This is a genomic window from Pandoraea sp. ISTKB, assembly GCF_001721285.1.
In the GTDB taxonomy this organism is placed as follows: Bacteria; Pseudomonadota; Gammaproteobacteria; order Burkholderiales; family Burkholderiaceae; genus Pandoraea; species Pandoraea capi.
Map to the genome: position 1 here is coordinate 1 of NZ_MAOS01000038.1, position 55406 is coordinate 55406.

Here is a 55406-nt window from a genome sequence, read left to right on the forward strand (position 1 = left end):
TCGATTCGCCCGATTCGCTTCATTTGCCCGGAACCGCCGACACCGTCCAACCGCTTCGCTACGCCCGAACCTGCCGAACCCGCCGAATCCTTGCTATGTCGCCCATCGCTGCACATCTCGAAGACGTCCTCTCCCGGATCACCCGCGCCACCACCGCTGCCGGCCGAGCCGACGGCAGTGTGCGCCTGCTCGCCGTCTCGAAGACATTCGGCGCCGACGCCGTGCGCGAAGCGGTGGCGGTTGGCCAGCGAGCATTTGGCGAGAACTACGTGCAGGAAGCACTCGACAAGATCGAAGCGCTCGCCGGTGAGACAGTGGGCGCCGAACCGCTCGAATGGCATTTCATCGGGCCGCTGCAAAGCAACAAGACGCGGCCGGTCGCCGAGCACTTCGACTGGGTACATTCCGTCGACCGGCTCAAGATCGCGGAACGCCTGAGCGCACAGCGTCCGACGCACTTACCGCCCTTGCAGATCTGCCTGCAGGTGAACATCAGCGGCGAGGCCAGCAAGAGCGGCGTCACACCGGACGAAGCCCTCGCTGTCGCCCGCGCCATCGCCGCATTGCCGAATCTGACGCTGCGCGGCCTGATGGCGATTCCCGAACCCGAAGACGACCCGGCACGTCAGCGCGAGCCCTTCAAGGCGGTGCGCGACTTGTTCGATGCGCTTTGCGCCGACGGGCTGGCGCTGGATACCCTCTCGATGGGAATGTCGGGAGACCTGGAAGCGGCGGTTGCCGAGGGCGCCACCATGGTGCGCATCGGTACGGCGATTTTCGGCGCACGAGATTACGGCGCTAAGGCCTGAGCGCGGCATGCGTCCCGCGGTGAGCGCGTCACGACAACGCACCACCTCAACGATGCGCCACGCCCCACCTCGCCACGAATAGCAGTAACGGTAACGAGTAACGACACACGCAACGCAAAGGATGGTTATGAGAATTGCATTCATCGGCGGCGGCAATATGGCCAATGCCTTGATCGGCGGACTCGTCAAGCGTGGCACGGCCCCGCGCGACATTCTCGCTATCGACGTCAACGAATCGACCCGCGAAGGTCTCGTCAAGCACCACGGCATCGAGACAGCCAGCGCCCCGAACGACCGCCTGCGCGATTACGACACCCTCGTGCTGGCCGTCAAACCGCAAGTGCTCAAGGATGTCGCGCAAGCGCTCCAGCCGCATCTGAACGGTCAGTTGGTCATCAGCATTGCCGCCGGGATCCGCGCTTCGGATCTCGCTCGCTGGCTCGGCGGTCACAACCAGATCGTGCGCTGCATGCCGAACACGCCGGCATTGATCGGCAAGGGCATCACCGGCCTGATCGCGCTCTCGGGCGTGGATTCGGATCAGCGCAAGCGCGCCGAGACCGTGCTGAGCGCCGCCGGCGAAATCGTGTGGGTCGAGAAAGAGGATCAACTCGACGCCGTTACCGCCATCTCGGGCAGTGGCCCGGCTTACGTCTTCTATTTCATCGAAGCGCTGGAGCAGGCCGCGCAGGAACTGGGCTTCTCGGCCGACAAGGCACGCCAGCTCGCCATCGCCACGTTCACCGGCGCCTCGCAACTCGCGGCAGACTCGACCGAACCGGCCAGCGTGCTGCGCGATCGCGTGACGTCGAAGGGCGGCACCACCTTCGCGGCCATCAGCTCGTTCGAAAAAGACGCCATCAAGGACGCCATCGTGCGCGGCGTCAAGGCAGCCAACCATCGCGCCAAGGAACTCGGCGACGAACTGGGCGACGCCTGATTGCGTCAGTCCGACACGCCGGCATCGTCTCGCACGATGCCGGCGTGAGCCATTTGTGGAAGCATTTGCCGTCAAACGACGGCTACCTTGGGCGGATGTCAACAACGTGACCGATGCCCGATGCGCAATGCCCAACAGCCCGCCAATCACGACGCCCAACCGACGCCACGACGGGACTTCCTGCGGCAGGCGACGACCCTTGCCGCCACGCTGACGACGGCATTGCCGGCCTTACAGGCCAGCGCGTTGACATTACCCCCCTCCCCCGACGCTCCCGATCACGATTTCGACCTCGACACCTCGATCCTGTCGGAAAACCGGGAACCCCGTGTCCACACGCTGGTGCTTCACTACACCGCGACGCCACTGGCGCAGGCGCTCGACATACTGACGAACCCCAAACGCGGCGTCAGCGCGCATTACGTCGTACCGGACACCGCCCAATCGGGTGGGCGCTTCACCGTCTACCAACTCGTTCCCGAGTCGGATCTGGCGCATCACGCAGGGGTCAGCGCATGGTTGGGGGAACGGTTGATCAACGGCACGTCGATCGGCATGGAGATCGTCAATATCGGATTCGGCCCGGAAGACAATCGTCGGCCACTGATGGAAAAACGATGGTACGCGTACCCCGATAACCAGATCGACGTCGTCTGTCAGTTGGCCGCCACGATCGTGCAGCGCCACGGCATCGCGCCGAACCGGGTCGTCGGTCATGCCGATGTCGCGCCGGGTCGCAAGCTCGATCCGGGCCCCCTGTTTCCCTGGCAGACGCTGTATGAACGCGGGATCGGCGCATGGCCGGAAGCCGCGACGGTGGCCTTCTATCGCGACCATATGCCATATGCCGGCGACGTCGCGGCCTTGCAGGCGAAGCTGCGAACCTACGGCTACGACACCCCGCAAACCGGCCAGTTGGACCGGGCGACGACGAACGTCATCGAGTCGTTTCAGATGCACTTCTGCGCAAGCCATCGCTACGACGGGGTTCCCGACGCACAAACGGTCGCAGTGCTCGACGCACTGCTGGAGAAATACCTCGATGTGCCGCGTCCGTCCGCCGACGTTGCCGCGAAAAGCCGCAGCGCAGCGACGGGACCGAACGCACCGGACGACGCTGCCAGCGCCATCTACCTGCATCCATAGGCAGTGCAGCACGCCGGAATCGGCCCAAACGATTCCGGCGTGAGCCATTTTTAGGAGTCTCCGACGTCCGCCGACGACTACGCTGGTTAAGTCTCAGCGACGTCATGGAATTCCAATGCACAACGTTCGCCTCGCCCCGAACGACGCGGCAGTGCCTAAGCGGCAACCGAGCGGCAACCGTCCCGATGAGTGACGACGAGAAATACCGGAAATTTCTCGTCAACGCACTGGGCCGCCCGCTGGCGCGGCAAGCCGGTTTGCTTGCGCGGCCAAGGAAGGTGCCGCCGATGGTTCGGGAGTGCAACGGCTACTTCATCGACAAGGCGCTGACACCGGCCAGACGCGAGCCACGCATTCGCACGCTCGTGCTGCATTACACCGCTACCTCGCTGCTGCGCTCGCTCAGCACGCTGACGAATCCTGCGGGCGATGCCAGCGCGCATTACGTCGTGCCCGAGACGGCCGACGACGACAATCGTTTCGTCGTCTACCAATTGGTACCCGAACGGCAGTTGGCCCGGCACGCAGGCGTGAGCGGCTGGCGGGGCGAACGTCTGCTGAACGGCACCTCCATCGGCGTAGAAATCGTCAATCCTGGCTATCCGGCAGACGACGCGCAGCTCCCGCTCATGGACCGACGCTGGCATCCATTCCCGATGCCGCAGATCGCCGTCGTCGGCAAACTCGTCGCCGACATCGTGATGCGATACGGCATTGCACCGGACCGGGTACTCGGTCATGCCGACGTCGCCCCCGGGCTCGCGCACGACCCGGGACCGCGGTTTCCTTGGCGGTGGCTGCACGAGCAATTTGGGATCGGCGCATGGCCCGACGACGCGAGGGTCGCGCATTACCGCGATCATCGACCATATCGGGGCGACGTTCCGGCGTTACAGGCGAAGCTGCTCGCCTACGGTTTCGACACGCCGCAAACGGGAGAACTGGACGCCTCCACGACCGATGTCATTGTCGCGTTCCAGATGCATTTCCATCCGGCACGCTATGACGGCGTGCCCGATGTGGAAACGGTCGCCGTGCTCGATGCATTGCTGGAGAAGTACGGCAAGATTGATCGCGCCATCACGGCGCGATGAGCGCGCAAGACGGGGTACAAGCGAGGTACAAGCGGGGCGCGTCAGACACCCCGCGTCCGCCGTCAGCCCTGCGCAGTCAGCAGATAATGCCCCGCGATACCGGCAAAAACCGCCGCGCCGAGCCAATTGTTGTGACGGAACGCCGCGAAGCAAGGCATGCGCTCGCGGCCGCGAATCAGAAAGTAGTGATAGATGGCGAAGCTCACGGCGACAGCCATGCCCAGCCAGAACGGCCAGCCGAAGCCCAGATACGCACCGACCAGCGCCTGAATGCCGAGTGCGCCGACGTAGCACAGCATCACGGCCAGCACGTCGAAACGACCGAACGTGATCGCCGACGTCTTGATCCCGATCTTCAGATCGTCGTCGCGATCGACCATGGCGTACTCGGTATCGTAGGCCAGCGACCAGAACACGTTGGAGAGCAGCAGCACCCACGCAATCACGGGCACCTGATCCTGCACGGCGGCAAACGCCATCGGAATGCCGAAGCCGAACGCCACGCCCAGATACGCCTGCGGCAACGCGAAGAAGCGTTTGGTGAACGGATAGGTGCCCGCCACGAACAGTGCCGGAATCGAGAGCCACTTGGTCAGCGCATTGAGCGGGAGAATCAGCAGAAAGCTCACGAGTGCGAGTGTCGCGGCTACGGCGACCGCCTCCCACGCCCGAATCCGTCCCGACGTGATCGGGCGTTCTTTCGTTCGCTTGACGTACTTATCGAAGTCGCGATCGGCGTAATCGTTGATGGCGCAACCCGCCGAGCGCATCAGGAACGTGCCGAGCGTGAAGATGACGAGCAGCAGCGGGTCGGGATGTCCGTTCGACGCGATCCACAGCGCCGAGAGCGTCGGCCACAGCAGCAGCACGGTGCCGATCGGCTTGTCCAGACGGACGAGGCGGAAATAGAGCGGGAGACGTTGAGCGAGCAACATGGGCGTCTTGAGACTGGAAAGACCGTGAGGACCGGTGAAGCTGCGAGGCCGGAAGACCGGGACACCGAAAGGCGATGCGCCAACGGGACCGTGAGGTCGGCAAGCCCCGGCAGACCGGGCGACGTGTGGCGTCATTGTAGGCCACCGGCCTTCGGCTCGCCAATCCCGGCCGTTCACCGGCAATGCGGATTCGCACCGACCGGGAAACGCCCTACGTCATGCACGCTCGTGGATCTTTGGCGATTACCAGATCCAGAACATCAGCAGCCAGAGCCAGTTCACGAGCGCCAGCGCCGCCACGATCCCGGCCATACCGGCCAGACGCCGCACCAGCGACGTGGCATGCCGCCCCGTCACGCGCCAGCCCAGCCAGAGACTCCACAACGTCGTGGTCGCGAGAATGGTCGCGCGCACGTCGTTCGCCCAGTAGATCGGCAGATGCTCGGCGCGCAGCAGGCTGACCGTCGTGGCCGACAGACCGATGAACACGCCCGCGCCGGCAATCGGAATCAGCGACTGCACGAGGTGGTTGAAGCGCGACGTGTCCCACTTGCCCATCGCCCGGTTGGCGAGCGCGAAGATGGCCGAGAACGCGAGGCCGAGCACCAGACCGTTACCGAGGATGTACGTGACCACCATCGCACCGTCGAGCCAGGTGAAGACATCGCTCTGTTCGGGGTAGTTGGTGAAGATGAACCACGGCGCGTTCGTCTCGAACGGCCACATGATGTCGCGGTCGATCAGCCACGTGGCCAGGAACGTCTTGGTCGTGACGAACCACGGGTTCACCGTCCAGTGGAATGCGCCGATGGCCACGCCCAGCAGGCCGAAGTTGACCAGCACGCTATCCCAGAGACTGTTGTTTTCGGTCGCCCCGTACGTCACGATCTCTTCGCTCGGCGAGCGGCCCGTGAGCTCGATGGCGTCGCGATGTCCGGCGCAACGGCCGCACATATGGCACTGCGCACCGCCCTTCATGTTGCGCAGCGGCACGAGCGGCGCGCAATTGATCGGGATGATCTTGTGACCCTTGGTGTTGTACGACTGACGCCAGGCGTCTTCGTTGACCTTGAAGTGGAACGGCGCCAGACGCGCGAGCAGCGAGAACACGCCATTGACCGGGCACAGATACTTGCACCACACGCGCTTGTCGCGCCCGTAGTAATAGCCGATCACCATGGCCCCGATGGTCGAACCGCCGAGCACCAGCAGCACCGCTTTCGGATATTGGTAGACGCTGACCATCTGACCGTACAGCGTGGTCCCGGCGAAAGCGACGAACGGCCAGCCGCCCCATCGCATCCAGCGAGGAATCGCACGGCCTTTGCCATGTCGGCTGGCGAATTCGGAGAGGGTGCCTTCGGGGCACAGCACACCGCACCAGATACGCCCCATGAGCACCATGCTGATGAGCACGAACGGCCACCAGATGCCCCAGAACGTGAATTGTGCGAAGACGGTGAGATTGTTCAGGATGTGTGCCGTCTCATCGGGCAACGGCAGCAGAACGGGCACGCAGATGAGGAACGCATAAACGAGCACGATGACCCATTGCACGCCACGAATCAGTTTGCCGTGGCGTTGCATCCAAAGGCCCAGACGGGCCAGTCGGTTCGGGACAGTAATGGCGATACTCATGCTCGGTTCTTGCGTCGGTCTTGCATCGGGGGATTACCTTGCGGGCTGACGGATCTCGTGTGCTGCGCGTCCGTTCAGTCCGTTGTGCGCGCCGGGCGGGATCGCCGCCCGGTGCCACACGCTACGTTACGTCATGCGATATCGCGCAATGTCGCGCAATATCGCGTCATCTCGATCAGGCAGGCTTGACCTGCTTGGCCGGGGCGCCCGCTCGCTTGAGCAGCACCCACATGAACAGCCAGTACACGGCATACACCAACAGATTCATGCCGGACGGATGGGCGCGATAGCCGGTCAGCGTCGCGACGAGGCTGCCGAACGGGCTAGCGTCATCCAGAATCGCGGAAGTATCCCACAGTTGATCGACCAGCGTCGGCACGAGCTCAAGCGAGATCAGACGATCCAGTCCCGACTCCAGCAAACCGGCCGCGAGGAACAGCAGCATGATTTCGGTGACGCGGAAGAACAGGCGCCACGAGAAAATCTTGCCGCCCAGTTGCAGCAACCAGAACGTGACGAGCGCGAGCACGAAGCCGATCGCCACCGCAAGCCACATCGACATCGGCACGCTGCCGCCCTGACCGAAGCCCAGACCGTACAGGAAGATCGCGGTCTCGCTGCCTTCGCGGGCAATCGCCAGCGCCACCAGCACGAGCACACCCCACCATGTCCCCTGATCGTGATTCTTCTGCAGAGACGACTCCATGTCGCGCTTGAGCGTGCGCCCGTTGCGCTTCATCCAGAAGACCATCTGCACGATCAGCACGCAGGCAACGAGCACCATGGCGGTCTGGAAGTAATCCTGCGCGTCGCCCGAAAGCACTTCGGTGAAGCCGACGAGGGCGGCGCCCAGGCCGATGGCGGCGGCGATACCCAGCACGACGCCGGCCCACAGATAGGGCAGGCCACGCTTGGCGCCGTGATCCGGATTGGCCAGCCATGCATGGAGAATACCTACGACCAGCAATGCCTCGACGCTTTCGCGCCAGACGATGAACATGACCTGACCCATCGTGTAATTCCTTTTGTAATGCGTGTACTGCGGTGTGACTGGAACGACCTGAGCTACGCCCGGCTTACTTGGCGACGATCACGCCCTGCGCCTGCTGATGGAAGTCGTCGAAAAACTTGTATTCGCCCGGTTGCAGCGGTGCGATCACGACAAACGACTGCGCACCCGGTGCGAGCACCTTTTCCTTGCGCAGTTGAAGGCTTTCAAACTCGACGGCGTTCGTTCCGGTGTTGTGCACCTCGATCTTGATGCGCTTGCCGGCCGGCACTTCGATACGCACCGGATTGAGTTTGCCGTTGTTCATTTCCAGCTTGAAGGTGGGCAGGTCGTCGGCACGGGCGAGCGACGGGCCGCCCATGGCCAACAAGGTCACCACCACGGCCGTCATCGTGGCCAGCAGGCGCGCGATGCGCTGAATCATCCTTCTACTCCAAAGGAAAACAGCGTTGGTCCGCTGACCAACGCTGCATCAGATTAATCCGGCTTAGTAGCCGCCCTTCTTGCCCACGGTCGCGAACGTGAAATCGACGACCTTGGTGATGGGCTTGAACCATGCGCCCACGCCGGTTTCCTTGTCGACGTGACGGCCGAAGCACCACGGACCCGCGCCGCCGTGATCCATATGACCGCCGGCCATCGGCTTGGCGTTCTTGTCGACCACGCAACCGAATTCCTTGAGCGTGCCCGGCGCGTTGACGACCATCGTCAGTTGATACTTGCCTACGCCGTTGAGCTTGACGTTATCGCCGTAGTGCGGGCCGTCGCTCGCCACCATCGGCATCATCAGACCTTCGACGACCGCGCCGTCCGGCGTCTTGCCGTCCGACTTCATCTTCTGAAGCTTGTAAGTGATTTCGAGACCCGGAATCCAGTCGCCTTCGGCGTAACCGTTCGGGTTGTTCTTGATCGCGTGGATGTCGGCTTCCAGGTGGATGTCCGACTTGGCGGCGTCGCGCATCATGCCGGCCGGCTCCATCGTGATCGGCTGGAGGTACACCGTGTTGATTTCCATACCCGCTGTGTTCAGCGGTTTGCCGATGGGAAACTCAGCGGCCTGGGCCAGGGTGGCCACACCGGCAAGCAGCATCGCTGCTGCGAGGGATTTCACACGCATACACACTCCAGATTTGGTCGATTAGTTAATGCAAACAATTCTCAATAATTTTAGCACTATCGCCAATGGCAGACAAACCGACCAAGTCAAGGGAACACGGGTGAATTTGGGAGTTTTGATGGTTGCGCGAGCATCGGCGCGGGCGCCCGCCCCCTGAGGACGGATTCTTAGACGTCGGTTACGGATAATTACCGGCGTCTTCGGGCGTCTTGGCTATCGCCATTCCCGACGATCCGTCGAGAGGTCGATCCGGCCAACTGGCGGCCCCCGACCGCCACAACGCACAACAACGCATCCTGCGTACGGATTGGGCTACGGGCGACACCTTAACTGGCGACGCTTAGTAACGAATTAGGGCTGGGGGGGCGCAAACGCCCGTTTGGCGTTATCAGGGCAGCACGCCGCCCCGGTCGATCTTGCGGGCAAGGACGACGGATGTCGTCGTGCGCGTCACACCATCGATCTCGCCAATGGTGTCGAGCAGCGCGTCGAGCTGGTCGGCAGACGCCGCATGCAGCCATGCCACGTAGTCGAACTCCCCGCTCACGGAGCACAGCAGATGGACCTCCGGCATCTTGTTCAGGCGCCGCAGCACGTCGCGCCCCGAGCGTGGCTGCACGGCGATGCTCACGCACGCCTGCAACCCGCCGCCGGCGGCGTCCTGGCCCAGTCTCACCGTATAGCCGGCGATGACCCCGGCCTGTTCGAGACGACCGAGACGCGCCACGACCGTGGTGCGCGCCACGCCCAGACGCCGCGCCAGATTGGCCGTGCTCTCACGGGCGTTCACCCGGAGCAGGGCGAGCAGATTGCGGTCGAGTTCGTCGAGCGCGGTGGCAAGAAGCGTCATCGGATATCGGGAAGTGGTGGTCAAGTACGTCGAACCGGTCGCCTGGGCAAGCGCTGATTATAGAGCCGCGCCGTCCCGCAGACGCCGGAACGTCGATCCCCCGATCCGTCGAATTCCCACATCAAGAGATACGATGACAAGGGTCTGAAGCCGCCCGCCGTCAACCCATCGTTGAGGACGCTTCACGCAACCTGCGGGGCACCGCCCCACGGTTGAAAACGGCCTTTAACCCTTGTCCTATAAAGGCAATAGCCAAGGGTATCCCCCCAAGCGATTGCTATTGACAATGCCGATGGGCGATGCGCAAAATCACATCACTTATATGACGACGTACAAGAAAGACCCACCACGGCTGCTGCGGATGTCATAACCGCAACGATGGCTGCCTGGCGCGTCGGCCCCGAACGTCACCGGAGACAGGCGTTTGCCATGCATTTCTCGTTGAATTTCGCCCCGCTGGTTCCTTACTGGCCAGTTTTCCTTGAAGGCGCGTGGCTCACGCTGAAGATGACCGTATTCTCGGTCGTCATCGGCACGGCCCTGGGCACGCTGGTCGCCTTCGCCAAACGCAGCCGTCACCGCTGGCTTTCGCGCCTGTGCGGCATCTATATCGAGTCGGTGCGCAATACGCCGTTCCTCGTCCAGATCTTCCTGCTGTACTTCGGCCTCGCCAGCATAGGCGTGCACTTGCCGACGTTCACCGCGTCCGTGCTCGCGATGGTGATCAACATCGGCGCCTACGCGGCCGAGATCATCCGCGCCGGTCTCGAATCGGTGCCGCGCGGTCAGATCGAAGCGGCCGAGTGTCTGGGGCTGTCGAAGTGGCGCATCGCGTGGCACGTGATGCTGCAACCGTCGATCGAGAAGGTGTACCCGTCGCTCACCACGCAGTTCATTCTGATGATGCAGGCCTCGGCCATCGCATCGCAGATTTCCGCCGAAGAACTCACGGCCGTTGCCAACACCGTGCAGTCGGATACGTTCCGCTCGCTTGAGACGTACATCGTCGTGGCCGCGCTCTATCTCGCGCTCTCGCTGCTCGTGAAGCTCGTGGCGTGGGCCGCCGGCGAATACTTCTTCAAGCGCCGCCGTACCGTGCGACGCGCCGCAGCACAGACCGCGCAGGCCGCACGCCGCCGTGCCGCCGCTGCGCGTTCGGGCAACACGAACGCCTCCGGCACGTCGGCGGGCAACACCGCGCAACGGAGCGCTTCATGATCGGCAATTTCTCGTTCACGTATCTCGGCTACATGGTGCAGTCCATCGGCTGGACGCTGGTGCTGTCTGCCCTCGCCTTCGTGCTGGGCATGGCCGGCGGCTTTCTGGTCATGCTCGGGCGTATCTCGCCGCGCCGCTGGCTGCGTCTGCCCACGCAGGTTTTCATCGAAGCGATTCAGGGCATTCCGTTGCTGATCCTGCTGTTCATCGTCTACTTCGGTCTGTCGGTGTACGGTTTCGAGCTGCCCTCGATCGTTGCGGCCGCGCTGGCGCTCATGGTCTACACGAGCGCGTATCTCGGCGATATCTGGCGCGGCTGCGTGGAAGCGATGCCGCGTGCGCAATGGGAAGCGGCAGAGTGCCTGTCGTTCACCCGCTGGCAGACCCTGCGTCTGGTGATCATTCCGCAGGCGGTGCGTCTGTCGCTGCCGCCGACCATCGGTTTCCTGGTGCAGATCATCAAGATGACGTCGCTCGCTTCGGTCATCGGTTTCGTCGAACTGACGCGCGCCGGACAGATCATCAACAACTCGATTTTCCAGCCCTTCCTCGTGTTCTCGCTGGTAGGGGTGTTTTATTTCGTGCTGTGCTACCCGCTCTCGCGCTGGAGCGCATCACTGGAGGACAGGCTCAATGTCGGCAATCGTTAAGGTCAAAGAGATTCACAAGCGCTTCGGCGACAACCCTGTGCTCAAGGGCGTGTCGTTCGAAGTCGAGCGCGGTCAGATGGTCGCCATCATCGGTGCCAGCGGCTCGGGCAAAAGCACGGCCTTGCGTTGCATCGACCGTCTGGAGACCATCGACGAAGGCTCCATCGAAGTGTGTGGCATCCGCGTGGAAGATCCGTCCATCGACCTGCATCAGTTGCGTCGCGAAGTCGGCATCGTCTTCCAGAGCTACAACCTGTTCCCGCACCTGAGCGTGCGTGAAAACATCATGCTCGCGCTGCGTCACGTGAAGCGCATGGCGCGCAGCGAAGCCGAAGAGGTCGCCAAGCGCGTGCTCGCACAGGTCGGCCTGTCCGACAAGGCGAACAGCTATCCCGAACAACTCTCGGGTGGCCAGCAGCAGCGCGTGGCGATTGCACGCTCGCTCGCCATGTCGCCGAAGGTCATGTTGTTCGACGAAGTGACGTCCGCACTCGATCCGCAACTCACGGGCGAAGTGCTGCGCGTGATGGAAGACCTCGCGGCCGACGGCATGACGATGCTGCTCGTCACGCACGAAATGGCGTTTGCCAAGCGGGTGGCCGATCAGATCATCTACATGCACCACGGCAAGGTCTGGGAAGTCGGTCCGGGCGAGATGCTCGACAACCCGAAGACCCCCGAACTGCGTGCGTTCCTGGCGAACGGCCTGTAAGGCGCGGCCACGATCCACGACGCCTGTTCAAGCAAGACAACAATCACCCGAAGGAGACCATTGCATGAAACTCAAGACGTTCCTTACCCAAGCCTGTGCCGCTGTTGCGCTGGGCGTGATGGCACACGCTGCGTTTGCCGATCAGCTGGACGACATCAAGAAGGCGGGCAAGATCCGCGTGGCCATCGCGATGGGTACGCCGCTGTACTCGTATGCCGATGCGAATCTGAAGCCGGTCGGCTCGGACGTCGAGACCGCTGAGTTGCTCGCCAAGGATCTGGGGGTGAAGCTCGACATCGTGTCCGTGACGAACGCCGCGCGCGTGCCGACGCTGCAAGCGAACCGCGCCGACATCGTGGTGGCCGACCTGTCGATCACGCCGGAACGTGCACAGGTGGTGGACTTCTCGATCCCCTACGCCGTGATCTCGATCATCGTGGGCGCGCCGAAGAGCATGAACATCAAGGGCTACGCCGATCTGGACGGCAAGCGCATCGGCCTCACGCGCGCCACCGTCAACGACACGCTCACCACGGCGAACGCCAAGGGTGCGCAGATCGTGCGTTATGAAGACGACGCCACGCTGATCACGTCCATGGTGACGGGTCAGGTCGACATCTTCTCGAGCACGCCGTCGAACCTCGGCGAAATGCAGAAGCGCGCTCCGGGCAAGAACCTGGAACTGAAGTTTGCGCAGAAGGAATTCGATCTGGGCATCGCGTTGAACAAGAACCAGCCGGGCCTGAAGGATTGGGTCAACAACTGGGTCAAGACCAACCTGAAGAACGGCAAGCTCAACGAGATCTACAAGAAGTACCATGGCCGCGATCTGCCGGAGAGCGTGACCAAGGGCGGCGCATAAGCACGCCAGCATTTGCAGGGCCGATAGCGACATCGCGAAAGGCCGTCCTTGCCTCGGCAGGGACGGCCTTTTTTCATGATCTCTTTACTGGCAGTCCTTCGCGGAAAGGGGTAAGTTAGCGGCTTGCTTTCGTTATCTTTCCTCGCGACCTCTCTCTCATGCTGCTTCCGATGAAGGCGCTTAACGCGTTGTTCGCATTTCACCTCTCGTGCGCCGCCGGCCTGCGCACGGGCCTTCTCGCCCTGACGCTGTCCGCTACGGTGGCACCCGCCTTTGCCGCTGGCAACATCGAAGCCGGCAAGGCGCTGTTCGTCTCGCGCTGCGCCTCGTGTCATTCGGTCGGGCCGATGGCCGCATCGGGCTTCGGCCCGCAACTCAACGGACTCTCGACGCGCCGCGCGGGCAGCCTGAAGGACTTCGAATACTCCGCCGCCATGAAGCAGTCGGGCATCGTGTGGGACGACAAGACCCTCGCCGCCTTCATCGCGAATCCCGGCAACACGGTCCCGGGCACGAAGATGCGCTTCTGGGGCATCGGCAACGAACGCAAGGTCGCCGATCTGATCGCTTACCTGCATACGTTCAAGTAAGCGTCAGGGGCGCGCCACCAGCCGTCGTTACACTACGGCAAGTCGCACCCCTGCCCGTTCGAGCAGGCGTTGATTGCGTGACGAGAGATGGACGAAGCGCAGGTGTCGGCCGGCTTTCCGGTAGCGCTCGACCAGCGTCTCGAACGCCACGATGGCCGAGTGATCGGCAACGTGGAGATGACGGCAATCTACCGTGACGTCGTGCACGTCGGTGAGCGGTGCGAACAGTTCCTGGAAATTCGCCGTCGACGCGAAGAACAGCGTGCCGTGCAGCACGTAAGTGCGGGCGTCGTGCGCGTTGTCTTCGATATCGGCGCGAATCTCCCGCGCATGCTGCCAGGCGAAGTTGAGCGCAGCGATCACTATGCCGCACAGCACCGCCACCGCCAGATCCGTGAAGACGGTAATGACCGTCACCGCGACGATCACTAGGGCGTCGTTGCGCGGCACCTTGCCGAGCACCCGCAGCGATCCCCACGCGAAGGTCTGTTGCGCGACCACGAACATCACGCCGACGAGCGCCGCGAGCGGAATCCGCTCGATCAGCGGTGAGAGAAACAGCACGAACAGCAGGATCATGATCCCGGCGGTGGCCCCCGACACACGGGTGCGTCCGCCCGAACTCAGGTTGATCATCGTCTGCCCGATCATCGCGCAACCACCCATGCCGCCGAACATTCCCGACACCACGTTCGATACGCCGAGCGCGAGGCATTCGCGGTTGGGACGGCCGCGCGTCTGCGTGATCTCGTCCGTCAGATTGAACGTCAGCAACGTCTCCAGCAGACCGACGATCGCCATGAGTAGCGCATAGGGGAAGACGATACGCAGCGTGTCCAGACTCATCGGCACTTGCGGCAGATGGAGCGTCGGGAAACCGCCCGCGATGTGCGCCATGTCGCCCAGCGTGCGCGTGGGCAAATGCAACAACTGGCTCGCGACACCGACGCCGACAATGGCGACGAGCGCCGGCGGCACCGCCTTGGTGACGCGCGGCAGCACGTAGACGATCAGCATTGTGACGGCGACCAGCGCACACATGATGGCGAGCGGCGTGCCGTGCAGCCAGACGTCGCCTTGCGGCGTGGCTTGCTTGAAGTGTTCGAGCTGCGCCATCGCAATGATGATGGCCAGTCCGTTGACGAAACCGATCATCACCGGATGCGGCACCATGCGGATCAGTTTGCCGAGCCGTAGCACGCCGAAGCCCATCATCAGCAGGCCGCTGAGCACGACCGTCGCCAGCAGATACTGCACGCCGTGTTCGACGACCAGTGCGACGATCACGACGGCCATCGACCCGGCAGCGCCGGAGATCATGCCGGGGCGTCCGCCAAAAATGGCCGTGAGCGCACAGATGATGAATGCGCCGTACAACCCCATCAGCGGATTGACTTGTGCGACCAGTGCGAAGGCGATGCACTCGGGAACCAGCGCGAACGCGGTGGTGAGCCCGGCAAGGACGTTACCGGGGAGGTTCGGGAACCACTGATCCCGAAGCGTTGGAGACTTCATGAATGACGTTGAAGCAAAGATGCGGCGGACGCGCATTTTACCAGCCGGGCGCGCGCTGCCACTTCAGGCGTTTCGCGTCCATCACCAGTCCGCCACCGCGCAAACGCCTGCGCAGACATGCTGAGCCCACCTGTATTAATCGCAGTTTCGCCGCCGGACACGAAGTCGGATACTTCATTCAACGGCTCACGCAACACCGCGAAAGCCCCAACCAGGAGCACCACCATGCCGATCGTACCTGCCCTGATGTATGCCGCCGAATACGCCTTCCAAGGCCTGATCCTGCTCTCGGCGACCAGCCCGTTCTGGCAATAAGCCAGCACGACCGACGTATCACCCTCACCATCGTCCGACTGACTGAAGGAGAAACACCATGCCCCTGCTCCCCCTGCTCGCTGAAGGCGCTCTGTATCTCACCGGCCTCATTTCCGCAGCATCGCCCTTCTGGCAATAAGTGGATCCAGCAGATCCACGGCCGATGGCCAATGGCCAACGCAAATGAAGAAAGCCCTGACGTGTCAGGGCTCTCTCCGTTTGCGACGCGCCACCGAGCGTTATGCGCTACACGGCAATCGATGCGGGCGTCGTGCGCGACGCGAGTATCGCGTCGGCGAACTCCACGAATCCCGCACCGCCCGGGCCTTGCGTGATCCAGCGCGGCGGCACGGGCAGTTGGGGCAGATAGTCGACCACCGTGCTCACCCCCGCCGTGTGTCGGAAGTAGCCGAACATGGGAGCGTCGTTGGTCGAATCGCCGGAGTACGCGATCAGGTCGGACGCGGCCTCGGCGTCGATGCCGTAGACGTCGTCGAGAATGCGCAGCGACATGGAAAGTTTGTCGTAGCCGCCGACCCAGCCGAGCACCCACAAGTTGTTGATCGTGGCGTTGGCGCCCGCCTGAATGAGCGCGTCGAGAATGCGCTGATCGAGATCCGTTCCCGTGCGGCGATACGCAAGGCTCGTCAGTCTGAAAAGCTGATCGTCGGCATGCTCCGCTTGCGGCACGGCGTGCGCTACCGTTCGGGCGATCGCCTGAAGTTGTTCGGCCGCATGCTCAATGGTGTCCGACGTGTGCCAGTAGTGCCGCTCCACGCGGTGCCCGTCTTCGTCACGTCGAAGAAACAGCCCTCCGTTCTCGGCGATGACACCATCGACGGGCCACATCCGCGCCATCTGATCGCACCATCCCGCAGGGGCTGCGGTGACGGGAATCACGCGAATGCCTGCCACTTCCAGACGTGCTAACGCGTCGTAAGTCTGCGCGGGCAGACGTCCCCGATAGGTGAGCGTTTCATCCATATCCGTCAGCACGAATCGGACGGAAGAGAACTGATCGAGAGGGGCGAGAGACAGCGGCTGCATGACGATCGATAGGCGCGAGGAGCCTTCGATTATGCGACGTGATCGGCCATGGGCTTAGTTGAATTGCGCATATGCATATTCGGTCGCGATCGCGGGGTCGCCACGCGGCGTTGCAGGACGACGAAATGCCCCGACGAATCGGGGCATTCGCATTTCTCGCTCACTTGTTGTGCTCGGCCGGACTCAGATGCGTGCGTAATTCTGCGAGGCAAACGTCCAGTTCAACTTCTTGGCGATCGTCTCGGCGAGATAGTCCGGACGGCGGTTCTGATAGTCGAGGTAATACGCGTGCTCCCACACGTCGACCGTCAGCAACGGCAGTTGTCCGCTGCGCGTGAACGGCGTTTCCGCGTTCCCCGTCTTCACGACTGCCAGCTCATGCTTGTCGTCGACGACGAGCCATCCCCAGCCGCTACCGAACTGCGATGCCGACACCGACATCAGTTGCTTCGACAGCGCTTCGACCGAACCGAACTTGGCAACGATCGCTTTGGCCAGACGCTCGTCCGGCTGCGTCTGCACGGGGCTCAGCGACTTCCAGTAGAAGTTGTGATTCCACGCCTGTGCGGCATTGTTGAAGATGTCTTCCATGTCCTCGCGGCCGTGCGACTTCAGGATCAGTTGTTCGAGCGTGGCATTGGCGAGCGGTGAATCGGCCAGCAGCTTGTGAAGATTCGTGAAATAGGCTTGATGATGCTTGCCGTAGTGAATGCCGATGGTACGTGCGGAAATGACGGGTTCGAGCGCGTCCTGCGCATAAGGCAGATTGGGCAGCGATTGCGGCGAGGCGCCGAGATACGCGAGCAGCGCGGCTTCGTCGCGCTTTTTGACCGATTTCTTCGGCGAAGACGACTGCGGCTGCGCAAAGGCCAGGTTCGACATGACGAGCGCGGCACCGCCGAGCGAACCGCTGGTGAGCATCCGACGGCGAGACAGGAGCGTTTGAGACATGATCATTTCCGATTCGTTGGGGGGAATGTGAGGGATATCAATAGCACCTCTCACTCACATAACGATTCGCCGCATCGAGTTATTCCGTGCTTTTCAGAATTTTTCAGCGAAGGGGGTTGCGTAAGTCGGGTCGGGGTATCAGTGCGGGTGGTGGCGAGCGTCACACGCGGCAACGATGCGTGACGGGTGTCGACTCCCGTCGAAATGAATTGCTGTTGGAAAGTATGAGACTATCCGCGAATCGAGCAATTCAGCCAGATCGGTTGGACCAACCCTCGGGAGTCGGAAATGCGAAAACTGCTTTCTTTCCTGCTGTTGCTTGTGTCGTTCCAGTCCTTCCCAGCGTTCGCGGACAAATTCAGCTTCCCTGCGGATTTCCGGCATCAGACCATTGCGACCAATGGCGCGAAGATTTACGTGCGCGTCGGTGGGCAGGGTCCGGCGGTCGTGCTGCTGCACGGTTATGGTGAAACGGGCGACATGTGGGCGCCGCTGGCGGCAAAGCTCGCGACGAATCACACGGTGGTGGTGCCCGATCTTCGCGGCATGGGGCTCTCGGACCATCCGTCCGGTGGCTACGACAAGAAGAACGAAGCCAGAGATATCGCCGGCGTGCTGGACTCGCTTCATATCGGCCGCGTGGATGTCGTGGCGCACGACATCGGCAATATGGTGGCGTATGCATTTGCTGCGGAGCAACCCGATCGGGTCACGAAACTGGTGCTGATGGACGCACCGATTCCCGGCGTCGGCCCATGGGAAGAGATATTGAAAAGCCCGTTGCTCTGGCACTTCCGGTTTGGCGGGCCGGACATGGAGCGTCTGGTGAAGGGACGCGAACGCATTTACCTCGATCGTTTCTGGAACGAGTTCTCGGCGGATCCCAAGCATTTCGACGAAGCGTCGCGCCGCCATTACACACGGTTTTATGCCTTGCCGGGCGCGATGCATTCCGGCTTCGAACAATTCCATGCCTTCGATCAGGACGTCATCGACAACAACGCGTTTCTTGCGAAGGGTCCGCTACCGATGCCGGTACTGGCCATCGGTGGCGAGAAATCATTCGCCACGATGATGGCAACCGTCGCGAGCGCCGCGGCAACGAATGTGAAAGGCGTCGTCATTCCGAACGCCGGTCATTGGCTGATGGAAGAACAACCGGCCGCGACGATGGCGGCGATTACCGAGTTTCTTCAGTGAGGAGGCTTAACCGTCGACGAATTTCAAGTAACGATGGCTAGGGACGTCCGATGGCGTCATGGGGTCGAAACCCCGTGACGGCGACTGCTGCCAACCTGTTAGGCAGCATACGTGGGGCCGTCCCAGCCATCGAGGTACTTCGGCAAATCGTCCGATACATCGACTACGCGCTGCCGGTAGAACAGGTGCATCGTGGGTGCTAGTGACGCGTGGGGTTTCCCGCCGGTTTCGCGGGCAATCAAAGCATTGGGAACCACACGCATTCCCAGTCGATTCGTGCCGAAGACCACTTCTGCACAAACATCACAGAAAGTCTTGGTCATTTGTTTTTCAGGGTGTTTGAACGTCTGCCCCACGCCATCTTCGATGCGAACCGAATCGGCTTGCCACGCGGTTGCGGAAAACACGGGCGTTCCATAAAACTCTCGGCACGATGCGCAGTGGCAGTTCGCGCGCGCAACGGGTTCGCCGTTAAGTTCGACAGAGACTTTTCCGCAAAGGCAGTTAAGACGTAGTGACATGGTTATCTCATTGGTGGAACGACGCGAACGCATTGTACTGCCACACGTTTTCTGGACAACGCATGACGGAACCTCGTCTGACATTTCACGATCAGGAAGCATGGGAACACTGGCTAACGCAAAACGGCGAAACGTCGACCGGGATATGGTTACGCATTCCCAAAAAGGGGACGGGGAAGTCAGTTTTGACCTACGAGCAGGCGGTGGAAAGCGCGCTTTGCTACGGCTGGATCGACGGTCGAAAACAGGCGGAGAGCGACGAATACTGGTTGCAACGCTTCACGCGACGCACCGCGAAGAGCATTTGGTCCAAGCGCAACAAGGACCGCGTTGGAGCATTGATCGCTGCGGGCAGAATGCGCCCCTCGGGCATACGAGAAATTGAGACCGCCAAAGCGGATGGCCGATGGGCAGCCGCTTACACGTCGGCCAGCAATTCAGTCGTACCCGACGATCTTCAGGCCGCGCTGGACGCCAGCCCCGAAGCTCAGGCGTTCTTCGTCACGTTGAACAGTCGCAACCGCTACGCCATTTTGTTTCGCATTCAGAACGCGAAGAAGCCCGAAACCCGAGCGCGCAAGATCAGAGAGTTCATCGAGATGCTTGAGCGCGGGGAGACCATTCATCCCTAGGGCGATTGTCGAGAGACCTATCGTCATTGCAGCGCCAAAGAACCTCATGGGCAAGGGCAAATGCGATCTCCCCAAGTGCGTTCATGTTGTCGTCCGAATTTGGCGCACTGTCGCACTGTCGCACTGGGGTCCAGCATGTCTATCAGTAGACCGGCAGCGGAAAATCCTGGCGACGGTTACGGCCTCGCGCAGCAGCGGCACGTTTCAGCAGCGCTTGCATGGGCCGACTCGCGACGAGTCTGAAGACGTTGCGCGTGACCATGATCCCGAATCGCGTCTTAATGTGCATGAACCGTACGAGCCGAGGGCTCAAGGTTTCCTGCGAGCGCTCGACGTAAGGGCGCAGGAGACGCTCGTACTGCTGAAACGCTTGGGTGTGGGTTGCGCACTTTCTTATCTCCCCAGCCAGCACGTAGGCCCCCACAAGTGCCAAGGCCGTGCCCTCGCCCGTGAAAGCCGTCGGGCAGTACGCTGCGTCCCCTAACAAGACTACGCGGCCTTTGGACCACGACGATGCCCGCACCTGACTCATCGGCCCGAAGTAAAAGTCTTGTACGGCATCCAGTGCATCAATGATGCGGTCGGCTATCGTGCCCCGGCCCGTTAGCGCGGTGTACAGCATTTCCCTACGCGACGGCATCGATGCCGTCGACTGAGGATCTGCACTGACGGGGAAAGTCACCAGAACCGTGGTTTCCGTCGCCCCTCCGGGTCGGAGAATCATCATGGTCCCACCTGAGCCGTGGACGGAGCGCGCCCAGAAGTCGTCCTCCGCAAGCCGGGGAATCTTGAAGAACGCCATATAGGCACCGAGGTAGCGCAGCTTTGTTTCCTCGGCGAGCACAAGGTCTCTCGTCGAGGAACGAATACCCTCAGCACAAATCACCAGTGCGAACTCTTCTCTCGAACCATCGGCGAAGGTCGCGCGGACACCGTCCTCGACGTCCTCAATATCGCTGACGGATGCGCCGAAACGATATTCACAGGCACCGTGGGTTGCGTCGAACAGGACACGAGCAAAATCGCCTCGGAGGATTTCAAATTCGCTCGTGAGGCCACCAACGCTACCTTTGGGGAACGTTGCAATGACCTTACCGGCCGCATCGAGCCACTTCTGTCCGCATTCCCGAGTGTTGCGCGCCTCGATCTGTTCGGCTAATCCCATGCGCCTGATCACGTCCTGTCCGGCACCTTTGACGTCAACGTTTTGCCCGCCATCCCTGAAGGTGCGGGATTTCTCTGCGATGACCACCGAGAAGCCGTATTTCGCCAGCCACCAGGCACACGCCGGGCCCGCGATCCCTCCGCCGCAAATCAATATTTTCTTCCGTGGTTCCATGCAGAAAGCCTCTTGAGGGGTGGAATGACGAGGCTATGTTAGGTGTCAGGAAAATTGGTCACAATGATCGATCTTGCCAAGATATAGTGAATTCTTGCCACTCTGACTCTTTATCGGGAAGTGCCACATGCCGGTTCTCAGCGACGACACGTCAATCGAATGGGAGGATCCCGACCTCGTCCCGAGGCCAGTGATTACGATCGGCGCCGCCGGCGTGGACATGGCACGAATGGAGAGCGAAGACGGGTCTCAGATCGACAGCCGGAAAGAAGCCAATTTCCACCACCATCGCAAAGGCCAGTTCCTGCTCTGGATGCGCGGCGTGCTCGCCTGCGAGGTTGACGGTGGTTTTTGGTTGGTCCCCCCGGGCGGCGCCATGTGGATACCCGGCGGCGTGACGCATCGCATGGAGGTGAGTGGCACGGTCGAGTGCTATGTGGTCTACGTGGATCCGGTTGCCTGCGAGGCGTTGCCGAAGGCGTGCTGTTCGCTTTCGACAACGCCGTTGCTCCGGGAACTGGTCATGCGTTCAGCGACGTTTCCCATGCGGTATGCGGAGGGGAGCATGGCGTCACGCGTGATGGCGCTGTTGCTCGAAGAGATGGCGTTGGCGCCGTCCGGAAAAGTCCATCTTCCGCTGTCGACAGACACGCGCCTTCGCAAGCTGGTCGACTGGATCATGGCCAAGCCGTCTGATCCCGGCAGCATCGAGTCGTGGGCACATCGACTAGGCGTCGCGCCTCGAACGCTCTCACGACTGATCTCCCGGGAAACCGGCATGAGTTTCGGACGCTGGCGCAGACAACTTCATGTGCTGCTCGCCTTGCAATGGATGGCCCGCGGCGCAACCGTCCAGGATGTCGCCGATGGTCTGGGTTACGAGAACGCCAGCAACTTCGTCGCCATGTTTCGCAAGATCCTTGGCGAAACGCCAGGGCGTTATTTGAAGCAGAACCTTTGAGGTTGTGGAACGGGGGCTTTGAAAAACGTTGTCCCTATGACGGCGTGTCGCACTGCGCCCCAGAAGCTGACGTATGCGCCACGAGCAAATGAATTGCATCCCCCGATCGGTACCGAGGGCACAAGAAATTTTCGTGGCGGCGAACGCTATCGGCGAAATCCGAACTTCACCATGGCAGTTACTTCGTATGACACAACATGGCCCCAACCGTCCATCGCAGGGCTGGTGCAGTGCATCTTTTTCGCTGCGTTGAGCGCTGCATCGTCAAGCTCAGCAGAACCGGAGAACTGTTTGATAACAACGTCGTGCACAATCGCATGCTCGTCAACGATATAGCTCACGACCGGATCGGACATCAACGGAGCTTTGACGATTTTTTCTTTGGTATATACAGGCCGGAGTTCACCGCACTGGGGAGGACTGATCCCGTTACCTAGCTGCCCGCCACAGCCCGCCACAGCCCGCCACAGCCCGCCACAGCCCGCGAGTATGAACGCTAAATCGACGAAAAATACCGTTCCCCACAGCGTTCGATTTTGCATTGCTCCCCCGATATTTCCGCGCTGCACGATCGGCATTTTCCTGATGCAGCAGTCCAGTCTTCTTGACTATCTCGCCAAGACACCTATTCCTTTTTCGACAGAAGAATCGAGTTATTCGGCGTATAGATCACATGCACGTCCACGTGCGTCTCGCCCGATTTCTTTCGATTTTCGATTCAACACTCTCGCACCCAATTGATCGCACAGAATCAGCTCATCCAGATCAGGCGAAAAGTGATCAGTTACAGGATAACGTGACCATCCGCGCCATAAACTTCGCACTCGTCACCTTGCACTTTTGCTTCAAGCAACTGCGCTAGTTGCCACATTTTTCGGAGAATCTCGCCGTCAGGATTCTTCACCACTACATTCCCTTGCCGAAAATCAAACCAAGCATTGCAATCACTCCCGCCGCCCCCTGTGTAGGCCGTCCAGACGGCCAACCCCGCACTGTCTATCCGCAATACGTGGCCATCACCGACAACTGCACTCGCGTAGCCATCGAGGCGCATATGTGGGTCGGACTGAGTCAACGCCTTCCACTCATCAAGCGCGATGGCGGGACCGCATTTGTCAAACCAGTTTTCTTTGCGAGTGATGTGAACGTCGTATCCCATAGTTTTGCGTCTGTACCCGTAGTTGGTGTCCAACGTTACGTTATCAACAATCTGGCAATCCGGTTCGAAGACTTTTTGTGGCCGATTGGCGACGATCGCGACGGACCGCTTGCGACCCGGAACGTTTGCTAAAAAACCGTCCGCAAAAAACTCCACATAGCTGCCCTTCGCACACTGCCGCTTTACTCTGCTTCGATCCACCGCACTCGAACATCTGGCAAGGCAAGAACGTCTAGCAGGTCGTTCATGCAGACGAGCGAAAAGTGTTGACGATTCTCAGTGCCAGGCAAGTTCATATACCGCGATAGCCACGCAGAATTTTCGATGATGGCTGCCGGGAGGACCCACTGACTCCATGCTATCTCTTGGCACCTGGGCCTTGATGGCACCGATGACTGAATGACAGAGCCGTGGCACTCCTCTATCCATTTGAGTCCTATGACGCCCGAAAAACGAAGCTCCAAGTCCAGCTTCCGCTGTTCGGCGCCAGTATTTAGAAGAGAAAAGCGCATCACGACTCTGAGTTCATCGCGTGCATTGAACTGAAATTCGAGATCAGGGCAAGGGAAGTCCACTTCCGCTAACGACTCCCAACGTATCGCTCTTTCGCACATAGCCATTTATGATTCTCGAAACACTGTGAGGAGCAGGGCGTTATCGTCGACGATTTCTGCATCAATGTCGAACATCTGTTCATGGCCGACCTCGGCCATTAAGGAGCATCGGTTCTCGCCCCAAAAGGGATGATCGCGTTGATCGACCTCGGCCATCCGAAATGATGCATCATTCACAGTCACCTTAACGATGCCTGATGGGCGCTAAATTATGCTTCCTCGCGACATCGACGCTAGATGCTCAGAGCTGTTCGACGCTTGGTGTGAACGGCGCGCGGCACGGCCCTTGCGCCACTTGTTGCAAGCATGGCCGCTGACAAATGGCCTGACAGATGAATGGGGCGATCTCTATGAAGCGCTTCGCGCATTGCAAACCGACTGCCGAACAGAGATTATCGAAGCGGAGCGGGCAATGGTTGATGAGATGATCCGCGCCATAGCCACTAGTATCTTGCAGCGATGACCGAAAACAATCAGAAAATGAAATGTGATTGCGACAGCCATCCTGCGATACGCAGCGTTAACGGGACTTTGCATACATTGTTCCCCGGCTTTCGGCACGAGGATGCAGCACACTGGCGATCGCTGCTGCGATGCCCGGCATGCGGGCAACTTTGGGCCGTCGATGAATGGGAAAAACATCAGGTCCAGCTTGCGGTGAAGGTCGCCGATGTGCAGGGCTGGAGAGCTTCAGACGAGGCCTTGCGTAAGGAGCGTCTTACTCAGTCGCGTGGTGAGAATGCTGTGGTGAAATGCCTGTGGAGCGGCTGTGAGAAGTATCAGTTGAATGGTAGTGCGTACTGCGTCGATCATCTCTACGCCACCGGAGCAAAGGTTTGACCGGGTTTGAGTGCTAGCACACGGCTGCGACCATCGCTCCGATCTTTGTGTCAATGTATTGCTCCAGCCAGTGTTTCGGGTCGCCGAGGTAGGCGTATTCGAGATCTGGGTAATTGGCCACATATTTTCGGCCCAGCGGGCGCTCAAGCCATATGTTTACGTTTGGCATTGGCCAGCGACTGCTGATTTCGATCATGGTGTTGCCGATTGCAAGCTCGGTGTCGAGTATCTCGCGAAGCGGGCCGGTGAGACGAGGCAATATAACCGAAAGATCGTATTCGTAGATCATGGGCATCCGGGAGTTTGGGCGTTCAGCCAAGGCTCATTATCCATGTTGCTTCGCGGCTGACTTTTGTCGCTCGTGTGCGACTGTTAACGACCCATAGCGGTCCGTCACATTCGGGGAACCGCGCGCACAGGCCCACGGCGAATTGTGATGCAAAAGTGCGGGCGATCCGTTGTATCAGGATGATCTTCTGACCAAAGCAGCCTCGCCCCCCCTTTCAGGACCTTGGGCGTTGTGACTCCCATCTGACGTCAGACAGTTGAAAATTCATTTGGATCTCAGTGGCGTCCATGTGCCGGACCATAGGTCGCAATACTGAAAGTTTGAGATACATTCGAGAACGACTTCCTCTCCAAGGTCTTCGACAACACCAAGTGGAATCGATACTCCGATAAAACCGCTTGGCAATGCAAATATCTCAGCGAATTGCGCTACCCGGCCCAGTCGCTCCGTCACCTCGGACACTGACTTGGCCACAACCACGACTTGCATGCCCATCAGCGCTTGAACTCCACCGAAACAAAGTCGCCGAACGCCTCGGCGATTTGATTAATTGTCAAATCGCTCACCGATTGCCCGCGGACATCGTAGACAAGTCGACACTTCCATACGCCCGGAGGCAAATGGAGCCGCCCGTGGGCTATACGCTCTCGGTTGTACTCGATACTGAGGCGAGCGGCCTCGGCCGATTCCAAGCTGTGGTTAGCGACAAGCACAAACTCTTTCAGATCTTCAATTAAGAATTCCGGAGTGAACATATGCCCCTCTACGCGACAAGTAGCCGGCAGCCTACTCCGCGTACGCCTTTTGGTGCAAATTTCGGTGCAAATCTGGTGCACTGAGAAGCCCCAATAGCTCTCTTGAGCTACTTTTGGCTACGCTACAGTACAGATCATGGAACGGAACATCTGACACAAACCCCTTGAAACAATAGGGATTACTGCGTCTGGCTTGATGTGGCTCGAAGCCTAAGTGGTACCGGGGACCAGAACCCTACCTTAAATCAACAACCTATCTTAATTCGGTGCACAAATGGTGCAGTCGAGACACCTTCCCTAGCGTCAGTTTATTGTGCATAACGCGCAACGGTCGCGACGAACAAGCCCGCACGCTCAACCGTAAATCTGCTTATACGCGCCGCTGGCGAATGTCGTGAGAGTGATGCTGCACGTCCGCGCATCGTTATAAATCTGCTGCGAGTCAAGCTCAGACACCTTCTTGACCAATTCACGCACCTTCGGGTTTTCCCAATTCCAACTTGGCACTGGATTCAAAAGCGCAGCCAGCACAGACATTCGCTCCAATTGCCAAGTTAGTGTCTTGATCGCGTCTTCGCATTCCTTATAACGCTCAAACTCAAAAATGCCCCCTTTCACCGCCAGCGACCTTAGTCGCGCGGCCGAAGGCATGGCCGCATCCAGAGCACTCTGAAGATCGTCCGCCTCTCGTTTACCAGATTGCTTGATGTAAGCGATTGCGCCGCTAATGACCTTTTCCTCGTCGTTGGCGCCGAGAGCTGCCTCTCCGTAGCTCTTCACGCCAAGCATTGACAGACTAAGAAGAGTGAGGGGTTTTGAGCATTCGGCCATGAACTGATTTGTGGACTCAATCAGTTCATCGAGAAAATCGGCCTTTCTTTTGGCTCCATCTTGCCGTTTCCAATTCTGCAACGCCGCATATGCGATTGCGGCGGTCACCAAAGCAGCAACTGCGTTGGCAACTGACAACCACTCGACCCGCATCATCGCGGCCAGCAACCACGCGACAACATCACACATTTGCACCTCCTTGTCGTTGACCACACGAATCCGCAGACATGTCATCGCGGAATACCCCCGGCGTCCGAATGCCAACCCGCGTCGCGATTTCATGCGTCGCAAAGTAGGTGCCTCACAGAACGTCGCACGGATTATACTGTACGTAAACACAGCACCCGAAAAACATGCCTCGCAAGATTCGGCCTTCCCGCCTCTCCATCGAAGAACTGCGCGCCCTCTGGCTCAGCCAAAGCGATGACGCGGTGCGCCAAGTGATTGAGGAGGTAGTCTTTCGGCGCGAGCAAGCCGCCCACACCGACAAGAAGGCTCGCCGGATAGAGAACCTTTGTGAAATTGTTCGAGCGGAGTGGCAGGAAGAAGCCGGCTGCAAGCTGATTGCGCTAGAGCAACTTCGTGGGGAGATAGGAGACCTGCGGCGGCTCCGAGGCGAGTTGCCGGGAGAGGCTAGCCCTCCAGACGGACGCCGATGAAATGACACTGGCTACGATGGAGGTAACCGCATGGTTCAGGAGCAAGACTAGGTAACAGCTTTCCGTGCACATGCTGTTGCTAAGTCGCAACATCCGCTCATGAGCCACCACAACATCTAGTGCAGCAAGCCATACAAAAAGCTTAGAAACCACTATATGTTGTGTTACATCGATGTCAAGGCACAATATGTTGTGGTTTGGCGCGCCAAAACTGATCGAGGTTTGGTATAGTAGCTACGCGCCCTGCAAGGCGCTGCACCGGCCCGACAATCAGGAGATGCATGAAATTACGAGACATCTGCCCCTACGAGAAAACCGCTGCGTAGTGGGCAGAGTAAAGAAAAGCCCCGAAGACTGGATACTCCGTGGAACGAGCAAGTCAACAGGGCCTAGGCGGTACGTCGAGTTTTCGAAGTCTGACAATCGCTCAAACGCCAACAAGCTGCTGCAACAGCCCACCCGGCGACGACTTACCCTGAGCGGTGCTCTCGCTTCGTTAACCCGAATAGTACATGCGCGCATTTGTTTTTGCATACATCGATTTGCGCGAATGCAACAACTCAGCCGGGCCTGTGCCTGAGCGGCCGTTCGGCCCGGCGCTCTATTTCGGGATATACCTATGTCACTTAAGATTTTTACGCACAAACCTGCGGACCTGCTGGCAAACATCAAGAAAGCCATCAAGGACGAGGAGATCGACACTTGGAAGTACAACGCCAAGAACGAGTTCGATCACAGCACGGAAAACTGGACGGGTCTGTGCAAATTCACGGTCACGGTTGAAGATGGCTACCTTCACTGCATCGCGCACTACCCTGACGGCCAAAAGAAGTGGGCCAACGATGCCGTCTACGGCGTCTATCAGGGCCGCTTTGCCGAAATGTTGATGAACCACTTCGTCGGCCAGTTTGAGTTCATCGCAGTTGGTCACTACGACAAGATCATCAACCTGACCTACGCAAAGACCAAGGCACCGAAGACGACGGTGTAATCCTGCTGTGACAGCGCGGCCAGACCACCTGGCCGCGCTTACTATCAGCTTGGCCATGCTCCCACAGTCTTCGCATGGCGCATCGCACAGGTAGCAAGCGCCGGAAGCAAAACTCCTTCGACCCACAGCTGCCACACGTCGTAATCAGCGATCTCCGGCACGTCCGGAATCTCACAAGCCGCTGCGAGGCTACTATCGAGCTGCGGCTTGCTTGGCGGCGGCAACGGCTTCGGCGAGACTGCGCACCCGGCCAGCGTCAGGGCGGCAATCAACAGGGAGAGGCTTGTCTTTCGCATAGCTTTTCAGTTCCTTCGAGATTTGTGCGAGCTGGCCGGTAATGGCCGAACTCTCAAACTTGTAAGCGTCCGCCGCCGCTTTCACGCGGCTGGCGCCCTCTGCCAGATCAGTCAGTGCAGACTCGGCCGCGTCGGCCCGGTCTTCCGCCCTCGCCTGCCTGACTTCCGCAACGGCCGCGCTCATCCGCCAACCGTTCACGACCCATCCCCCGGCAAACCCGGCGAGCATTACCAGCGCAGTGCACACAAGCACCGCCCCCAACTTCGGCACCTCCTCCATTCACATCTCCTTTGCGCCTGAGCGCACAGCCCTCGCGGACAAACAAAAAGCCGCCCGAAGGCGGCTCGACAATTGACGGACAAGACCGGCTATCGCGACGGCGGCGGCACCACCAGATTCACGCTCTTTGCTTTCTTCTTGCCGTGGCCGACCTTCGCCTTACCCTTGTTGCCCGCGTTGAGGTTGATCTTCGTCTCCCAGCTTCGCCCCTCATACGTGTGCTCAACGGTCTCGACCAGATAGTCCCCGTCGACGTCTTTCTTAAAGCCCGTCAGCGTCAGGGTTTTCTCCGAGCTGACATCGGCGCGACCGGTCAAGGTCAAGCTACTTTTCGCCGTGTTGTGATTGAGCTTCTGCAAGCGAGCCGACGCCGCCGACTTTGCCGCCTCGGTGCTCCCGAACGCATGGCGCTCGGTATGCACAGCGGAAGCACCCGGCGGAGCGTCAGGGTTCGGGATAACAAGGTCGATCTTCTTTCCAGACTTTGCGTCATGCACCTTCGTGCGCACTGCGGCAAACGAGGCGCGATCAGGAAATGACACCTCGTAATGCCCGACGTCGGAGCGAGCCAGCGTGATCGCGGGCAACGGCATGCCGCTCGCACTCTTGCCCGCCCCCCGAGGCGTCACGATGAGCTTTCCGGCCTTGACCGTGGCCGTCGCGCCGTGCATGCGTGCCAACCGCGTGACGAAATGCAAGTCGCTTTCTCCGAACTGGTCGGCCCGAGGGACAACCGCATCGACACTGCATGCCACTACCCACTTATTACGTCGAGCCACGTCCCCCATGATGTCCGCCAGCTTCGCGTTTTCCCAACTGCCATTACGGTGCGTCTTCGAGGTGGCCCGCATATTCGCCGGCTTTCCTCGAATGATCATCGTGTCAGGCGGACCACGCACGGTGATTTCATCGATTGCGTACTCACCGATGAGAGACAGCCCTTTCCCTTCCCAACCGAGCGATATGCGCAGCGTCGCGCCCTTGGGCGGAAACTGGATTGCGCCGTCGCGGTCGTCCAGCTCGACCTCGCACTCGTCGGCCTCTAATCCCGGCTTGTCGGTCGTATGGATTTTGAGAACTCGGTCCTCGATAGTCGAGGTGATGTCCTTGCCATTCGCGACGACTTGAAAGATTGCCTTCATGAATACCCCTCAGGTCCAGAGCTGCACCGGCTCATCGCGCTCGATGTCGAGATCGGGAAGCCGGATCAAGATGCCGGCGGCAAACGGCTGCGGCTGCGCGGCGAGGCCCGGATTCGCCTCATAAACCGCCTCGACCACACCGACGAGCGAGCCGTATGCCGCATAACAAAGCTCGTCCAGGATGTCGCCGTCAGACGTTCTTACGGTCTTCGCCATAGCGCCCGAACTCCAACGAGAAAGATTGCTTGCGAGGGGCGCCGTCGTGGAGCAAACCGTCCTGCTCCTCCTCGATGCCGTGCAAGTACCAACGCCCCATCACCTTGCCGTAACCGGTTGTAAGCAGCACAGGGTCCATCTTGTCGCCGATGCGCCTCAGCGTCTCCAACTGCTGCATGCCGTTGCCAAAGCGCGGGAAGATGACACCGGTCAGCGTGATCGTCTCGCCGCCTTGGCTCACCGCCTGCTGTGCTTCCTGACGGTTCAAACGCTCTTGCGAGGCGACTTTGTACCGCGTCGCCCGCTTGAGCTTGTCGAATGCGGCCGTCGACAAATTGAAGTGGAACGACTCGCCGTTATTGGCCGTCATCGTCATCAGGTGCGGAGTACCGCGCCCGGCGCTATCGATCCCGAAGGAGAGCTTCTTTACGCCCGCGAGCTGCGCCACCGCGTCTACCGCATCGCCGGGCAGTCCGATCATCGCCCCGAACTTGGCTTGCGCGTCTTTAAGCGCCCCTTGCAGCGCCTGCCCCGCTGCACCGACAAGCGGAAGGTTTGACCCCGCTGCCATGCTCAGCACAGACGAAGTGGCCCCCTTGATGACGTCGAAATTGCGCGTAATCATGCCCACCTTCGGACTCAGATCGCCCGCGAGCGATAGTGCGCTGGTCGCGCCCTTGAGCAAACCGGCCGCACCTGTCAGGTCGCCGACGGCGAGTTTTTGAAGCCCAGCCAACGCCTCCTTGCCGGTCGAATTACCCTTGCTCAAAAGCTGCTCCACTTTCCTCACTCGCTCGGTTCCGACAATCGCCTGAGCTGCGGCCTTGCCCAACATCATTTCGATACTCACGTTGCCCCCTTAAAGATGCGCGGAGTCGAACATCGCAGCGCGATTGTTCTTTGAGTTTTGGTCACTCCACCAACGTCGCAGCATCGGCTCAGCGGCCTTAAACGCCCGCTCACCCGCATCCGCCGAATCACCCTCAACCTTGATGTTGAAGATCGGCGCGAATGTGTTTTGCTGCTCGATCTTCGCGAACGTTTTCGACACGTCCGACGAGGTGCCAAGCGACTTCGCCTGCGCAATAGCTTGCGCGTCGACCTTCGACTCGGGCGGTGTGTCGCGCTTAGCCGCGAACATCCATTGCGCGGCCTTTCCTAGCGCCTTCTCACCAATGAATGACCCGGCCAGACCACCAACGACGCCGCCGATTGCTGCACCGATGGGACCACCCGCCAAGCCCACCGTCGCGCCGATCTTCGCGCCGACCATTCCGCCCGCGAGCGAGCCAGCCACGCCGCCCAGACCTTTCGCCTTGTCTTCGCGGCTCATGTCGCTTTTCGTCACGGCGAATGCATCGGACGCCGCCATCCCGATCTTGAACACCGTTCCCATCGCGGCCAACCGGCCGAGCGCAGGAGCAACGCGGCCGAACACGCCACGCACCGCCTCGCCCACGCGAGAGAACCGACCAACCCGTGCAGCCGCCCCGCTGGCCTGCGCCGCTGCTGTACGAGCCGCCCCTGCCGCTCCGCCACCGACGTCGATGCCGCCACCGCCCCCAAAGCCCGCGCCGGGCAGGTTGACCACGTAGACGCGTTGCACGCCCCCTGCAACCGCACCAGCCGCCTCGGCAACCTTCCGAGCTACGCCGCCCGCCCCTTTCCCACCGGCCACCGCACCGCCCCGAGCCATGAGCGTGCCCCGGGCGATGTCGAATACCCCTCGTCCGATTTGATACGTTGACTTGAGGCCACGGTAGGCAAGAAACGCGCTCGCCACGCCCGCGACGGCAAGCGTCGCTTTGGGTGACGAATCGGTCAGCGTGCGAAGCCCCTCACCAGCTCCTTTCGCCGCAGCACCGACCGCATCCGTCACAGGGCGTAGCGCGTCGCCGATGCTTCGCATGGCGTCGTTCCACTCCTGCCCGACTTCAGACCAAAGCTGCTTTGAGCTATCGCGTCGGTCGGCAAGGTCTTTCTTGATTTCGCCGGTTGCCGTGGCCGATTCCTTTTTGAGTTGCTGGTAAAGGTCGGCATTCTGCATATAGGCCGTGAGCGCGGCCTTGACCTGCATGTCGTTAAACAAGTCGCCCGTTTTCATCGTGTCCTCGAAGGCCGCGATTTGCTTGCGACGCTTCTCCGGATCAAGCTCGGCGTTAATGCCCTTTGCAGCCTCCGCGAGCTGCTGCGCCTTCTTCGGGTCGACGCGCTCGATGTAGGCGCGGGCCAGAACGAACGACGCTTCAAGCGTTGACCAGCCCTTGCCAATCGCTTCGCGCATCTTGGCTTGGTAGTCGATACCCGCCTTGGTGTAATTCCGCTCGGTCTCCCCGGAGCCGATTTTCGAGAACCAGTTTTTCAGGTTGTTCGCCGCTTCGTCGGCATTGCCTGCGGTCTTCATCTGGACTTGCAGCATCGCGCCGAGCTGCGTCACCGAATCCTGCCCCGTGATGCCGATCTTCTGCATTTCGGCCAACAGCACGGGGAACCACCGAGCCATATCGATCGACTCGAAAGACCCGGCTTTGCCGAGGTACGCGATGGCTTCCATCGCCCGCGACATTTGCGCCGGATCGGAAATTTTCGCGTTCTGCTGTAACGCCTGAATCATCTTCGCCGTTTCGCTCGCCGTCGCCCCCTGGCTGACCGCGAACTCAGCAGCGGGACGACCGAAATTAAGCGCCTTATCGACGTCCATACCGGCCGCGACCATCTGGTTAATGGCTTCGGCCATCTCGTTACGCGAGAGGCCCGCAGCGCTCGCATCCTTGCGGATACGAGCCCCCATGTCCGTCTCCTCCTGCGTGCGGGCGATACCAGCCTTAATCGCAATGTCCCGGATGATTGCTTGATAGTTCGCCGCAACGGTCGCGGGCACCGCAACCGCCGCACCGAACTTGACGGCATCACCGGCCACGTTGCGCATCCCTTCCTTCCCGGCCGCAAACCGCTCGTGCCCGGCAGCTTTCATGTCGAGACCGCGCACGGTCTTGCCGAGCCGCGCATATTCGCGATCCAAGCGGCCGACCTCGATGCCGTTGTCGCGCAGCGACTTCAGATTCGCATCGAGCTTGCGCCGCACCCCTTCCGCAGCGGAATCGCCCGCGTTGTGCAGGCGCCGAAATTCCTCCTGCAATTTGACGGTATCGCCAATCGTGCGCTGCCACATCCGCGTTTCGTTCGCGGTCTTCTTCAGCTCGCCGATGCGCGACGTCGTTTCCTTCACGGCTTTGCCGAACGTGGCCGATACCGCCCCGCCGATGACAATGCCAAGTGCAATATCGCCCGCCATGTCTCACCTCACTGGCATGGGCCGCCTGTGCGGCCCACGTCATCAATCAGTCAACCACCACACCAAGTCCCGCAGATCCATGTTGTCTACAGACTCAGGACTCGCCCCCAGCTCCCGCACCAGACGCTTGGCGAACGTCTTCACCTCGCCCGCCGTTAGCCTCACGCCGTACGGATCGAAAGCGGCGGAACGCGTTCTGCAACGCGTCGTAATCCTCCATGTCGAGCGCATCGAGGTCCGAAGGAGCACCGCCGATCAGTGCTGCGAAAAGGTGGATCTCATATTCACCATCGTCGCCGCCCGACGTCTGTTGAGCGGCGCGAGTGTCGCGGACTTTGGGACGGCGCATCGTGAGCACGTCGACCTTGACCCCGTTGATATCGATGGGATAGGTGAGCGGAACGGAGATCGTTTCGAGTTTCTTTGCTTCCGGCATGTCGGTTCCTAAAAATAAAAAGGGCGAACCAATCGGCCCGCCCAAAGTTGCTTTGCGAGATCGCGGCGATTACATCCCGAGCGCCTGACGCACGTCCTTGAGCTGGTCGACGCCGTTGACAATCCGAACGCCTGCAATCACGTCGATTTCGTAGACGGTTTGCCCGTCAATTTCCAGCTTGTAGTAAGTGAGGGATGGCGTGTATTTCACGTCGACCTTCTCACCCGGCTTCCACTCACCGCTATCGTGCTCGGTCAGAGAACCGCGCATGGTCAAGACGACACTCTTGACCTTGCCACGCTGGTCGCGGAACGCCCCACGAAAAACCCCGTTGAACGCCTCGCCATCAGTGAGGCCGAAGAACTTAAGCACCTCGACTCGCATGGAACTCATCGAGAAGGCACCTTCGAGCGCTTCCATGCCCATGTCCATCTTCACAGGGGCGTCCATGCCACCGCCGCGATGCTCATCGGTTTTGATCTTGAGCTTCGGCGGAGTGACGGAATTGGCAACGCCAGCGAAGGACGTCCCGTCAACGAAAAGATTGAAGTTAACGAATGTTTCCGGAATCATGATTGCCCCTTAGTTGCCGGATTCGAGAACCTCGGTCAGCCACTGGTCAGTGACTTCCACGAGGAATGTCGGGTTTTCTGCCGGGGGCGAGTCGGTGAAGCGAACTCGCCAATACACGCGCCCTTCGGAAAGTTGCGTCGCCGTGTTGAGGGTCGGATCGGGGAAGGCTTCGAAGTTGACAACCGCCCCTCGATTGCGCAGGTCGCGCATGAACGCGCTCAGCCCTTCCGTCACGTCCTTCACATAGGTCGCCGTGATGTTGCGGTCGACGGCCCACTTGTGCCCATACAGGAGCGCATCCATCACCATGTCTTGCGTGCGAACGCGCGTCACGAACGACCATTTCGGATCGGCCGACAACGTTCGGTTGCCCCACAGGCGATAACCGCCGTCACGGATGATCGTCGTGATAAACGCGTTGTTCAGGAGGTTCGCACGGCACGTCTCATCGCCGTCCAGAAACTCGACGGGGCGCGACGTGCCGGTGATACCGACGATTTCCTTGTTGGACGGAGATGCCCAAAAGCCGATATTGGCGTCGGTCTGACAGAACAGGCCCGCAGCGATGGACGATGCCGGGCCGTCGACGGTTGCATTCACCTTCGTGTCCCACAACTGCACGCCGGGGTCGACCATATAGATGCGACGGCTTCCGAAATTCTGCGCGTACGCGATGGCGGCCTCGTCGTCCTTGTTCGGGCCATCGACAATTGCGATGGCACGAAGGCGGGTAGCAAGCGCGTCCATAGCCGTCGCTACAGCCTGCGTCGCCGAATGCTTCGGTGCGACCAACAAACGCGGCTGCGCGTTAAAGCGCGATTTCGCGTCCAAGAGCGCTTGCAGGCCGGTACGCACACCCGCTGCGCTCACACCGCCGATGATGGCTGACGTTTGCTCCTCGGGCGTCTGCGCCACCTTCACGCCGACCGCGATCACGACGGCCTTACTCTGCGCGAAAAGCTTCTTCACCTCTCGCGTGATGGAGCTGGTTTCACCGAACGCCTTGACCGCCTCATACTCCGACGTCAGTTGCACCGGAACATCCGGCTGCGCCAGACCATTGCCGGGCGTGAACGTATCCACCAGACCGACAACGGACGACGACGGCACAGCGATGGTTCGCGCACCGTCCTGCACCTCGGTTACGGTCACACCGTGAAAAAACGAAGTTGCTCCCATCGGAGTCTCCTCAAAAGAAAATGGCCGCATCTGCGGCCGTTGATTGCGAATTCGAAAAACGTCGTCGCCGTCAGGGAGGCGGCGATTTGTACCGGCACAACCACTCATCAACATTGCGCCGCTTGACGAGGCCCGCGAGCTTCCGCCCACCAGCGTTCACCCAACGTTGATATTCATTGCACGCCTCGACCTTACGGCCAGCGTTGACAAGCCGCAGCAGCGTGCTGCGCTGTAGCGCTGGCTCACCAAGGTTGAACACGAAGTCACCCAACGCTGCACGCTCCACCTCAGTGATCGGAACGCGGACGTTTCGATCAACCGCATCGAGCGCGATGCGAATGTCTTCCTCCAACCACGCGGCGCACTGCGCCATGCTGACGACCAGCCCCTCGGTGACACCCCGCGTGTGCCCGTAGCAAATCGTCCACACCCCCACCGAATCGCGATATGCCTTCAGACTGACGCCCTCGAAATAGGGCAGCAGCGTCAGGAGGATCGCGACCGCCCCGGCGGGAATCACCCCAAGCAACTTTTGTTTGATATCCATGCATCGCCCCGGCTCTTAGCCCTTACCGAAAATTCGCGCGTAGAACTTGTAGAGCAAGTGCCCTACCAGCAGCAGCGCATAGACAAGCATCACAAGGCTCGTCCAGTCGGAGACCGGATAGCCCATGAATTTCATCACCGGCACGGACGCTGCCGGTGCCGCACGAACACCGTCGACCACGGCCTCCGGCGTCGACTTCAACGCACCGACCAACGCATCAAGAAATGTCACACTCACCCCCGACGAGAACCGAACTAGCGGCCCAAATGAAAACGGCCCGCACTAGGCGGGCCGTCGATGAAATGGGTTCAAAGTGAAACACAGTGGGATTCGGTCATACTCCGCCCAGTTGGGAGCATCCCAACCGGTGCCGCCCCATCGGTTCCACGCTTTCCAGCCGATCTTGTACCTTCCCCATCGGCCTTCGTAATAGAAATTGAAGCCGCGACCAACGGCGAAGAACAGCGCCGTATCTTCGGTCTCAACATACTTCACAACCCGCCACTCGCTTGCCGCGAACGCGACGCCGAGCAACGCATAATCGAACCCGTAGGCAGGGTTCCGACACAACCACAGCACGCGTGAGATGTAACGCCCGATGCGAGTTTCAGCCAACCAACCGGTGTAGTAGGCATCACTCCAACCTGCGTCTACCGACGCATCGAACGTCTGGTACCACCGGAGCCACTTCGGCAAATTCCCGTCGCGGTCGACAAACAACGGTGCCCACCAACAAACGGCACTCCAGGCAAACAGAGTGACGCCCAGCGAAAGTGCTGCGTGCGCGGGATACGCCAGCAAGAGCACAACTCGCGTCACCACCGTTGAAACCCCGTGCGAAGGCGCTCGAACGAATCGACTTACGACCTGCCCGGGCACCGCGAACAACAACGCGGCACCCATGACTTTCGCGTACCACCACATGAACCACAAGAGAACATCCCATGCCACTACGGCCATACATACACCTCCGATAGTTTTGCGACCCCCTGCCATTGCAAGCAAGGTCGTCGCATCAAGAAATGCGCACAACTCATCACCAACCACGCCGAGGAAATTGTCGGAGATTCACGAGCGCTTTGCCGCTCACTAGCCATTCCATGCAACGACTGAAACCTCCGCCTGAGTCACGCAGGCGTTCACCCGCTCGGTCAGAGCGATCCTCCTCGCCGTCGCAGACAGGATTGCCGTCTTGGCATCTCGTGCCACCTGCTGAATCTGCGCGGCAGTGTGCTCACGGAACGCCCACGCGCCAGCGGCATCCGCGCACCAAAACGGGGTAGTCCAGTCGGAGGCAATACCGGGCATCAACGAATCGAGTACCGATGCCGACAGATTCTGTTGATCGACATCGTTTGCGGGATAGACGAACGGACTGTCGAGCGCACTCGACGAGAAGCCCGCATGGATCTCGGCACGGCAGGCCTCGGCAAGCTCCGCGATTCTCACGGCCTTTGCAAGACTCAAGAGGTATTCGTCCGACGGAGCCGGCGCCGCAGTGAAAACGCCCTCGGGCAAGTACCAACGTGTCGGCTCATTGGTCCACCGCCTGTATTGCTCATCAGTCAACTCCACGACGCTCGTCAACCCTTTCGGCACCGGGCTGTCTACACTGTCGTATTGGGCAACAATGTTGCCCTGCTCATCAAACGCAGCAAACTTTTTCCCCATCTCACTCTCCCCAAGAAATCCACGCCACAGGCTGCGAAGGTTGCGCCACTCCAGTAGAAGACGCCTTCGTCGCAATCGTGATTTGCGACAACGTTTGTGACGGCACCGTTACAAGCGTGGACCCACCACCGCCGTAAAGAATCGCCACACCCCCGCGCGCAGCGCCGGGATACGCAAGCGGCAACGTCTGCACGAGAATGCCGTTCGCGTCAGTTACACCTGACCCTCGGTTTTCGATCTTTCCGTTTGGGTACTTTTGATACCAATTTGTGCCGAGCGAACCGCCCAAGGCACTGCTGTATTGCAGTTGCGCAGCACCGCCGAATGCAAACCAAATTCCGGTTCCGTTCGTCCTGAGCGTCAGATTGTCGCCAGGCAGGAGCGCAATCGAACTTGCCGACATCCCTGAAAACGCAATTTTGTCCGTGCCTTGGCAGGCGATTGTCACCGCCACGCCGTTCGAACTAAGAAACTCGAATGTCGAACCACTACGACACGACGACGACAGCGGTAGCTTGTTCGTATACGCCGTCGCTCCACCGACATTCACCGAGCTACCCGCTTGGTTTGCCGTCAGTACGGTTGCATCGGTCGTCCCCACCACTTCCCGACAGTTGCCGAGCTGCCCGAACTGTGCCGCGTCTCCAAATTTGGAGGGGGAGCCAACAGTGGCGGAGCCCACAACAACGAGCGTGCCGTCGACATGACCGTCGCCACCCACGGCAACGGAACCACCGACCCTAGCGTCGTCGCCAACGGTGAGCTTCCCACCAACCCCCCAATCAGCGGTGATCGCTCCGGACTTCGCGCGAACCACGCCGGAAAGGTTGGTGATTAACCAACTTGCCCCGTCGCACCTCACCCGCACCGCCGTATTTGCCCCGACAGGGAATACGCCGCCCGGCGTAATTGTGCCGTCGGGCAATTGCAATGTGGCGTTTCCGGGTGCGGCGATTTTCCCCTTAGCGACGCCAGTACCCCAAAATTCGAAAATGAGTCGGTCAGCCGGAGCCGGAAGGGTCGCAGTGCCATCGCTGATTTCGTATAGCGTTCCCGAGGCCGAAGCGGGGATCGCGGTATTTGAGTCGATCCCGGCAGTCGCAGGTACGAGCGCGGCAATCCGCTCATCCAGACTACGCTTCGTCGCATATTGCTTATGCGGGTCGACTGCCTCCTCATGGGCCGCGAACGAATCCGCGTTTTTTGCGACCGCATCGCGCAGCCAATTCGTCCGCCCGGCAAGTTGCTTTGCCTGCACGTTATCGATTCCGTCCGGGCCACCGAGTACCTGATCACTCGTTTCCAACTGGTAGATTTCATCCGACCAATCAGTCGGCTCTTGAAGTTTCGTCATTTTGTTACCGTCCCTCGTGTAAATTGCCCATCGCGGCGAGCTACGCCGTTATGGCGAAGTGCTGCCTCGGTGTAATCAAGTGCGACCAGTTCACTACGCCCCGGCGCATACCGCTCAATCGCGCTGCGCAGCATCTCGGCTTGATCTTTCGTGACCGGGCGACTGAGCTTCACGATGTATTGCGCCCACGCGTTCGCGGCCCCGTGAACGTAGTCACCATTACGCGTAGTGGAGCCGTCGCGCCGACGGATCAACCTCCCCTCGACAATGACCACCTCCCCGAAGCCGAGGCTGCGAATGATTTGCCTAACCGCCCACGGCGTGCCCTTCTTTCGGTGCATCGCGAGCGAGTTCTTGATGAGCGAACGCTGCACCGCTTCAGACTCAGCAAGCTCCCACCCGTCGACCGCCATTGCCCACGCCAACCACGGCAACAGCCTCACCGGACACCTGTCGGCGTCCCATAGCGTCTTGATGACGTCCGGATCGACACTAGGGCGCATGACATGCGCTAGTGCCGCCTCAAGCGGCGTTTGATTGCTCGGAAGTAGCGGATGCGACATCACACCTCCACCTTGTTCAAGCGGATCGCGGTGCAATTCGCAAACTGCCGTGCGTTGCACTCCACGCTTGCTGCTGGCTTTCGCACCACGGCCTTTCTCACCCCCGAACCTTCGGGGTGAAGGGCTCCATACAGAGCCGACAATGGCATGCCGACGCCGAGCATTCGCGCCTCGGCAATCGCCGCGTCCAAAGCCACTTTGCGCGCGTCGAATGCAGCACCAGCACCGACACCGCGCGGCACGTATACGTCAGCGTCGATCTCGTAATCGACCTTCCCTGCCGCAACAACATCGACCCAATCGTTCAAGGGACGAACAGTCTCCGGGGACACTTTCGCATCCACGATTGCCAGCAAATCAGCGTCGGGCACACCGTCACCGTCCACGGACATGACCGTCAGGCGAATCGTTCCAGCCACCGGCCTATCGACGACGACATCAGCAATCCGCGCTGACGCGTCCATAGCAAAGGCCCGATAAGCATCGAACGGTCCTGCGACCGTTGATTTTTCGGGTGCCATTTGAATGCGAGACCGGAACCGGGCATCCCCTTCGAGTACTGCCGGGACAGGAGGATTCGCCGCGTCGTCCGCCGGCGACACCACGCCGCGCAACACGTCTTGCAACGCCCCCAAATGCTCAAGGTCCGAACCGCCTGCAAACGCCAACATGACCGCCCGTCCTGCATCGTTCGTTCGAGCAATAGCGCGAATTTCGTCGTAGGCGGCCAACTGGATGAGCTTGACCACCATGTCCGACTCAAGTGCCGCCGACCACAGCGGATAGAGCGATTTGAACAACGCCAGCTTTTTCGCATACGCCTCCTCGAAGTCCAGCGGCTGCACAACGTCAGGAGGCGCGAGGGTAGAAAGATCGATGGTCATAGCAGCACCTCAAACACTTCGCGATTACCTTCGTATTCGCCCTCGATGCGGAACGTCGGCTTACCACCGACCAACGAGACGAGGACGACACGCTCCAACTTGATACGCGGCTCCCAACGTCCCAACGCTTGCGCCGCATCCGCCTGCATTTCCGATATCAGACCGCGCGTGAGCGGCAAGTCGACCATCAACGGGATGTTGCTGCCGTACTCGGGACGCTCGCGCCGCGCCCCTTTCCGGGTCGAGAGGATGTCGCCGATGGATTGCTTAACGTGCGCGATGCCGCGCAAGGGCATGCCGGTCACGCGGTCCATGCCGACCAGTTCGGACGCGACCGTCATGGCGTCACTCGCTCACGCGCTCGAAGTCGTCGCGCTTGTCCAACGCCTCGATATGCGCGGCGTCGGTCACGGTAGCGGTCCCGCGCTCAACGGTCACGGTTGCGCCGCCGGGAAACACAATCACTCGCGACTTGAATGCCTTGTCACGAAACGTCACGCCGGACGTCGCTCCGGCAATCTCGCTCTTGTCCGATTGCCCGAAGGCGGGTTGCTGCTGTTGCGGCTTCGACATTTTTCACACTCCAATAAAAAAGGCCGCATCACATATGCGGCCTTGCATTCGAAACTCTGTAGCGCACTATCGCGGGATAGGCGGACCCACCGGGGCGCCGTCGCCTTGCTCCATGTGGCTATGCCCCGTGAGCGATATGTCGCCCGCGATAACGTCCTCAGTAAAGCGAGCTTTACCCTCGATTTCCATCGTCGCCCCACCGCCCCCGCTTTTGCCGGTCATGCCACCGTTGAACGTCAGCCGCTTCTCGACGGTCGTGTCTCCCGTAAAGGTCGCCGTCGGCGTGTCCCCGGTAAAAGTAGGCGTCGTGAGCGTTGTGCCGCCGGCTTCGAGCACGAGCTGCGTATCGCCGATTCGGAAGACGATCCGACCGCCCGCAGGCACATCCAAGACGTACTCGCTCGACGCGTGGTCGTACGATTCGCGCGCACCGTCCGGGAAGTCCGTGACCGTCGTGTCCGGGCTGCTATCCGGAGCATCGTGCTGGTCGGTGTAGTAGCCGACTATGGCGAACGCAGTCGCTAAGTCGCCGGAAGGCGAAACCACGATGGCCTGCTCGTTTAGCGACGGCGGTCTCCACGACCGCACCGCGCCCGCAGCGAACGACAACCAGCGCATCGGCAAACTCGTCCAATCCCCCACAGTCACACGACAACGGGGGGGATCATAGTCAACAGCGCTCACCACGCCGACTTGCAGCATGCAGGCGATACGCCGGTCGATTTCTCCAATGTCGTATTCGGTCATGACGTGCCTTCCATCTCACCAGCGAGGTCAAACCCAATCGGTAACGTGTCGTCGTCGCCCGCCACCAACCACGTGATTTCCCTACCCGGCTCCACTATCGGCCACACCGGGCCGAGGTTGAACTCGTGCGCCCACTCCACCAGCCACACGATGTAGGCGTCTAGCGCCGGGCGAAACGGGTCCTCGCCGACCTGAATCAGCCGAGCCGGTGTTGCTGGCAATTCCCACGTTTGCCCTTGCGTCGCGAGGGCCACACGGGCACTCAACTCACGGACCAGCAGGTCGGCATCGGCATCGAGCGGGTCAACGATGACCCGTGCCTGAAAATGGCCGGTCAACGCGATTTGCCCCGTACCGGGGTCGTGCCCCGGCAGCATTTCCGACATTTCAAGAACGACGCTCGGTGTGGGCACCTTTTGCAGGTGGCGCGGGTACACCAGCACTGTCACCGTGTCCGGCAAAGCGACTTTGAGTCCCGCTTCGATGGCGTCGTGCAACGTCTTGAGGTTATCGAGCACGTCCAAGGGCTTTCTCCAACTCGTAGTTAACTTCCTGCCGCAGCACGACCAATAGCCGGGCTTCGACTGCGCGGGCGGCCCGCCTGAATGCAGGGTCGCCGAATCTGCTCCAATCGACAGTAACGACCTCATAGGGCGTTCGGCCGCTGCCTGTCCGGCGGTAAATCGGGCCATTCGGTTTAGCCTTCGTCTGCCGCCACGCACCCTCAAACGTCGTGCGACCAGCACGCACCCCCTTACGGGTCTGGGTGACCTTGCCGAGACGATGCGCTTCGATTGGGTTCAGTCCGAGCCATACCTTGCCCGCGTCCATCGAGCGCAGGAAGAAGTACAGACGGCCTTTGATGACCTTCTGCGGGATCTTCGTTGCGGCGGACACCTCACGTGCGGTCTGCGTCTTGATCCACGCTGCGACCTTGCGAAGTGTCCGCCGCCACGCCGCTTGCATAGCGGAGGGAGGAAGCGCCCCCAGAACAGAGAGCGCTTGGTTGATATCGACTTCGACTGTCAGACGGTCCATTCCGTCACCTCAGTAAGAGAACCGTCCAGCCGGTGCCATCGGGTTTGATTTCGTACACCCGGTATGCCTGTTCGCCGACTTGCACGCCCACACCGACACGCAGGCCGCGCACGTGCATATCACGCACGCGGATTTGTGGTCCGGTAAGCGCCGTGGGTTGCTGCCCTAGATCGGGTGCAAGCCACGGCTCGGAGTACATCGCCGGGACCGGGAGACCATTGATAGAGATGTCGTCGTCGGAAAGTTCATCCTCGACAGCATCGTCCACCTCGGCCGCGAGGTCACGAAACGACATATCAGGCCGTCAGCTTAACGACGGCCCTCGGGCGCGTGCACAGGTGAATCGGGTTCGACTGCGCTTCAAGGTCGACGCCCTTGTCGAAGCGCTGGATTTCCTGCTTCGCGTAGTACGGAAGGCCCTTAGTGTTCGCCGCCTCCATGTAGTTCGCAGGGGCAAACCGTGTGATGAACAGCTCCGGCACACCTTCCGGCACAGCGTATGCCGCCGAGTCCTCGACGAAGCCGACACCCGCGACGCGACCGCGATAGCGCTCGAATACCAGCCCGCCGAACTCGAACGAATCGCGAACATCGTTGCGCAGCGCGGAGGCGGTTGCGCTGGCGAGGTACGTCTCCTTGATGGTTTTGAGCACGATCAGCTTGCGCCAGAACGTGCGCCCGCAGAAAACGCGCACGCCGAAGAATGGCGTATTGCCCAACGCGTCTTCGATCAAATCCAGCACATCCGCACAGAGCTGGCGAATCTCGGTATCCGCTTTGTCGAGATTGAACGGTACGACGTTGCGCTCAACGCCGAACTTATCCAGAAGGTCCACGAGGACCGTCTGGCCGTCTGCATCGAGGATCTGCCCCTTGATAGCCCCGATGCGATGGAACTCGTGCGTAGCATCGAGCGATCGACGCATCGTGGCCAGACGTCCGTTAACAACCGTTTGCAATGCCTCCAGCTCAGTTTCGCGACCAAAGGCGCGCAGGTTTTGAATTTCGTCCGCGCCGATTTGCCCCTCGGCCGGCAAGTGCACCGTGTTGAGCGGGAGCAACTTCCGCTTACTTCCGCCGATCTGCACGCCCGGCCCACCACGGGGAGCGGCCGGGATAAGCGCAAGCTTGTCACCGTCGTGCTCGATTTGAACGGTCGTCGTGGTAACACCGTCTTCCTCGAACAATCCGAGGTTAGCGAGCCGAGACGGTACATGCGCTGCTTCATTGATAGCAGCGGTGAGCGACGCGAGCGAAAACGCGTCATCGTTAAACAGGGCGATTTCCGCCATTTGAACCTCCGAACGTATGGAAAATTTCCTCGCCCCGATCAAGGGCGAGCGATTAGGCCGATGCGCTTATCGCGGGATGACGAAGTGTGTTGCGAGCGACGCGAACGCAGCGGCGTCAGCACCGGCGACAAGGCTCCCCACAACTTCGGCGAGGCGAACGATGCCGACGGCCGGTCGTGCAACGTCGCTCGCATCGAGCGGCGCATAGAGAATGGCAACGGCCTTTTCCGAGCCATCCGCACCAGCGGCGTTGTAGGCGACGTACTCGCCGCTATCGAGCTTTCCGAGGACTTGCCCGGCGGGCAGCGCGTTGCCAGCCGCAACCTTGATGCGTTCGCGCGAGAGACGGCCATTGGCCTCGGACTTGAGGAATTCGCCGGGCAATGTGCCTTGGGTTCTTGCTTGCATTGACTTCTCCTTTAGAGACTCGGTTATTTACGAGCACTGTTGCCGCGACGAGCGGCGTAGATATCCGTGGCACTCGGGCCACGCGCTTGCACAACAGGCGCGTCACTCGGCGGTGACGCGTGGTTGTTCAATTTCGGCTGGCCGCTCACGAGCTGGTCGTAAAGGCGGGCACGCACGTCCGTGGGCGACAGGCCGTCGCTCACGAATTTCGCCGTAAGCTCGGGCTTCTTTGCGGCCAAGCAGACGCCCGCGATTTCCGTCGCGGCCACCACCGCCGCGTCAATCGACGCACGATTTTTCAGCCCCGTCGCGAGCGCGATCCCTTCCGCACAATTGGACAGGTTGGCCGTACGGCAAGACGCGTAGAGATGGGCGAGGAGCGCCGTCGGCTCCTCTGCGACCGGATCTCCCTGCGGCGCTGCGCTGGAAGGAGCCGGAGCTGGTGGCGCCGCACTATCTCCACTACCGTTCAGAAGCGCCTTTACCGATTCGGGGATGTTGGTCAGCCTGGCGATGATGCGAGCGCTGTTCGCCGAGGCCGAGATCTTCACCGGAGCTTCGATCTCATCAGCGAAACCGGCCTCGACAGCTTCGCTCGCGGTGAACCACGTCTCCGCCTTCATCATCGCCAGCAGCTCATCGTCGGTCTTGCCCGACTTGTTTCGGTACGCAGCCATGATTCCATCACCGGCTTTGTCCAGCATGTCGGCGTACGCGCGCAATTGATCCGCGTCACCACCGGCCACTGTCCACGGGTTGTGAATCATCAACATCGCGTTTTCCGGCATCAGCACGCGATGACCAGCCATCACGACGAGCGATGCTGCCGACGCTGCAACCCCGTCAATTCGCGTCGTAACTTTCTCGGGATAGCGCCGCAATGCGTTGTAGATTGCAAACGCGTCGAACACGTCACCACCGAGCGAGTTAATCGCGACAACGATTTCCGCCGCACTGCCCGCCGCCGCGTCGAGCTGCGACATGAACGCCTGTGCGTCCATGCCATAAAAGCCGATTTCGTCATAGATGCGGATCTCGACCACGCTGGCACCCTGCCCGTTGACACTGGCGCGAATGTCCCACCACTTACGATTCTTCATCGTCGTTTCCTTTGTTTGATTTGAGATTTCGGTCTACCGGGTTTTGCCAGCGCAAGTCAGTGTCGTATCGCAGGCCACGAGCGTCGGCACGCCTGTTATCGGCCTCCGCTTCCTCCTCGACGACCTCGGGTGCATCGCCCCCCTTAAGCACGACTGCCGAGCGGCTTGTGAAGCCGGAGCGCACTGCCATTTGATTGGCTGTGACGTCCTGCACCGGGTGGATGTACGGCCAGCCTTGCGGCACCCACTCGGCCCTCAGATACTCACGACGCCGCGTGTAGTAGTTGGGCATCGGCATCGAATCGGCCAGCGCTGCCGCATCCACCCACCAACGCCAGACGACGCGGCAAAACTGGTGAATGAACAGGTTCCATTGCAACTGTTCAAGGCCGCGCCGGAACTCGTTGAGAAGCACACGCAGCACGCGGTCGCTGACGTCCCGGAGATCTCCCGTTAGCACCTCATAGGGCATGCCCACAGACGCGGCAGCGGCCATTAACTGCTGCCGCATGAACGGCGCATAGTCGGTGCCAGCCCCCGGCGGCTCGGCAAACGACACCTCTTCGCCCGGCCCAAGCTCCGACATCGAGCCGGGTTCGAGCGACACGAAAGGGCTAAACCCGTCCGCGTCAAACTCGACCGGCGCCCCGGTCAAGCCGTCGACCGGGGGACCACTTGCGGGCGTGCTAGGTTTCGTGATGAAACCGGCAAACAGGTTGCTCACTTCCTGACGGAACAGCACGGCGTCATCGAAGTTGTCGAGCGAGTGGAGCCGTAGGAGAACCGTCGATAGCTCGGGCACCCCGCGCACCTGCCCCGGACGAAGCGGCTGGAACACGTGCACCACTTCATCAGCGGGTACACGCACGGTCAGGCCGACGCCCGCACTCATGCGGTTGTATTCGCCCGGATGCCGCCGCAGAAAGTGATACGCTGCGCGCCGCCCATCAGCGTCATACTCAATACCGCTGATAATTTCCGAGCCGTTCGCCAACACTTCGTTTTTCTCGACGGGCAGCATGTCGGCTTCCAACACCTGAACCTGCATAGGCACTGCAAGCCCTTCGGACAAAGGACGAAGCCGCCGACGCGCGAATACTTCGCCGTCACTGAAGAATGCCCGCGCGGCGAGCGTTTGCTGACCGTAGAAGTCGAGCAATCCATCGGCGTCGCCGTCAGGTAGCCAGTCCTTCCAAAGCAACTTTTGAGCGGCACGGATTTTCTCGTCGCTGTGCTTTGGATGAGGCTGAATCCCCGTGCCGATGGTGTTTGTCACAAGACGGTGAATCGCCGCTTTGGCCCAAGGGTCGTTACGAATCGCGGCACGAGCACGGGAGCGCATGAGCGCTAAATTCTGCGTCGCCGCAGCGTTCGGCCCGGCCCCCGAGACCTTCCACGACTTCCCCCGCCCACCGCCCCCGCCACCCGCGTCGTAAGCCGACGCCTTGAGCCGCGTAGGCATCACAAAGCCTCGCTGCGACAGGGAGGGGAATTTGCTCATAGCAGCCCCTTCCCACCGTGCCGAAGCCGGATGATTCGCGAGCGCGGCGCGTTGGCTCCAAGCTCTTTAACAATTTCGCTTTTCGCCTCGCGCAGCTCACGCACCGAGCGATACCGGACTTTCCGGTCAGCGTATTCGACCTCAAGCTGACCGGTCGCAATTGCCCGGTCGATGCGGTCCAAATCTTTCTGCGAATAGGCCATCTAGCCCCCTTATCTGCGTTTCAGGTACGACGAACGCCCCACGCGCCGGGCAGGCGGGCGGGGGGCGGTCATTGGTACGGGTTTGGGTTGTGGTGGCAGTTGCGGCGATACCGATGCGGGCACACCAGCGTCCGGCGATTCCGTGTCAGGCTCGGGAGCCGCGTCTGACTGCTGCGGCATCTCGTTCGCCTCGTCGGGTTCTGACGGCACTGCCGGGGCACCGAACAGGTCGTCGCTTTGCAGGTTCTTGACCAGCGTCTCCCATTGAATCGGACGCCAACGCGGCAGGCCCAGCATCGCCGCGACGGCCATGTTGTAGACGAACATGTCGAGCACTTCGTTGCGGGCCTTCTTCGGCTTCCACCACTCTTTACGAGCCTTGCTGCCGACCCACTTCGTCACAAGCACCTCGGCGGTGAGCTGGGCGAAGAAGTCGTCAAAGAGGTCCGGCGAGTAGTGCACGCGATGCGATCCGGTGCCGGTAAGTCGCAGCCACCCCATAAGCTGCTCTTTTGCGACGAACGTGCCGAGCGGATAGACATGCGCACCGTTCGGCACCTTCGCGCCCATCCAATCGAAGTCGACCGTACTGCGCTTGCCGAGCAACGGGCGCTTTTCATCGCCGAAGCCCTTCACCCCGACGAACCCCTCGTGCTCGTGCTCACGCAGCCACGCATAGCAGCGTTGTGCGTTGTAGCCGGTGTCGACCGCGCAGAGTCGGACGAACAGGTCGTGCCCCCATGCGTTGCGTATCGGCGTGCGGACGACTTGCCGCATTTCAGTCCAAACGTCGTCCTCGCTCGTGTCACCGTAGAACACCCGGTAATCAACGATCCACACCTCCTCGCCGACGCCCCACGCCAGAATCAGCAACTCCAGGCGATCAGGCTGGACGTCAACCGCCCCCGTGAGCACAAGCCCACCGACCGGCACCGTGCCGAGACGATACGTTTCGCTATCGGCCCGCTCACGCAGCGTGTTCGACTTGACCCGCGATCCCGGCGTTTCCCACGAACGCGCCTCGCGCGTATTGGTGAACGTCTTCAGCTTCGAGTAATCGCCGTTTGCTGCCGCCTTGTCGGCTTCGATCCTCTCATTTACCAGCGACGCCCAAGAGACCCACGGTGAATACAGCGAATTGATGAGGAACCCCGCAGCCTTTCCCGGCCCCGGCGAGCGCGCAATCCAGCGGCCCGTTTCGAGCATTTCGCGCTTATGACGCTCATCGATGATCACGCCGCACTCCGGCCCCGCGCAGATGTAGCCGGCCGTCTCCGGATCGTCATCGCGCCAGTACATCCGCTTAACGCCGTCGTCGTCGTTCCACACAAGCGGCTGCTCGTGCCCACAGTGTGGACAGGCAACGTAGTAGAGACGCCTGTCGCTCGCCTCGTATAGCTCCTCGATGGCCGACGCATCTTTCTCTGTCGGCGTCGACGTATAAAGTCGCTTTGCGCGCGATTGAAAGCTGTCTTGGCGGTTCTTCGCAAGCAGCGTTGGATCGCCCTCACCGTCGACGTCGTGCGGATAGCCGTCCACCTCGTCGAAGTGGATGTACTTGGCAGGCATCGAGCGCAAGCCGACCGCGCTGTTCGCGCCGGTGACGACCACCATCGAACCGCCTTCAAACTCCTTTTCGAGAATAGTGTTGGTGCTATCACGCGAGCGCTTTTCACCCGCCTTTTTCTTGATGATTGGCGTGTTGTCGACCAGCTCGGAGAAGCGTTGTCGACTCCATCGCTTCGCAAGATTTAGCGTCGGCATGACAACGAGAAACGGCGACGGCGACTGGTCTATCGAGCACCCAAGCCAATTCATGCCGGTCTCGCTCTTGCCGACCTGCGTGCCCGCGACGAATACAACGTCCTGAATCGGGCTGGTCACGGACAGGCAGTCCATCGGCTCCCGCAGGTAGGGCGTGCGCGAAGTGCGCCACGGCCCCGGCTCCGCCGCAACCTTGCGCGAGAGCATCCGATTCGCGTCCGCCCACTCTGAGACCTGCGTAACCGGATCGGGCGCGAGGCCGTCACACCACGAGCTACGCACCAACTGCCAACCGTCAACCGCTCCCATCCTCACCCCCTGTCCCCGCGATCTCGGTGACGAGCTGGCGAAGGCAATCACGCACCTCCTCGTCGAGCATCAGCAGCACCGTGAGCGGATCGCTTTCCGCTGCGACCTGCTTATGCACTCGCTCGGGCAACGTCAGCAGACGGTCGCGAACCTGCCGTGCTAGTTCAAACCGCGCCCTACGCACCGTCTCCGCATCGACCAGCTTTCCCTCTGCCTGCTCGCGGTCACGCTGCGCCGCAAGCGCCAGCTCCTTCTCGCGCTGCTCACGCCAGTAGAGATAGCCACTCCTCGCGCCAGCCGAACCCGCGTCACTTGCGGGGGCTGGCGGCGGCAGCGGCGAAGCCGATATAGCCGGAGAGGCGACTTGCACGGCGGGCGTCGCCTCGGGGCGCTGCGCGGCCCAACGATCCGCTACACCGAGCTTGCTCGGGTCGGACGTCTCGCCGATAAGCGCATCGGTAGCAGCCCAATCGACCATGCCGCCATCTGGCGAGAGAACGATTCGGCCAGCGCGTTCGAGCTTGGTGACATACGAACGATGCCAACCGTGCATGCGCGCGTACTCCGCTCGCTTCACGAACTGTTGGGGAGGTCGATCCATAGGCAACGGGACAGGTAAACACCGGTCGACGTTGACCGGTCAACAGAAGCTGTTGACTTGTTGAGTAAGTTTGTTGACTGCTGACTAGCGCAAATCGGCGGGTCCACGGCCCCGCGTGCGGGTCGCCTATAGGGTCCCCGGCGCACATTTTTTGAGCACGCCCCCGCGCCCCTGGCGTATCGCGTCGGGTGCTCGCCGCTGCCCCTGACGGGGAGCCCCAGCGACGAGCGGGCCGACGCGCTGGTCCACCGCGTCAGGCCCAAAGCAAAAAGCCCCGAGCATTTGCATGCTCAGGGCTTCGATAATCTGTCTTACGCACTGCAAGGGCGGACCTTCCCCAACCCCACCTAACAGGCTCCGCTTATTCTTCTTATGTCCCGAGAGGTTTGCACGACTAACGCGCGGTGCCAGCGATACACCAGTGAGCGCCGTTGGATTCACCGCCGGGGGGCACTGGATGAAACGGATTCTATTTCAAGATCTTTCGGACTGCAAGCTGCCTCGTCGCATCTGTGCGCTCACGACGTCACCCGCACGTGCGTCGATCCGATCCAGAACCGCGAGCATCCCGTGAAACCGGTCCTCCCATCGCCTGCGATACACATCGAGCGATACACCAAGGGCATGCGCACGTGCCGGGTGATCGACCTTCGCCTTGCCAGTGCCGGAGCACGACGGACAGACGTCGGTGCGAACCGCTGCCCGCGTGCTCGAATCAGGGTACAGATACCGGCGACCGTGGCATGCGGGGCATCGGTCGTGCTCTTGAATCGCGAACGCGCGAGTGAGCGGCACGGACGGCAATACCATTTCATAGATCAACACTCGCCCGGTACTGCCGCACGCACGACACGGCGTCGGAGTCGGCACCGCCGACACTGACACTGCGACCTTGCCCCGCCCGCTGCACGTGACGCATACGTCTGCGACCCACTCGACAATGACGCGCCGCGCGAACCGCTCGACGATATCCGCCGCAGACCGCTCGACTTCACCACCAAGATTGCGCTCACGCTTAGCCGCCTTGTCGATGCCAGTGAAGCGTGCGCGATTGAACTTGCCGGACGACCGGACCTTGCTCGCCAGCAGCAACGTCGCCCGCTTCATTCCCGCACGCTTGACGTCCTGCCCGTACTTCATTCGCCACAGGATCGCACCCAACTCATCGGCAAACGCGAGAGCACCCAAAGTAACTTGGCGATCCGATACCGAGTCGGCGAGCTGCGTGCGTGCGCTCATCGCGATCCCGGCTTGCTCTTTGTAGTCGATCCTCATCGGCTGTCCCCGTCCCAATGTCCCAACGTCTCAGAGAAAAAATGAAAGTTCGTGGGTGTGCGCCTGCGACACGCGCGACATGCGCACCCTCGCTCGCACGTCGCGCACGTCGCACGCATCACGCGCACGGGGTTGCGGTGGCGCTTGGGACGTCGGGACATGGGACGGCGATTAAGCGCGCCTTTGTCCGCTGTCGCGCGCGCCAAACCGGTCGACATGGCGCGCTTTTTCAGGTCAAAGCGGCACATCGTCGGTTTCCTCGTACTGGATCGGCTCGACCACTGCCACGGCTGGCGCGGACGGCGCAGGCGGGCGCTCGTAGAACCACTCGCGCGCCCCGCCGCTGCGACGCTTACGCACCCACCCGATTGACTTCATCGCCTTGCCGATACGCCGCTGTTCGGCCGGGGTCCACTTCGAGATCTCAAGCTTGAGCACGTCGGCAAGAATTTGTTCCGTCGTGATCTCGTTGCCCGTCATTTCGTACAGGTGCCGGGCGATCATGGTTTCGTACACATCGCCTTCGTAACGCGCCTCTTGCTCCACTGCGAACATCGGCTTTTCCGCCTGCGTGACCTGCCACGGCGTCGGCAACGTGCCGCCCGCCTCATCGTCGGCACGCTCCCATTCCAGATACTCAGTGAATGCCTCGGCCCACAACTGATCGCGATCACGAGCCAAGCCGAGAAGATCCAGCAGGTCCGCAGCCTTGACCGGCCAATAGCGCCGATTCCCCGATTCGTCTTTAAGGTAAGCGTCGAAGTTCACCGTACCGCACGCGACCCACTGACGGGGCACGTCGATGGCTCTACGGCCATACGGCGGACGGAACGTGTCGACTGCCGTCGTAAAAAACTTCTTCGCGAGAGACGAATCGGCCTTGTTCAACGCATCCAGCTCGGCCAGCTCGATCACCCACTTGCCCTGCATGACGACGTAAGTGTCCTTGTCGCCGATGGTGATGTGAGCGTCGGTGAACCACTGTTGACCGAACAGCGTCGCGAAGGTGCGGGACTTCCCTGCGTCTTGCTTACCCTCAAGAATCAGGATGTTGTCCATCTTGCAGCCGGGGCGCATGACGCGACCGATGGCGCCAAGGAGCCATTTGAAGCCGACGAGGCGAGCGTATTCCGTGTCTTCAACAAACAGGTAGTCGACGAGCCACGAGCGAAGGCGAGGCTTACGGTCCCACTTCGTCTTGACCGACTCCAAGTAGTCACGCACGACGTGATACGGGTATCGCTCCGCAACCAAGAACGCCGCTTCCATCGTGATATCCGGCTTGGGACTGAATCCGTAGCGCTGGCCGAGCCACAGAACGCAGCGTGAGTCGTCACGGTCGGTCCACTCGCCCTCAGCACCGCCCTCGTCGAATGGTGGCGGCTTGAGCTTCATGACACGCCCGGAGAACTGCTCAAAGCCGAGCACGCCCGCCCACGCCGGATCGTTCAGCAAGATCGCAAACACGTTGTCGAGCGCGGGCAGCACAGCGCCGGATTTCTCAGCTCGCCGCAAGCGTGCCCGCCACTGATCTTCTTCGTCATAGTCACCCGGCGGGCCATCCGCAGCGCCAGCCGATGAAGGGGGCAAGCCGGTGGCGAAGACCTTCCGACGACCGTTCGAATCGGCTGACGTGACGACGCGTCGTTCTTCCATCACTTCCAGCAGCCGGGCGGCGCGGGCGTACGACACGGATAGCATTCTCTGCAAGTGCCCGACCGTGCCCCTGCCGTGCTTCCGAACAGCGTCGACGGCCTGCTCGTAGAGCGGATCTTCGGGCGTCTCCACAGCTTGCAGGTGTGCGCCTGGAATATCCCCCTCCACAACACCACCCAACGCCACCAGCACGGCCGTGCTCGCCTGCTGCTTGACGATATGCAGCCCTTCCTCGCCATGCAGGTCGTTAAAGTCAGTCAGCTTCCTGTCGCCACGTGCGGCGAATTTCGGGAATGTAACGCTTGCGTTACCTATCACCGCTGCCGCCGCATACGCTGCCGTGAGACCCGCATTCGCGAAGGTGCGCACGCGTGGCGCTGCGCTCGACGCCGCCGTCGTGATCGTTGCCTCGATAGAGTCGACGCCGTGCCCGTCAGTTTTCCGAACGACGCGCACCTGCACGTCGACGTCTTTGCGCGTCAGATTCAGCACCTCGCCGCCGATCTGCGCATCACCGTCGTACGCGAATTCTTCCGCAAGCCAGTCGCAAACGCGCTGCTCGATCTTCCAATCGTCGTCGGCGAAGAACAGCGCGTGAGCGTCGGGGAAGCTCGCGCGCAGGCGCTTCGCGTTTTCCATGAGGCTACCGGCGTCGAACGCAACGACGACCGGGATCGAATCGTCAAGCGCCATACGCACGGATCGTGCAGTGGCATAGCCTTCGGCAATGCCGATCACCTTATCGTCAGCGTGAATTGCTCCGAGGCGGCACGACGTGCCTGCCTTGTCCATGCCAGCATTGAAGCGCTTTGCGGAGTCGGGGGAGATCTTTTGCAGCCCGGCGAGATGCTGCGTTTCGCCGTAGACCACCATCGGGACGAGAATGTCGCCCTCGGCATCCACGCGCACGCATTCGGGCGTGATGTGCTTCCGGTCGAAGTAAACGGACGCCACAGGAACGCCCTCGGCGGCGTCCCATTGCGACTGCGCACGGTTCGACGCATTGCGGGCCTGCTTGGCTTTCTTCTCCGCCTCGACGCGCGCGACGTCCTCCTGACGGCGCTTAACCGCAGCGAGATCGTCGGGCGTTACGGATTCGCCGGACCATTCGAACTTTGTCGCCCCGTTGTCAGGGCCGGACCAACAGCCATAGGCGCCGGTGTAGCCGAGCACGCGACCTTCGCGCACGACTTCATGCAGGGCGTACCAGTATTTCTTCCCCTTACCGTAGCGATGGTGTTTGTCGTCTGCAATAGGATGCCCGACGGGCAAGTCAGGATGGCCCGCAGCGACAAGCTGCGAGCGGATATCGTCAAGACTCGCCATCGTTACGCGGCCTCAAGCTTGACCATACGCACAGCCCTGCGCCAACGCGCACGACCGGCGACGAATGCGCTCGACACCACGGCACCACCACAACGGAATGCGGGGCGCTTACGTCCCCGAGATTTCAATCGCAAAGTCACTTTATGTCCCCCGGTCAGACTTTGTTACGCAGGCGTTTCCATTCGCTTTCGTGAAGCGTCTTGAAGCGTGCCGACTGGTCGGCACTCAGATAGCCCGCAAGGAAATGGAAGAAGGCCCGACGCTCATCGAGCGTGCGAAGGACTGCGCAATAGCAAGCCGCCGCAGCGATGAACGTATCGATGTACCCTCCCTGCCGAGCCTGTACGAGCAAGACGTCAGGCGGGAACACCGGCAAGAGAGTGGTCAGGAAGTGATGGAGTCGGTCAGGAGCGTGCGCGGCAAGACGAGCACACTCGATGGACGCGCACTCGAGCTGCGCATCCAGATCGCAACTAAGCCCCGCCTTTGCGCGGTACTTGTTGCAGCACACGAAGCCGGTGCCGAACTGCATCGATTACGCGCCGTGCTGCGCGGCGAGGTGCTTGACGCGAGCAAGCAACCCATCCAGCGTTTCCTGCGTATCCCGAACGACGCGGGTTATCGCGTCCTGCTCATCGAGCGTGATGCGCTTGTCGTCGATAGCGGCGACGACTTCTGCCGCTACTGCGCCACAGTGCTGGCCGAGCGTTAGCGCATCTCGTGCAAGTGACGAGACACATTGATCGCCGGATATCTGCGCCATCGGCACCGCGCGCATTCCGTGTTGCGCCGCGAATGCCGCGATTGCGTCGCGCGCATCCGGACGGCCGCGCTCCTCCAGCCACTCAATGAGCAAATCGAACATTTCGAAGCTCAGGCGGTTGTCGCCTTCGTTCCGAAGTCGCAACCGCAGATTCTCCGCAGAGATCTGGCGACTGCGGCGGGCCGACAAATAGTTCGCGGCATCCGTTACGCCGCCGGGGGTTGC

The 55406-nt window shown here is 60.8% G+C and carries 62 protein-coding genes (1 of these 62 running past the window's edge); 14 read left to right on the top strand and 48 right to left on the bottom strand.

The features are described from left to right. The first annotated feature begins 95 nt into the window (after positions 1-95). The 4 genes from A9762_RS14410 (at position 96) to A9762_RS14425 (ending at position 3989) form a co-directional block, all read left to right on the top strand. Positions 96-809 (top strand): YggS family pyridoxal phosphate-dependent enzyme, encoded by a 714-nt coding sequence (locus tag A9762_RS14410; RefSeq protein ID WP_069342701.1) that lies wholly within the window; start codon positions 96-98, stop codon positions 807-809. Positions 810-936: 127 nt separating this feature from the next. Next, positions 937-1749 (top strand): pyrroline-5-carboxylate reductase, encoded by an 813-nt coding sequence (gene proC / locus A9762_RS14415; protein ID WP_069342702.1) that lies wholly within the window; start codon positions 937-939, stop codon positions 1747-1749. Positions 1750-1869: 120 nt separating this feature from the next. Then, positions 1870-2895, top strand: coding sequence for an N-acetylmuramoyl-L-alanine amidase (locus A9762_RS14420; RefSeq protein ID WP_069342703.1), 1026 nt, complete (start codon positions 1870-1872; stop codon positions 2893-2895). Positions 2896-3080: 185 nt separating this feature from the next. Beyond that, entirely contained in the window at positions 3081-3989 is a 909-nt protein-coding gene (locus tag A9762_RS14425) for an N-acetylmuramoyl-L-alanine amidase (protein ID WP_083253928.1), read from the top strand. Between the two features lie 62 nt (positions 3990-4051). Here A9762_RS14425 and ubiA read toward each other — a convergent pair whose 3' ends face one another. From ubiA to A9762_RS14455, 6 genes are all read right to left on the bottom strand, one after another. Next, the gene (gene ubiA / locus A9762_RS14430) at positions 4052-4924 is read right to left on the bottom strand and encodes a 4-hydroxybenzoate octaprenyltransferase (RefSeq protein WP_069342705.1); all 873 of its coding nucleotides are present in this window, start codon (positions 4922-4924) and stop codon (positions 4052-4054) included. A 243-nt stretch (positions 4925-5167) separates the two neighbouring features. Next, positions 5168-6562, bottom strand: coding sequence for a 4Fe-4S binding protein (locus A9762_RS14435; protein ID WP_170836242.1), 1395 nt, complete (start codon positions 6560-6562; stop codon positions 5168-5170). A gap of 175 nt (positions 6563-6737) precedes the next feature. After that, entirely contained in the window at positions 6738-7574 is an 837-nt protein-coding gene (locus tag A9762_RS14440; RefSeq protein ID WP_069342707.1) for an FTR1 family protein, read from the bottom strand. 64 nt (positions 7575-7638) lie between these two features. Next, positions 7639-7962, bottom strand: coding sequence for a cupredoxin domain-containing protein (locus A9762_RS14445; RefSeq protein ID WP_069342782.1), 324 nt, complete (start codon positions 7960-7962; stop codon positions 7639-7641). A gap of 96 nt (positions 7963-8058) precedes the next feature. Then, positions 8059-8661 (bottom strand): iron transporter, encoded by a 603-nt coding sequence (locus A9762_RS14450; RefSeq protein WP_069342783.1) that lies wholly within the window; start codon positions 8659-8661, stop codon positions 8059-8061. A 415-nt stretch (positions 8662-9076) separates the two neighbouring features. Then, a complete protein-coding gene (locus tag A9762_RS14455) occupies positions 9077-9538 on the bottom strand; it encodes an Lrp/AsnC family transcriptional regulator (protein WP_069342708.1) in 462 nt (153 codons plus the stop codon). Between the two features lie 429 nt (positions 9539-9967). Here A9762_RS14455 and A9762_RS14460 point away from each other — a divergent pair, with 429 nt between their 5' ends. The 5 genes from A9762_RS14460 to A9762_RS14480 all read left to right on the top strand — a co-directional run bounded on the left by A9762_RS14460 (position 9968) and on the right by A9762_RS14480 (position 13570). Next, complete coding sequence (locus tag A9762_RS14460; RefSeq protein WP_139133227.1) at positions 9968-10756, top strand: amino acid ABC transporter permease; 789 nt, start codon at positions 9968-9970, stop codon at positions 10754-10756. Next, a complete protein-coding gene (locus A9762_RS14465) occupies positions 10753-11406 on the top strand; it encodes an amino acid ABC transporter permease (RefSeq protein WP_039401077.1) in 654 nt (217 codons plus the stop codon). Before A9762_RS14460 ends, A9762_RS14465 begins: the two co-directional genes overlap by 4 nt. Continuing rightward, a complete protein-coding gene (locus tag A9762_RS14470) occupies positions 11390-12118 on the top strand; it encodes an amino acid ABC transporter ATP-binding protein (protein WP_069342709.1) in 729 nt (242 codons plus the stop codon). Before A9762_RS14465 ends, A9762_RS14470 begins: the two co-directional genes overlap by 17 nt. 64 nt (positions 12119-12182) lie before the next feature. Then, positions 12183-12980, top strand: a complete 798-nt coding sequence (locus A9762_RS14475) for a transporter substrate-binding domain-containing protein (protein WP_069342710.1) — start codon at positions 12183-12185, stop codon at positions 12978-12980. 158 nt (positions 12981-13138) lie between these two features. Further along, positions 13139-13570: a cytochrome c family protein gene (locus A9762_RS14480; RefSeq protein ID WP_371442969.1), complete on the top strand. Its 432-nt coding sequence runs from the start codon at positions 13139-13141 to the stop codon at positions 13568-13570. Between the two features lie 27 nt (positions 13571-13597). Here the strand turns inward: A9762_RS14480 and A9762_RS14485 are convergent, their stop codons facing one another. The 3 genes from A9762_RS14485 to A9762_RS14495 all read right to left on the bottom strand — a co-directional run bounded on the left by A9762_RS14485 (position 13598) and on the right by A9762_RS14495 (position 17254). Beyond that, positions 13598-15085, bottom strand: coding sequence for a SulP family inorganic anion transporter (locus A9762_RS14485; protein ID WP_069342711.1), 1488 nt, complete (start codon positions 15083-15085; stop codon positions 13598-13600). A gap of 561 nt (positions 15086-15646) precedes the next feature. Beyond that, positions 15647-16447 (bottom strand): HAD-IIB family hydrolase, encoded by an 801-nt coding sequence (locus A9762_RS14490; protein ID WP_069342712.1) that lies wholly within the window; start codon positions 16445-16447, stop codon positions 15647-15649. Positions 16448-16630: 183 nt separating this feature from the next. Beyond that, positions 16631-17254 carry a superoxide dismutase gene (locus A9762_RS14495; RefSeq protein ID WP_240493573.1) on the bottom strand — a complete coding sequence of 208 codons (624 nt, stop codon included), beginning with the start codon at positions 17252-17254 and terminating at the stop codon, positions 16631-16633. A 432-nt stretch (positions 17255-17686) separates the two neighbouring features. On the opposite strand from A9762_RS14495, the gene A9762_RS14500 reads away from it, so the two are divergent. Next, on the top strand, positions 17687-18598 hold the full coding sequence (locus tag A9762_RS14500) for an alpha/beta fold hydrolase (RefSeq protein ID WP_083253929.1): 912 nt from the start codon (positions 17687-17689) through the stop codon (positions 18596-18598). Between the two features lie 98 nt (positions 18599-18696). Here A9762_RS14500 and A9762_RS14505 read toward each other — a convergent pair whose 3' ends face one another. Further along, positions 18697-19125, bottom strand: coding sequence for a GFA family protein (locus A9762_RS14505; protein WP_069342787.1), 429 nt, complete (start codon positions 19123-19125; stop codon positions 18697-18699). Positions 19126-19181: 56 nt separating this feature from the next. Here A9762_RS14505 and A9762_RS14510 point away from each other — a divergent pair, with 56 nt between their 5' ends. Further along, a complete protein-coding gene (locus A9762_RS14510) occupies positions 19182-19751 on the top strand; it encodes a YdeI family protein (protein ID WP_069342713.1) in 570 nt (189 codons plus the stop codon). A gap of 142 nt (positions 19752-19893) precedes the next feature. Here A9762_RS14510 and A9762_RS14515 read toward each other — a convergent pair whose 3' ends face one another. After that, positions 19894-21090: an FAD-dependent monooxygenase gene (locus tag A9762_RS14515; protein ID WP_069342714.1), complete on the bottom strand. Its 1197-nt coding sequence runs from the start codon at positions 21088-21090 to the stop codon at positions 19894-19896. A gap of 127 nt (positions 21091-21217) precedes the next feature. On the opposite strand from A9762_RS14515, the gene A9762_RS14520 reads away from it, so the two are divergent. Next, positions 21218-22051 carry a helix-turn-helix domain-containing protein gene (locus tag A9762_RS14520; RefSeq protein ID WP_069342715.1) on the top strand — a complete coding sequence of 278 codons (834 nt, stop codon included), beginning with the start codon at positions 21218-21220 and terminating at the stop codon, positions 22049-22051. Positions 22052-22197: 146 nt separating this feature from the next. Here the strand turns inward: A9762_RS14520 and A9762_RS14525 are convergent, their stop codons facing one another. Together A9762_RS14525 and A9762_RS14530 are read right to left on the bottom strand one after the other, a co-directional pair. After that, complete coding sequence (locus tag A9762_RS14525) at positions 22198-22629, bottom strand: energy transducer TonB (protein ID WP_069342716.1); 432 nt, start codon at positions 22627-22629, stop codon at positions 22198-22200. Positions 22630-22835: 206 nt separating this feature from the next. Continuing rightward, complete coding sequence (locus A9762_RS14530) at positions 22836-23366, bottom strand: hypothetical protein (protein ID WP_240493566.1); 531 nt, start codon at positions 23364-23366, stop codon at positions 22836-22838. Positions 23367-24283: 917 nt separating this feature from the next. On the opposite strand from A9762_RS14530, the gene A9762_RS28550 reads away from it, so the two are divergent. After that, positions 24284-24664 carry a metal-binding protein gene (locus tag A9762_RS28550; protein WP_139133229.1) on the top strand — a complete coding sequence of 127 codons (381 nt, stop codon included), beginning with the start codon at positions 24284-24286 and terminating at the stop codon, positions 24662-24664. 13 nt (positions 24665-24677) lie between these two features. Here the strand turns inward: A9762_RS28550 and A9762_RS14545 are convergent, their stop codons facing one another. The 3 genes from A9762_RS14545 to A9762_RS14555 form a co-directional block, all read right to left on the bottom strand. Next, positions 24678-24953, bottom strand: coding sequence for a hypothetical protein (locus A9762_RS14545; RefSeq protein WP_069342789.1), 276 nt, complete (start codon positions 24951-24953; stop codon positions 24678-24680). A 494-nt stretch (positions 24954-25447) separates the two neighbouring features. Continuing rightward, complete coding sequence (locus tag A9762_RS14550) at positions 25448-25708, bottom strand: hypothetical protein (RefSeq protein ID WP_069342719.1); 261 nt, start codon at positions 25706-25708, stop codon at positions 25448-25450. 354 nt (positions 25709-26062) lie between these two features. Further along, complete coding sequence (locus A9762_RS14555) at positions 26063-26752, bottom strand: hypothetical protein (RefSeq protein ID WP_139133230.1); 690 nt, start codon at positions 26750-26752, stop codon at positions 26063-26065. 1065 nt (positions 26753-27817) lie between these two features. Between A9762_RS14555 and A9762_RS14565 the strand changes: the two genes are divergently transcribed. Next, on the top strand, positions 27818-28189 hold the full coding sequence (locus A9762_RS14565; RefSeq protein ID WP_069342722.1) for a hypothetical protein: 372 nt from the start codon (positions 27818-27820) through the stop codon (positions 28187-28189). A gap of 192 nt (positions 28190-28381) precedes the next feature. Here A9762_RS14565 and A9762_RS14570 read toward each other — a convergent pair whose 3' ends face one another. From A9762_RS14570 to A9762_RS14725, 32 genes are all read right to left on the bottom strand, one after another. Further along, entirely contained in the window at positions 28382-28765 is a 384-nt protein-coding gene (locus A9762_RS14570; protein ID WP_069342723.1) for a hypothetical protein, read from the bottom strand. An 89-nt stretch (positions 28766-28854) separates the two neighbouring features. Then, positions 28855-29907: a phage late control D family protein gene (locus A9762_RS14575; RefSeq protein ID WP_069342724.1), complete on the bottom strand. Its 1053-nt coding sequence runs from the start codon at positions 29905-29907 to the stop codon at positions 28855-28857. A gap of 9 nt (positions 29908-29916) precedes the next feature. Continuing rightward, positions 29917-30123, bottom strand: a complete 207-nt coding sequence (locus A9762_RS14580) for a tail protein X (RefSeq protein WP_069342725.1) — start codon at positions 30121-30123, stop codon at positions 29917-29919. Continuing rightward, the gene (locus tag A9762_RS14585; RefSeq protein ID WP_371442975.1) at positions 30098-30973 is read right to left on the bottom strand and encodes a phage tail protein; all 876 of its coding nucleotides are present in this window, start codon (positions 30971-30973) and stop codon (positions 30098-30100) included. The genes A9762_RS14580 and A9762_RS14585 overlap by 26 nt, the downstream gene beginning before the upstream one ends. Positions 30974-30982: 9 nt before the next feature. Then, positions 30983-33418: a phage tail tape measure protein gene (locus tag A9762_RS14590; RefSeq protein ID WP_069342727.1), complete on the bottom strand. Its 2436-nt coding sequence runs from the start codon at positions 33416-33418 to the stop codon at positions 30983-30985. 94 nt (positions 33419-33512) lie between these two features. Next, positions 33513-33899 carry a phage tail assembly protein gene (locus tag A9762_RS14595; protein WP_240493568.1) on the bottom strand — a complete coding sequence of 129 codons (387 nt, stop codon included), beginning with the start codon at positions 33897-33899 and terminating at the stop codon, positions 33513-33515. Between the two features lie 24 nt (positions 33900-33923). After that, the gene (locus A9762_RS14600) at positions 33924-34427 is read right to left on the bottom strand and encodes a phage major tail tube protein (RefSeq protein WP_069342729.1); all 504 of its coding nucleotides are present in this window, start codon (positions 34425-34427) and stop codon (positions 33924-33926) included. A gap of 9 nt (positions 34428-34436) precedes the next feature. After that, entirely contained in the window at positions 34437-35606 is a 1170-nt protein-coding gene (locus A9762_RS14605; RefSeq protein WP_069342730.1) for a phage tail sheath family protein, read from the bottom strand. A gap of 70 nt (positions 35607-35676) precedes the next feature. Next, positions 35677-36153, bottom strand: a complete 477-nt coding sequence (locus tag A9762_RS14610; protein ID WP_069342731.1) for a lysozyme — start codon at positions 36151-36153, stop codon at positions 35677-35679. Between the two features lie 15 nt (positions 36154-36168). Further along, positions 36169-36384: a hypothetical protein gene (locus A9762_RS14615; protein WP_139133231.1), complete on the bottom strand. Its 216-nt coding sequence runs from the start codon at positions 36382-36384 to the stop codon at positions 36169-36171. A gap of 51 nt (positions 36385-36435) precedes the next feature. Continuing rightward, positions 36436-37113: a hypothetical protein gene (locus tag A9762_RS14620; RefSeq protein WP_069342733.1), complete on the bottom strand. Its 678-nt coding sequence runs from the start codon at positions 37111-37113 to the stop codon at positions 36436-36438. 129 nt (positions 37114-37242) lie between these two features. After that, entirely contained in the window at positions 37243-37824 is a 582-nt protein-coding gene (locus tag A9762_RS14625) for a hypothetical protein (RefSeq protein WP_069342734.1), read from the bottom strand. Between the two features lies 1 nt (position 37825). Further along, on the bottom strand, positions 37826-39178 hold the full coding sequence (locus A9762_RS14630) for a hypothetical protein (RefSeq protein WP_069342735.1): 1353 nt from the start codon (positions 39176-39178) through the stop codon (positions 37826-37828). Further along, positions 39175-39741 (bottom strand): phage tail protein I, encoded by a 567-nt coding sequence (locus A9762_RS14635; protein WP_170836243.1) that lies wholly within the window; start codon positions 39739-39741, stop codon positions 39175-39177. Before A9762_RS14635 ends, A9762_RS14630 begins: the two co-directional genes overlap by 4 nt. After that, complete coding sequence (locus A9762_RS14640) at positions 39741-40625, bottom strand: baseplate J/gp47 family protein (protein ID WP_069342737.1); 885 nt, start codon at positions 40623-40625, stop codon at positions 39741-39743. Before A9762_RS14640 ends, A9762_RS14635 begins: the two co-directional genes overlap by 1 nt. Then, the gene (locus tag A9762_RS14645) at positions 40622-40966 is read right to left on the bottom strand and encodes a GPW/gp25 family protein (protein WP_069342738.1); all 345 of its coding nucleotides are present in this window, start codon (positions 40964-40966) and stop codon (positions 40622-40624) included. Before A9762_RS14645 ends, A9762_RS14640 begins: the two co-directional genes overlap by 4 nt. 4 nt (positions 40967-40970) lie before the next feature. Further along, positions 40971-41198 carry a hypothetical protein gene (locus tag A9762_RS14650; protein WP_069342739.1) on the bottom strand — a complete coding sequence of 76 codons (228 nt, stop codon included), beginning with the start codon at positions 41196-41198 and terminating at the stop codon, positions 40971-40973. A gap of 66 nt (positions 41199-41264) precedes the next feature. Further along, positions 41265-41945, bottom strand: a complete 681-nt coding sequence (locus A9762_RS14655) for a phage baseplate assembly protein V (RefSeq protein WP_069342740.1) — start codon at positions 41943-41945, stop codon at positions 41265-41267. Then, the gene (locus A9762_RS14660; RefSeq protein WP_069342790.1) at positions 41942-42463 is read right to left on the bottom strand and encodes a hypothetical protein; all 522 of its coding nucleotides are present in this window, start codon (positions 42461-42463) and stop codon (positions 41942-41944) included. Before A9762_RS14660 ends, A9762_RS14655 begins: the two co-directional genes overlap by 4 nt. Then, positions 42453-42983, bottom strand: coding sequence for a phage tail protein (locus A9762_RS14665; protein WP_069342741.1), 531 nt, complete (start codon positions 42981-42983; stop codon positions 42453-42455). The genes A9762_RS14660 and A9762_RS14665 overlap by 11 nt, the downstream gene beginning before the upstream one ends. Before the next feature lie 4 nt (positions 42984-42987). Further along, a complete protein-coding gene (locus A9762_RS14670) occupies positions 42988-43278 on the bottom strand; it encodes a hypothetical protein (protein ID WP_069342742.1) in 291 nt (96 codons plus the stop codon). Position 43279: 1 nt separating this feature from the next. After that, positions 43280-44275, bottom strand: coding sequence for a major capsid protein (locus tag A9762_RS14675; protein WP_069342743.1), 996 nt, complete (start codon positions 44273-44275; stop codon positions 43280-43282). 66 nt (positions 44276-44341) lie between these two features. Then, on the bottom strand, positions 44342-44683 hold the full coding sequence (locus A9762_RS14680) for a head decoration protein (RefSeq protein WP_069342744.1): 342 nt from the start codon (positions 44681-44683) through the stop codon (positions 44342-44344). Between the two features lie 23 nt (positions 44684-44706). Further along, entirely contained in the window at positions 44707-45783 is a 1077-nt protein-coding gene (locus A9762_RS14685) for a head maturation protease, ClpP-related (RefSeq protein WP_069342745.1), read from the bottom strand. Then, on the bottom strand, positions 45770-47284 hold the full coding sequence (locus A9762_RS14690) for a phage portal protein (RefSeq protein ID WP_069342746.1): 1515 nt from the start codon (positions 47282-47284) through the stop codon (positions 45770-45772). The genes A9762_RS14685 and A9762_RS14690 overlap by 14 nt, the downstream gene beginning before the upstream one ends. Beyond that, on the bottom strand, positions 47281-47487 hold the full coding sequence (locus A9762_RS14695) for a phage head-tail joining protein (protein WP_069342747.1): 207 nt from the start codon (positions 47485-47487) through the stop codon (positions 47281-47283). Before A9762_RS14695 ends, A9762_RS14690 begins: the two co-directional genes overlap by 4 nt. Positions 47488-47496: 9 nt before the next feature. Beyond that, positions 47497-49458, bottom strand: coding sequence for a phage terminase large subunit family protein (locus tag A9762_RS14700; protein ID WP_069342748.1), 1962 nt, complete (start codon positions 49456-49458; stop codon positions 47497-47499). An 88-nt stretch (positions 49459-49546) separates the two neighbouring features. Continuing rightward, a complete protein-coding gene (locus tag A9762_RS14705; RefSeq protein ID WP_139133233.1) occupies positions 49547-50113 on the bottom strand; it encodes a terminase small subunit in 567 nt (188 codons plus the stop codon). Between the two features lie 522 nt (positions 50114-50635). Then, positions 50636-51436: a hypothetical protein gene (locus tag A9762_RS14710; RefSeq protein WP_069342750.1), complete on the bottom strand. Its 801-nt coding sequence runs from the start codon at positions 51434-51436 to the stop codon at positions 50636-50638. A gap of 234 nt (positions 51437-51670) precedes the next feature. Further along, the gene (locus tag A9762_RS14715; RefSeq protein ID WP_069342751.1) at positions 51671-54418 is read right to left on the bottom strand and encodes a VapE domain-containing protein; all 2748 of its coding nucleotides are present in this window, start codon (positions 54416-54418) and stop codon (positions 51671-51673) included. 154 nt (positions 54419-54572) lie between these two features. Then, positions 54573-54950: a hypothetical protein gene (locus A9762_RS14720; protein WP_069342752.1), complete on the bottom strand. Its 378-nt coding sequence runs from the start codon at positions 54948-54950 to the stop codon at positions 54573-54575. Between the two features lie 3 nt (positions 54951-54953). Next, positions 54954-55406 carry the 3' portion of a phage regulatory CII family protein gene (locus A9762_RS14725; protein WP_139133234.1) on the bottom strand. 90 nt of this gene lie beyond the right edge of the window, so the window shows 453 of its 543 coding nt (coding positions 91-543); its start codon lies off the right edge, out of view; it ends in the stop codon at positions 54954-54956.

Bases quoted from the DNA above. Each gene is read 5' to 3' on its own strand.
- A9762_RS14410 (WP_069342701.1), top strand. From the start codon at position 96: ATGTCGCCCATCGCTGCACATCTCGAAGACGTCCTCTCCCGGATCACC.
- proC (WP_069342702.1), top strand. From the start codon at position 937: ATGAGAATTGCATTCATCGGCGGCGGCAATATGGCCAATGCCTTGATC.
- A9762_RS14420 (WP_069342703.1), top strand. From the start codon at position 1,870: ATGCGCAATGCCCAACAGCCCGCCAATCACGACGCCCAACCGACGCCA.
- A9762_RS14425 (WP_083253928.1), top strand. From the start codon at position 3,081: ATGAGTGACGACGAGAAATACCGGAAATTTCTCGTCAACGCACTGGGC.
- ubiA (WP_069342705.1), bottom strand. From the start codon at position 4,924: ATGTTGCTCGCTCAACGTCTCCCGCTCTATTTCCGCCTCGTCCGTCTG.
- A9762_RS14435 (WP_170836242.1), bottom strand. From the start codon at position 6,562: ATGAGTATCGCCATTACTGTCCCGAACCGACTGGCCCGTCTGGGCCTT.
- A9762_RS14440 (WP_069342707.1), bottom strand. From the start codon at position 7,574: ATGGGTCAGGTCATGTTCATCGTCTGGCGCGAAAGCGTCGAGGCATTG.
- A9762_RS14445 (WP_069342782.1), bottom strand. From the start codon at position 7,962: ATGACGGCCGTGGTGGTGACCTTGTTGGCCATGGGCGGCCCGTCGCTC.
- A9762_RS14450 (WP_069342783.1), bottom strand. From the start codon at position 8,661: ATGCTGCTTGCCGGTGTGGCCACCCTGGCCCAGGCCGCTGAGTTTCCC.
- A9762_RS14455 (WP_069342708.1), bottom strand. From the start codon at position 9,538: ATGACGCTTCTTGCCACCGCGCTCGACGAACTCGACCGCAATCTGCTC.
- A9762_RS14460 (WP_139133227.1), top strand. From the start codon at position 9,968: ATGCATTTCTCGTTGAATTTCGCCCCGCTGGTTCCTTACTGGCCAGTT.
- A9762_RS14465 (WP_039401077.1), top strand. From the start codon at position 10,753: ATGATCGGCAATTTCTCGTTCACGTATCTCGGCTACATGGTGCAGTCC.
- A9762_RS14470 (WP_069342709.1), top strand. From the start codon at position 11,390: ATGTCGGCAATCGTTAAGGTCAAAGAGATTCACAAGCGCTTCGGCGAC.
- A9762_RS14475 (WP_069342710.1), top strand. From the start codon at position 12,183: ATGAAACTCAAGACGTTCCTTACCCAAGCCTGTGCCGCTGTTGCGCTG.
- A9762_RS14480 (WP_371442969.1), top strand. From the start codon at position 13,139: ATGCTGCTTCCGATGAAGGCGCTTAACGCGTTGTTCGCATTTCACCTC.
- A9762_RS14485 (WP_069342711.1), bottom strand. From the start codon at position 15,085: ATGAAGTCTCCAACGCTTCGGGATCAGTGGTTCCCGAACCTCCCCGGT.
- A9762_RS14490 (WP_069342712.1), bottom strand. From the start codon at position 16,447: ATGCAGCCGCTGTCTCTCGCCCCTCTCGATCAGTTCTCTTCCGTCCGA.
- A9762_RS14500 (WP_083253929.1), top strand. From the start codon at position 17,687: ATGCGAAAACTGCTTTCTTTCCTGCTGTTGCTTGTGTCGTTCCAGTCC.
- A9762_RS14510 (WP_069342713.1), top strand. From the start codon at position 19,182: ATGACGGAACCTCGTCTGACATTTCACGATCAGGAAGCATGGGAACAC.
- A9762_RS14515 (WP_069342714.1), bottom strand. From the start codon at position 21,090: ATGGAACCACGGAAGAAAATATTGATTTGCGGCGGAGGGATCGCGGGC.
- A9762_RS14520 (WP_069342715.1), top strand. From the start codon at position 21,218: ATGCCGGTTCTCAGCGACGACACGTCAATCGAATGGGAGGATCCCGAC.
- A9762_RS14525 (WP_069342716.1), bottom strand. From the start codon at position 22,629: ATGCCGATCGTGCAGCGCGGAAATATCGGGGGAGCAATGCAAAATCGA.
- A9762_RS28550 (WP_139133229.1), top strand. From the start codon at position 24,284: ATGACCGAAAACAATCAGAAAATGAAATGTGATTGCGACAGCCATCCT.
- A9762_RS14545 (WP_069342789.1), bottom strand. From the start codon at position 24,953: ATGATCTACGAATACGATCTTTCGGTTATATTGCCTCGTCTCACCGGC.
- A9762_RS14550 (WP_069342719.1), bottom strand. From the start codon at position 25,708: ATGTTCACTCCGGAATTCTTAATTGAAGATCTGAAAGAGTTTGTGCTT.
- A9762_RS14565 (WP_069342722.1), top strand. From the start codon at position 27,818: ATGTCACTTAAGATTTTTACGCACAAACCTGCGGACCTGCTGGCAAAC.
- A9762_RS14570 (WP_069342723.1), bottom strand. From the start codon at position 28,765: ATGGAGGAGGTGCCGAAGTTGGGGGCGGTGCTTGTGTGCACTGCGCTG.
- A9762_RS14575 (WP_069342724.1), bottom strand. From the start codon at position 29,907: ATGAAGGCAATCTTTCAAGTCGTCGCGAATGGCAAGGACATCACCTCG.
- A9762_RS14580 (WP_069342725.1), bottom strand. From the start codon at position 30,123: ATGGCGAAGACCGTAAGAACGTCTGACGGCGACATCCTGGACGAGCTT.
- A9762_RS14590 (WP_069342727.1), bottom strand. From the start codon at position 33,418: ATGGCGGGCGATATTGCACTTGGCATTGTCATCGGCGGGGCGGTATCG.
- A9762_RS14600 (WP_069342729.1), bottom strand. From the start codon at position 34,427: ATGATTCCGGAAACATTCGTTAACTTCAATCTTTTCGTTGACGGGACG.
- A9762_RS14605 (WP_069342730.1), bottom strand. From the start codon at position 35,606: ATGGGAGCAACTTCGTTTTTTCACGGTGTGACCGTAACCGAGGTGCAG.
- A9762_RS14610 (WP_069342731.1), bottom strand. From the start codon at position 36,153: ATGGATATCAAACAAAAGTTGCTTGGGGTGATTCCCGCCGGGGCGGTC.
- A9762_RS14620 (WP_069342733.1), bottom strand. From the start codon at position 37,113: ATGGCCGTAGTGGCATGGGATGTTCTCTTGTGGTTCATGTGGTGGTAC.
- A9762_RS14625 (WP_069342734.1), bottom strand. From the start codon at position 37,824: ATGGGGAAAAAGTTTGCTGCGTTTGATGAGCAGGGCAACATTGTTGCC.
- A9762_RS14630 (WP_069342735.1), bottom strand. From the start codon at position 39,178: ATGACGAAACTTCAAGAGCCGACTGATTGGTCGGATGAAATCTACCAG.
- A9762_RS14635 (WP_170836243.1), bottom strand. From the start codon at position 39,741: ATGTCGCATCCGCTACTTCCGAGCAATCAAACGCCGCTTGAGGCGGCA.
- A9762_RS14640 (WP_069342737.1), bottom strand. From the start codon at position 40,625: ATGACCATCGATCTTTCTACCCTCGCGCCTCCTGACGTTGTGCAGCCG.
- A9762_RS14645 (WP_069342738.1), bottom strand. From the start codon at position 40,966: ATGACGGTCGCGTCCGAACTGGTCGGCATGGACCGCGTGACCGGCATG.
- A9762_RS14650 (WP_069342739.1), bottom strand. From the start codon at position 41,198: ATGTCGAAGCCGCAACAGCAGCAACCCGCCTTCGGGCAATCGGACAAG.
- A9762_RS14655 (WP_069342740.1), bottom strand. From the start codon at position 41,945: ATGACCGAATACGACATTGGAGAAATCGACCGGCGTATCGCCTGCATG.
- A9762_RS14665 (WP_069342741.1), bottom strand. From the start codon at position 42,983: ATGGACCGTCTGACAGTCGAAGTCGATATCAACCAAGCGCTCTCTGTT.
- A9762_RS14670 (WP_069342742.1), bottom strand. From the start codon at position 43,278: ATGTCGTTTCGTGACCTCGCGGCCGAGGTGGACGATGCTGTCGAGGAT.
- A9762_RS14675 (WP_069342743.1), bottom strand. From the start codon at position 44,275: ATGGCGGAAATCGCCCTGTTTAACGATGACGCGTTTTCGCTCGCGTCG.
- A9762_RS14680 (WP_069342744.1), bottom strand. From the start codon at position 44,683: ATGCAAGCAAGAACCCAAGGCACATTGCCCGGCGAATTCCTCAAGTCC.
- A9762_RS14685 (WP_069342745.1), bottom strand. From the start codon at position 45,783: ATGAAGAATCGTAAGTGGTGGGACATTCGCGCCAGTGTCAACGGGCAG.
- A9762_RS14690 (WP_069342746.1), bottom strand. From the start codon at position 47,284: ATGAGCAAATTCCCCTCCCTGTCGCAGCGAGGCTTTGTGATGCCTACG.
- A9762_RS14695 (WP_069342747.1), bottom strand. From the start codon at position 47,487: ATGGCCTATTCGCAGAAAGATTTGGACCGCATCGACCGGGCAATTGCG.
- A9762_RS14700 (WP_069342748.1), bottom strand. From the start codon at position 49,458: ATGCTCTCGCGCAAGGTTGCGGCGGAGCCGGGGCCGTGGCGCACTTCG.
- A9762_RS14705 (WP_139133233.1), bottom strand. From the start codon at position 50,113: ATGCACGGTTGGCATCGTTCGTATGTCACCAAGCTCGAACGCGCTGGC.
- A9762_RS14710 (WP_069342750.1), bottom strand. From the start codon at position 51,436: ATGAGGATCGACTACAAAGAGCAAGCCGGGATCGCGATGAGCGCACGC.
- A9762_RS14715 (WP_069342751.1), bottom strand. From the start codon at position 54,418: ATGGCGAGTCTTGACGATATCCGCTCGCAGCTTGTCGCTGCGGGCCAT.
- A9762_RS14720 (WP_069342752.1), bottom strand. From the start codon at position 54,950: ATGCAGTTCGGCACCGGCTTCGTGTGCTGCAACAAGTACCGCGCAAAG.